The organism is Marinomonas rhizomae (assembly GCF_003315485.1).
Taxonomy (GTDB): domain Bacteria; phylum Pseudomonadota; class Gammaproteobacteria; order Pseudomonadales; family Marinomonadaceae; genus Marinomonas; species Marinomonas rhizomae.
On record NZ_QNSE01000011.1, the window covers coordinates 57,672 to 115,342 of the forward strand.

Consider the following 57,671-nt stretch of genomic DNA (forward strand, 5'->3'; position numbering starts at 1 on the left):
AAGTATTGGCTGCAAACACCGCTGGCCGTAGTTTATTATTACAATGTCATATGGTTGATTTGCCAAGGATATCTTTACCTACATTGTTAGAATGCCAGTGGCGGGATATTGTCTCTATCAATTACGAGAGTAAAGATGGTATCCGGGCCTTTCGTTTATCGGGAACACAGCAAACCTTGTTTGGTATGTTGATAGAGCCCGCCACAAATGTGCCTTATCAGCCTCAACTTTCACAAATACTGGCTTCCCAAGAGGAGTCAGTTCCTCAGCTTGATGGATTGAGTGCGGATGATCCCGCCATGCGCAAAACGATTAGTCTGGCAAAACGGCTACGTCATCGAGATATGAACCTACTGATTCTAGGTGATACAGGTACGGGGAAAGAGGTATTGGCCCAAGCAATTCACGACTCAAGCCATCGTGCCCAGAAACCTTATATAGCAGTTAATTGTGCTGCTATTCCGGAGTCTTTAATTGAAAGCGAACTTTTTGGTTATGCACCTGGAACCTTTACTGGTGGTCGGGCAAAAGGGGCGAAAGGGTTAATTCAGCAGGCGAGTGGTGGCACTCTTTTTCTTGATGAGATTGGGGATATGCCTCTGCATTTGCAAACCCGTTTACTGCGTGTATTGGCCGAAGGGCAAGTTATGCCATTAGGTGCGCTACAAGCAGTCGGTGTAGATGTTCGTGTATTGGCGGCTACGCATTGTAACCTCACTCAGCTTATTAAAGAGGGGCGTTTCAGAGAGGATTTATTTTATCGACTTAATGGTGCTACATTAAGTTTACCTACCCTCCAAGCTCGCGCAGATAAAGCGTATCTGATTCAAATGCTTTTAAAGAAAATTAATCCAGTAGTGAGGTTAAGGGCCGATGCGATGAGTGCGCTTTTAGCTCATGAATGGCCGGGTAATATCCGCCAACTGGTTAATACATTAACCTTTGCTGATGCCATTTGTGAAAGCGATGAAATCTCTATACAGCACCTTCCCGAAGAGTTTTTTGACCATCAAAATGGATTGGTTGAACCATATATTCCACTTCACCCAATCGCACCAACGTATGCGAATTGCTGCTCTGAATCGTCAGTAGAGGATTCAGAGCAGCAATTTTTATTGAATTTATTACGACAGCGGCGTTGGAATGTCTCTGCCGTTGCAAAAAAATTGGGTGTGTCGCGACCCACGGTATATCGTCGAATGGCGAAATATCAAATAGTTCAGCCCAAGAATAGGTTATGAAAAATGTAAAAAATTATCATGGAACTCGATGGAGAGAAGCATTCTTTTTTGGGTTCTAGGGGGATTTGTATTGTAGGGAAGGGAAGGGAAGGGGGGACTGGAGCTTCCAGACCTATTTGATAAGAAGGCATTGGAGTGAGGTCTAAAAATGGTAAAACCTTTGGCTGATTTGCTTAATGTTCTTTTTGGCGCCGAGAACTAAGTAATACCTATATTCTGTAATAGCGGAGGAAATATTATATGAAAAAACGGCTTCTGTTTTAGAAGCCGTTTTTTAAGCATTAGGAGGATCAGTTGTGCGTGATAAACGTTAAGCAAAGCGTTTTTCTAGGTAACTGATGATTTCCGAAGATTCGTACATCCATTCCACTTTGCCATCTTGTTCGATTCGTAGGCATGGGACTTTTACTTTACCACCACCTTCAAGCAATTCTGCACGGTGCTTTGACCCTTCTGGTGCGTTACGCTTTTCAATAGGTAGGTTCAGCTTGTACATGGCTCTGCGCGTTTTAGTGCAAAATGGACAGGCAGCAAACTGATAAAGTGAGAACTTTTTAAGTTCTTTATTTATCTCTTCTTGTTCTTTTGGAGCACGTTTTTTCTTAGAGCCACGGGTAACAAGATCAACCACTATAATGATATAGCCTAGTAAATTTCGGATGAGGTTTATTAACATTTTCATGCAGGGTGCTCGCTTGTTCTCAGAACTTAAATCAATGAGGAAGTTTTTAATGGGGTCATTCTAACGGTAAAGTGCTTATCATTTAAGGGCTAGAGAGGAATGTTTTCAATTAGTGTTCTGGAATGTGTCATTATCAAGCTTAAATTGTCGTTACAGCTTTGCTTGTGATGCATCCGGTGAAGTTTAGATTGGTATGGTTGGTGGTATTGTTTGTGTATTCGTTGGTTTAACAGACTGAAATAGGTGCTGACTTTGTAGGAGGGGAGATGAAAATAGAGGTTGAAAATTCCATTGATGAAAGAAGTAAAGAGTATCTTGATGGCTTTCTCCATTCTTTACCTCTAGAGGTTGCTGAAAAATACACTTCGTTTAGTGCAGATTACTACTGTGCCGATGAGTACAATGCCAACATTTGCGCCGATTTGATTGTGCGTGGTGAAAAACGAGCATCCTGTAGTATGAAACATTGGTACAGCCATGAAGGCGAAGCCATGCCAGAGGTTGGTCATTTACAAGTTGTGACCAATTGGGACGGTAAGCCCTTGTGCATCATAGAAATTACCTCAGTTACAGAGTGTCAGTATTGTGATATTAGTGCTGAATTTGCTTCAGCTGAAGGCGAAGGAGATAAAACCTTGGCTTGGTGGCGTGAAGCACATTGGGCGTTTTTTTCCGCGGAGTGCAAGGCATTAGATATCGAGCCAACTGAAGAGATGTTGCTGGTGTTAGAGCACTTTAAGGTGGTTTATAAATAGGGAAATACTAATAAGTTGACCTTCTCACACTTCACTTTGAGTTAATCCCAATTGATCTCGGCAAGCGATTCAAAGCTCGGGCGAGCAAAGTAGTAACCTTGAAATAAATGAATCCCCATGTCTTGCAGTGCATGATATTCGGCTCTTGTTTCGACGCCTTCGGCAACGATTATCATATTCAGTTCGTTAAATAGGTTTACCAAATTTCGTACGATAATTTGGCGTTTTTTATCTTGGTCTATGTTCTTGATTAGCGCCATATCGATTTTGGTGATATCTGTTTTAAGATCGGCGAGTTGGTTCAAGCCATTGAACCCTGAGCCAAAATCATCAGCAGCGGTTAAAAAGCCTTGTTGCTGATAATGCTGAATGATGGATTCTAAATGTTTACTGTCCGTAATTTGTTCGTTTTCCGTGAATTCAAAAATGATCTTTTCTTTTGGAAAGTGATATTCTTCTGCTGCGTTTAACGTAGTTCGAATACAAAGTTCTGGTTTGTAAACCGCATTGGGTAAGAAATTAATGCTAAGAAAGCCGTGTTTGTGAACTTCTAGTTCTGCCGCAAGCTTGATGGCTTTCACTCGACAGCTTTGGTCAAAACGATAGCGATTGGTATCATTGACGTTTTGGAAAACCTGAAACGCACTTTCTCGATTTAAGCCGCGAACCAGTGCTTCTTGTGCAAACACGGTTTTTGTTTGGCTGTTAATAATAGGCTGGAACGCCATAGTAAAGTCGAAGCCTAAGTCACATCCAGCTGAGCATTCTGCGCAGCCTAGCTTTCGGAAGTCCTTTTGTTTCATCTCGCAACTCTCTTGTGTGGTGCTTTTATAAACGGATAGTGGAACGCGCGATGCATTTTAAGTTTACGGTTCCCTATCACGATGATTTCTATAGAATATTAAACAATAGAGCTTTCATTGGTAATTTACCAGAGTAGGACGGTTTCTTTTACAGATTCGCTCCATCATGATGTTTTATTTCATATTTTATTAAAGGGTGTCATTAAAGCATCTGATAACGATAGGGTTTCATAGGTGATTTTATGAAGATTTTGATGTTCCTCGGTACTGTTAGAGACAGCACTCCGCCGCGGCCAGCACGTTTAGGAAAAAGAGTGGCGAAAGCTTGCTTAGCGTCTTTTTCATCTCAGTATGGCGATCATGACATAGAGTTGGTTGACGCTTTAGACTATCCGTTAGAAGCTATTTTCAAGCCTCATTTTTCCTATTCGAAAAGTCAGGCTCCATCTGAGCTGGATGAGCTTGCTAAGAAAATAGCCTCTGCTGATGGTTATATTATGGTAAGTCCAGAATACAACCATTCAATGAGTCCGGCATTGGCGAACTTGCTGAATCATTTTGGTAGCTCTTTGTTTTCATATAAACCAAGTGCGATTGTGACGTATTCTGCGGGGCAGTGGGGTGGTATGCGAGCGGCAATCGGCATGCGAACATTTTTGTCAGAGCTAGGCTGCTTACCAGTGTCGTCTATGATTCATGTACCGAAAGCACAAGATGTCTTTTCTGAAGAAGGGGATGTGCTTGAAGGTGAGAATCAAGCTGAATGGTTTGGTTACTTTGGTCGTACCTTTAAGCAGCTGATTTGGTGGGCTCAGGCAGCAACTAAGCACAAAGCGCAATGTGACCCTCAAGATATGATTAAGGCCTTTACTCAAGATCCTTCACAAAGGAATGCTCCTTAAGGGTATAGAGTTTCCTATGTAATAACGTAGGCTTTTTGGCGACGAATAACATGCTCATTGGCGAAATATCACAAAGTCTAAAGTTGATATGCCAGTAAACATTATTTTGGCTGCATTAAGGTGGGAGAAAGGTTCTAATGTCGTTAGTAGCCCAAGAGCTTTTTGAATTGCTGAAAGTTTCTGGGTCGTGAGGCCGCTTTGATAACGATACTTGAGTATCTCTTTATCCATTGGTGATCTTAAAATGGAATTAGAAGAATAAAACACATTAAAAGGTACAGAGTGAGATGGCTCTCGCCGCGCGTGAATGACAAAAAAGGCCAGTCATACGACTGGCCTTTTTTCTGCCATGGTGATCTAAGATGGCAGAGATCGATGACGTTACTTATTCGCTTCTTTTTCAGCTTGTTGCTTATCGAAACGTTTTTCCCAGAAATCAGCCCCTTCAATACCAAGGGATTTAGGGTCAAAAGTATAGTCTTTAACGCCATTGGCTTTTTGCTGTTCGTAGTCTCTTAATGCTTTCATAGTTGGTTTTGCCATGAAGAAAATCAGCAAAATACCCACAATGTTTAACCAAGCCATTAAGCCTACGCCAACGTCACCAAGGTTCCAGATATAACCGGCTGTGTTGACCGTACCATAGGCCACCATGAACATGATCAATAACTTCACTACAGTCAGTGGAATATTGATTTTCAAGGCACGGCGTAGGTAAGCCACATTGGTTTCAGCAATGTAGTAGTAAGCTAAAATCGTGGTAAAGGCAAAGAAGAACAAGGCCACCCCAACAAATGCAGACCCTGTATGACCAAACACACTTGCTAATGCCATTTGAGTAAAGGCTGGAGAAGCAATGATAGTAGATGGATCAACGTTCTGTACGATGAATTGACCTTCTGCTAGTGCGCCTTGCACATTGTATTGCTGAGTGATTAGGATCATCAAAGCCGTTGCAGTACAAATGAACAGCGTATCAATATAAACCGAAAACGCTTGAACCAGACCTTGTTGTGCAGGGTGTTGTACCTCTGCCGCTGCTGCAGCGTGAGGACCTGTACCTTGACCTGCTTCGTTTGAGTAAACACCACGTTTTACACCCCAACCAATAGCAGCACCAAAACCAGCTTGCGCGGTAAAGGCATCTGAAATGATCAGGCCAAAAATCCCAGGTACTTTATCAAGGTTTAAGAAAACAATGATCAAAGCCATGATGATGTAACCAAATGCCATAAAAGGCACGATTACTTGAGTGAAGTTCGCAATACGTTTAATGCCACCAAAAATGATGAAAGCCAATACGACAAGAATGACAGCAAGTGCCACTAATTTGGTTGAGCTGACTTCACCGAAAGAGCTGGTTACCATAGAGCCTTCACCGAAGACTTGAACAACCGCATTACCAACGGAGTTAGCTTGGATACCTGGTAAGAAAACGCCACAAGCGAGGATAGACGATAAGGCAAACAAAACGCCCAACCATTTCCAGCCTAGACAGCGCTCAAAATAGTAAGCAGGGCCGCCACGATATTGACCGTTTTCGCTAACTTTGTAGATTTGGCCTAAGGTTGATTCAGCGTAAGCTGTGCTGGCACCCAGAAATGCCACAACCCACATCCAGAACACCGCACCAGGACCACCAAAACCAATAGCCGCCGCCACACCTGCAATGTTACCTGTACCAACACGACCTGATAAAGAAACAGCAAGAGCTTGAAATGACGAAATACCCTTATCAGATGGAGTGCTGTTGAACAATAGAGACCACATTTCTTTAAAATGTCGCACTTGCGCGAAACGGGTCAATATTGAATAGAACAAGCCAGCGCCTAAACACAAATAAATTAGGGCAGGGCTCCAAATGACTCCGTTTAAGAAATCAATGAATGCTTGCATAGTTAATCCTCAAATATAAGCTCATAGAGCTTTTGTAATTGTTATATTCCTGACTAAAACGCCAGCTTTCTTTATTAAGTAATGAGCTTAAAAATAAGAAAAAACTGTGCACCTTAGTGGGGCGAATTTATCATGATTCCTTAAAGGACGCTATTTATAAGATTCTAAAAATTTACTTAAGTATAAAAAAATCCCGATATCAAAGTAATATCGGGATAAAAGGCCGGAGTCCCTTTGGAGTAAATTAATGTATCAACTTAGACGATCAAACGAATAGCATCTAATAGGTATTCATCAAACAAACCTTCAGGGTAGTCAACGTGCATGATGCGACCTAAGGTTACTAAGAAGATAACCAAACAAACCGCAATGGTAGAAGACTTTAGGTAGGAGGCTTTTGCGATCAGTCTCAAAAACACCAAAGAAAATACAAAGGTGGTGCAAATAAAGCCGAACAGATAATAGCCATAGGCAATACCAAAGAAGCCCGCAATATAGACAAGGTTTGGCGTTAAACCAGCCGCCACCATTTGGTGTTTTTCTCGGACGGATTTAAAAATCACCATGACGACAGAGAACAGCACAATGGCAATAGCAATCATCGGGAAAGATCGGGTCAATTTCGCCATATCCCAAACATCAAACAAAGCATAACCACCGCAAATGGCAAAGAGGGCGATAATTGCTAGGTCAGCATATGACATGCTGGGTTTATGGTCGGTAGGTGCCACGGCTTTTTCAGCATCGCTGGCCTCTGCTAACTTGGCTTGTTTGCGCTTTTTCAAAATCGGTGGCAAGACAAAACCGATTACAATCAGTGCTGCAATAATAATGACGCCTGGACGAGCAAACCAAGAGGTGCCGTAGAATTGAATACTTTGGAAAAAGTAGTTCTCCGCTCCTGAAGACAGTACAAAACCAATTAGAAACGCTGGCCGCGGCCAGTTTGCCCCCTTCATCATGATACCTAAGCTTGCGACCACGCCCAATAGAATGAAATCGCCTAAGCTGCGTGTCGCCTGGTAAGCAGCAAATAGAATCAGAGTTAAGATGATTGGCGTTAAAACCGAGAATTTGATGTACGTTAATAAAGAGATAGGACGAGTAAAACAAATACAGAAAATCGCCCCTAGAATATTGGCCATCGCTAACGACCATATAATGGTATAAGTCAGATCAAGGTGTGTCGAAATCATCGACACGCCTGGCTGAATGCCAAGTAGCAACATACCACCAAGGAAGACCGCCGCAGAACCAGAGCCTGGAACACCAAACAAGATGGTTGGGATCATACTGCCGGATGCACAAGCATTATTGGCAGATTCAGGGGCAATAACACCACGAATTTCCCCTTTTCCGAATTGTGACGTGTCCTTGCTGGAATTTAACGCAAAGCTATACGTCATCCAATCGACAACCGAACCACCAAGACCTGGAATAGCACCAATTAAGCTACCAAAAACAGAGGATTTACCCACCAAAGGTAGATTCGCAAAGACGTCTTTAAAGCCTTGGCCTAAACCATGCCCCAGCTTGTTTTTAGACGATGCAATGGCGGTATCTTTTACCAAGAGACTGACAATTTCAGGCAGGGCAAAAATACCCAAACCCACTATGACTAAAGGAATGCCATCGTAGAGGTAGTCAATGTCGAGAGTGAAACGGAATTCACCGGTTGCTGGTGCGCCACCAATGGTGCCCACCAACAAGCCGAATCCACACGCTGCAAGTCCTTTGTATAGGTTTCCTCCTGAGAGCGCGGCCACCACACTTAAACCGAGTAGGGTCAGCATGAAGAGCTCGGCGGAAGAAAAAGCCAGTACGACAGGGCGGGCGACAAGGATAAAAACGCTGAGCACGATGGCACCAACAACGCCACCTATCATAGACGATAGGAAGGCGGCTGAAAGCGCGCGTGCTGCTTGTCCTTTTTTCGCTAATGGAAAACCATCCATAACGGTGGCTTGCGATGAGCTTGACCCCGGAATCCCCATTAAAACAGAGGTAAAGGTGTCTCCTGTTGGAATGACAGCGACAAGCCCCATCAGCATTCCAAGACCAACGGAAGGTTCCATCCCATATAAAAAAGGTAATAGTAAAGACATTCCGGCAATACCGCCGAGTCCAGGGATAATCCCTACGACTAAACCAACCAAGACACCTGTTATCAAGTAGGTGAGGTGGCCGATTGACAGTATTTGATCCAGGGCGCTGAGGAACTCAATCATTAATAATCACTCCTAAATCAGATTACAGCGTGTAGTCAAATTTTGTTTTTAACCATTGCGCAACCCATTTGTATAGGTCGGGGGAAATAGTAAGCGCATTGCTCAAGTGCTGTGCAGCATCGATGCCTTCAATATTGGTATAAGGACCAACTTGCACTGCTGATTCCTTAATGAAGGTTGGATCTTTCAGCATAGCGTGAATACCTTTACGGTAAGCCGCAATCACATCACTTGGCGTGTCTGCTGGAATGAAAATAACCTTTTGGAAAGCAAAACCAGCGGCTAAAAACTTAGAGTAAGCATCGTATGCTTCACCAGAAGGTTCTTTACCAAACTTCTGGAAGTATACTTCTTGGAAAGTCGGTAGTTCTGGGAAAGCGGGGTCACGGACAACCTTACCTTCTTTGTTCAAAACACCTAGTGAGAATAAAGGCACGGCTTTATCGTTGTTAACCAGATCCACCACAGAGTTCAAGTAAGCAGAAGACGTTTGGAAGTCGATTTTTGCTTCACCACGTTCAAAGGCTAGACGACCAGCGCCACGGCTTTTCATACCGAAAACAGGTTTAACATCTAAGCCTAACATTTGAAAAGCGATCAATACGGGCAGTTCCAAGCGCGTTGGACCCTGTGAACCAAATGGAAGAGTAACACCGTTCAGTTTATTGATGTCAGCGGCCGATGATACGCCCAAGTTTGGCTGTACGTAAACGACACCGCCTGTTGGGCTGGCCATTAATGGTACCCATTTATCAAAGTTATAGCGAACACGTTTGTCGCCTAACATGAACGGGAACAACGTCGAAGCGGACGTACCAAGAATGTCTTGGCCGTTGTCTTTGGCGCGTTTGTAGAACAGGTTTGTGCCGGTAATGGAACCGCCACCAGGTTGGTTTTTGATGACAACGGTTGGGTTGCCCTCTAGATTTTTGGTTAGATGCGGCGCAATAAATCGAGCCCAAACATCGGTACCACCACCGACACCAAATGGGACTGTCCAATTAATGGTCGAAGGGACTTGTGTTTCTTCAGCTTGGATCGGTGCAGCTACTAAGCAACTGAAAGACAGTATAGAAGCACCTAAGAGCGTAGAAAGTTTTTTCATCGTATTTTTCCTTTCTTGTTTTTATGACTAATCAATACCATTACTAATCTGTATTGAAACGGTTAATTGAGATATACCGTACCGGACAGTATTTTCTTCGCTGTGCGTATCAGTGATACGCTGTTTAACTCTGATGGATTCTCTTCCTTACGTTGAGCGCTAAGCTCGATCTTCCCTGATGGGTGTTCCAAGGTGAAAAAGGACGTATTTTCCTTATCACCAATCAGTTTTGACGCCACTGTGCCTGGTAAACAACATGCGGTGACAATGGCAATGCTGCCCGTCACAGCAAGTGCTTTATGGCACTTGTGAGGAACAAAATAACGTGCACAAACCGTCCCGCCCTGAGAGGCTGGTGAGAGCAAAATTGGTTTTGGGATAACGGAATCAGATACGTCTCCCATGCCCATTAATTCGCCTGCTTGTAGACGAATATTCTCGAGGCGCGACATGAATTCATGGTCTTCATCCAATTCAGACGGGGATTCGTGTCCTGTTTTGCCCATGTCAGCGGCATTGATAATCACCACAGGTGTGGCCGCATCGATGCAAGTGACCTCGACGGAATCAATTTGATTTGTCTTATGGCCTGTCGGAAGTAACTTACCTGTTTTCGCTCCTTCAACATCTAAAAAAGTGAGCTCAATGGGCGCTCCAGGGGAGTTAGTGCCACTGATGGTAATATCGCCCTGGTACTCCACTTGGCGATTTGGCGTCAGTACGGTTGAATGAATAATTTTACCCGTATTCAAGTTGTGAATGCGCACTGTGGTTTTGTCTTGTTGAGCAGGGAATAAACCTGTTTCAATGGCATAGGGTGCAACACCTGCGAGCATATTGCCGCAATTGGGCGCGAAGTCGACCTTTTTTTCGATAATGCTGACTTGCGCAAACAAATAATCCACATCCGCCTCTGGGTGAGTCGATGGGCCTACTATAGCCACTTTGCTGGTTAAGCTGTTGCCACCACCAATGCCATCAAGCTGAAGTTCGTGACCAGACCCCATTACCTTCATCAAAATATTTGCACAGGCTTCTCGGTCTACAGGCAAATCAGACATGTTGAAATAAGGGCCTCGAGAGGTGCCGCCACGCATAATCATGCAGGAGATGGTTTGTGACATTGAGATAGACCTTTCTTGTTGTTTGAACTTAGCGCTAAAGTCTCACATTCGTTATTGCTGCATCAAATGCAAAGATAGTGCATAATTGATGCGTAAAACAAATCAATAGGAGCAGCCATGCATCAAATCGAATTCAAAGACTTGGTTATTTTTATCCGCATTGCTGAGACTGGAAACTTCCATGATGCCGCAGAATTAACGCATTTGTCTCAACCAGCGCTGAGCCGTCGGATGCAAAAATTGGAAGCTATTTTGGGTGTGCCCTTGTTTGAAAGAACGACGCGAAAAACGTGGTTGACATCGGTTGGTCGAGAGTTTTTACCTAAAGCAAGGCGCATGGTGGAGGAATTTGAGCTGTCCGTTTTGGGCATAAAAGACATGGCTTCGCAGCAAAAAGGTAAGGTCACCATTGCTTGTATTCCCACTGCCGCCTTTTATTTTCTACCAAGTGTTATCAATGTGTTTAACGAACGTTATCCTGGTATTCGTATTCAAATTTTGGATGAAAGTGCCAATCACGGATTGGAATCTGTTATTCGTGGTGATGCGGATTTTGGGATCAATATGGCGATTGCTCAACATCCCGAAGTGACGTTTACTCCCTTGTTAGATGACCCGTTTGTGGTGTGTTTACGTAGGGATCATCCACTGTGTGATCTGCAAGAAGTGTCTTGGGAAGACATTGCGCCTTATAAGTTAATCAGTGTGGGGCGGGCCAGTGGTAATCGTATTTTATTAGACAAATCCTTGGCCCGTGATCAAGTAAATTTAAACAGTTTTTATGAAGTACAGCATTTGTCCACTTCCCTTGGGTTGGTGGAGATGGGCTTAGGAATTTCCATTGTACCGAAATTGGCAATGCCTCTGAGTACCGCATCGGTTCTGACATCACGGCCTCTAAAAGGTCAGCAAATTGATCGTTCGATTGGCTTGGTGAAGCGAAGTTCGACATCGCTTTCTCCTGCGGCAGATTTGTTTATCAATATCCTGCTCGAACGTTGGTCTGTGAGTTGATTTGCTATGAAGTCATATGTGTCTGATGAAAGAGATGCTTCTATATTCTGTGTTTTGCTGGCTTTCAATTTGTTGTTGTGACATTCGTCGCGCTATTGTCCCTAGAGTGATGCCATCATAATGGCCTCGGTTGGGTTTGCTTGAGTATTAGAGTTATTAGTTGAGGTAGTAATAATGGCTTATTACTACCTTGAGGCATATTGAATCAGTCTTTCTTCTCTATCGTTATTTCAAGTGTTTTGCTGTTCCCAGCGTACCATTTTTGCACATATAGTGTTCCCATGATGGGGGCTTTTCCCTCTTCTGGTATTTCTTGGTAGCGTACGCTGTTTTTGGTTTCTTTCTCGTATTCGAATGTGACTGTTGTCTTAGACATTGTTAATTCCTTAATTAGTTAACTTTTTCATCAAGTGTTTTTTGAAATATAAGCGCTTTTAGTCCGCTTTCGATATCTATATCTAAAAATTCTGGTGGATTATCCAGTCTATATTGATATACGAGGCTTGGTGCTTCTTCACGCATACCATCTATTAAAAACTGCGCAGGAATGCTCGGGTCATTAACACAGGCTAGAACTTGGCCGTTTGGTGTTAATAGCTCTGGTAAACGGCGCAATATTTTTTGATAATCTTTAGTCAGAGCAAAGCTGCCACGTTGGAATGTGGGTGGGTCTATGATGATAAGGTCATATTCACCATATTTTTTGATTTTTCCCCAAGACTTGAAAATATCATGGGCGAAAAATTTCACGTTATGCAAATCATGTTGATTTAGGCGATGGTTTTCTCTGCCACGGCTCAAAACAGCTTTGGCCATATCTAGATTGACGACAAAGTCAGCTCCGCCAGTGATAGCGGCTACCGAAAAACCACAGGTGTAAGCGAATAGGTTCAAGACGCGCTTGTCTTGGCTATTTTCTTTCACCCAACGTCTTCCATTTCGCATATCTAAGAATAGACCTGAATTTTGGTTTTTCCCTAGATCTAGTTGAAAACGCAGACCTGCTTCATTAACGATTTGTTGCTCTTGATAATTTCCCCAGAGGCATTCCGTTGGGCTTCGCTCACGGCTACGATGCTGAAGTAATAGAGACTGTGCTTTGCAATAGTTCCATTCGGCTTTACTTGTCCAATTGCTGATTTCGTCATTGAGCTTAGCTAAGTCGTGCGAAGAGGGCTCTTTAAACAGGGAAACGAGAATTTGGCCTTCTAGCCAATCTACAGTGATTTGTTCTAAACCTGGAAAACAGCGTCCTCGACCATGGAATAGACGCTGGGCACCTTCTGGTCGTTGAGCTAGCTTAAGCAAAACGTGTTCTGTTAGTGTGGCAAATGACTGCGTATCCATAAAATATGTATTCTGATGCTGATGAAATAAGAGCTCGTATTTTACTGATAACAAGCCAAGAGGCCAGAAAAAGCCAAAATTAGGTTTGTGTAGAAGAAGGCATTAGGTATTGTGGCAGAAAATATTCACCGAGCCATGATTAGCTCGATGAATATAGGGTAGCGGCTAATAGCGTTATTGACGCTTCCAGCGATAAAAGTCAATGAACAAAAAGGCAAGTAAGCTAACACCCATAACAGGTAAACTGAACCCTAGTGCAATGGCGATTAATGAAGTCACCCATTTTTTTGAAGTGGACATTCTAGCCCACGCTTGCAGTAATGGCTTGGATGTTGACCCTGCTTGTGGTCGACGAATCCACCACATTCTGTAACCCCAAATAATCATGAAGCATAAAGATAAGCCAAATGCAGTGAGTATGATTTGGTTTACAACTCCAAATAATATTCCCATATGGGCATCGATGCCCCAGCGAATCAATTTAGCAACAATGGGGAAAGTGGCAAAATCGGCACGGCTGGTGACTGTCATTGTGTTGGCATCAATGGCGACACTGTCGACTTGTGTAGGCCAAGAACGATCAATTTCTCTGACAAACCAAGCCTTGTCGGTTGCACTAGAAGGTTTTATTTCGAGCTTGTTCGCGTCAATACCAGCATCTCTTGCGGCTTTTAGAACACCATCGAATAGCAAATCAACATTCTCAAATTTTTCCGCAACGTGTTTTGTTGCTGTCATACCTTGATGGCTTGCATGATTTAGATGGTCAGCATGTTCATCAGATGTCATTGTTTTCAAGCTATTCGTGCTGAGATCTCTATCGACAGAAGGCGTTACCCAACCGATGGTAGAACGCAGTGTTCCAATGTTGGCACCGGCCCATTTTGACCAAGTTAAGCCAGTAACTGAAACAAAGATCAGACCAACGAAAAGGCAAAGCCCTACTTGATAGTGGCGACGGCGCTTACGCAGATGTTCTGTTTTGTTCGCGAATTCTGCTTTGTTTTTCTTACCGCCTTTATACCAGAGGAAGAGCCCCCCAAGAGCTGCAATCCAAAGCCAAGAAGCGGCAAGTTCACTGTAATAGCGCCCAAACTCTCCTAAAAGTAACTGACGATGCATAAAATCGATAGTTGTTCTAAGTGGAAGAACACCGCTTGTTCCATAAACGGGCAAGTTTCCTGTGATATCAAGTGTGATTGGATCAACGAATATTGCTCTAGCGCCAGAGTGTTCTGCACTTGAATCTAAGAACATAACACGGGTTGTGTCGCCTTGTTTTGGTGCTGGTCGGACAGCAAATAGAGTTAGATCAGTGGCTAATTGTGATTTCGCTGCAGCAATCTGCAAAGCAAGAGGTTGGGGCTCACCGACACTTTGGGTGGTCAGCGCATCCTTATAAATGGCATCTTCAATTTGAGGCGTAATTACATAGATAGTACCTGTAAGGGCGGCAACAAAAATGAAAGGGCCGATGAATAGGCCAATATAAAAATGCAGTCTTGTAATTAAAAGGAGCATCGCATTCGAAGAAGATTCAGATGCTGTGTTATTTGTTTTTATCGACATAGTAGTTTCTCGTCTTATAGAAAAGGGCAAAACAACGCCTCTGAGTAAAGATCTCACTTTTCTATCATCATAAATGACGCGCACACAAACTCGTGATCAGTGAAGAGTCAGAGTGGGGCAGCGTTGTGCACATGGTTCGAATTAAACAAAAATAACAGGTGGCGCTCTAGGCTGAATGGAAGAGAAGGGCACATGATACTTGTGCGAAATAGTTGTCGTTACTATGTCTGGGTAACGGCTTTGGTTTAGAGGGATTAACTCGAAAGTTTTGGCGTCAATCCAATTTAGATGGAACAGTAGAGAGCAGTAGCCACAAGCTTCTAAGAGGTTAGCATTTTCGCCGTGGTCGTGATGTTCATGATGGCTAACCTTAGCTGAATTTAATGGGGGCTGTTTACTGCTTTCTTGCTCAGAAAGCATGTTTGCATGCTTGTGTTCTCCAGAGTGCATGTTCATAGACATGCTCTGCATTGGCATCATGCTTTGATGTGGGGAAAGCGCGTTGCTTATTTGCGAGAACAACGGACCAAAATAAATAAGAAAAACGGCAAATAAGCTAACACACACAGCGAGCTGTGTGTGTGCCTTTCTATTGCTCGTTAATTCAAATTTCATGGCGCTTGTATCAGTAATGACAACTAGTTTTTGAGGTCTGCAGCATGTTCTTCTGCAGAAGAAACAATGCACTCACCCGCAAGGTTTGGTGCTACACCAACAGAGAAACCATCACCTTGCATGCCCGGAAGCCATTTTTCTACCCAATCAGTGGCGTTGATTTCTAAGCTATTAAAACCTGGGTAATCTTTCTCGCCCCAAGCCGATGCTAAGGTTTCCACAGGCCAAATCGGTAACACTTTGTCGCTACCAAGATCTATGATCAAACAGCCTTCTACGTCAGCTAGCGTCCATACAGATGCGCCTTTTTTTACAAGGTTTAACACATGGTCATAACGTTCACTGCTAGGTATACGGTAGAAAGTTTCATCAAGAGGGGTTGTGTTTGACATGGGGCTGGCTCGACTTGGTAAAATAAAAAACGGCATCTTACCACATTGACTAAAAAGAGCGATGAATTCAAATATCTATTATCATCAATGTGGTTGATATAGTGGTTTATGCGAATAGGTCATTCAATTGCTTTAAATGCTGTTCCTTGTGATGTTCATCCATCCAGCTGCCGGTAATGCCATTTTTAGCAAGCTGAAATAATTCCTTCTTACTAATGCCAGTGCTATTAATGAGTGACGCGTAGTTGTCGTTCATATAGCCGCCAAAATAGGCCGGATCATCTGAGTTAACCGTTGCATTGAGACCAAGCGCTAACATTTTTCTGATCGGGTGATCTTGCATATCATTCACAACACAAAGTTTTAAATTGGAAAGAGGGCAAACGGTTAGCGTTAAATTACGTTGCTTGATTATTTCGACCAGTCTAGTGTCTTCTAATGCTCTGTTGCCGTGATCAATTCTATCAACACCGATTTGCTCGATAGCTTGCCAAACGTAATCTGGTGGGCCTTCTTCACCCGCATGTGCCGTGATTTTTAAGCCAAGGTTTTTGCAAGCTTCGAAAACACGTAAGAACTTTTCAGGTGGGTGACCAACTTCTGAACTGTCTAACCCAATACCGTCAATCCATTTAAGGTGAGGTTTTGCTAACTCTAGGGTTTCAAAAGCGCTTTCTTCGCTCAGATGTCTTAAGAAGGACATAATCAGTTTGGATGTCATCCCCCACTTATTTTCTGCATCTTGAAGTGCGTTATAGATGCCTCTTATTTGCACATCAAAGTTTACGCCACGTGATAAATGACCTTGCGGGTCAAAAAAGATCTCTACATGGACGACATTTTCACTGTGGACTTTTTCTAAATATGCCATGGTAAGGTCATAAAAGTCAGCTTCATGAAGAAGGACGGACATGCCTTGGTAATAAAGATCTAAAAAATCTTGTAGATTGGTGAATTGATACGCCGCTTTTAGGTCATCGACTGTGTTGTATTTTAAAGCGACTTGATTGCGCTGTGCTATGGCAAACATCTGTTCTGGTTCAAAGGTGCCTTCTATATGTAAGTGAAGCTCAGTTTTTGGCATTTTCTTTGATAGTTCGATCAGTGAGTTCATAGTGTTACCTTTTGTTGCTTGCCTTGGATTCTTAAATATAACGATAAAAGCGTAGATGAAAAAGAATGGTCGGCAGTGTTTGTAGAGTGGTCGTTTTAAAAAGCAGGAGAATATACAGCCAGCAGAGCCGGCCGTATATAAAAAATATAGGGAATGCAGAGATTAGTGAGGAATTTCGTCTGTAATGCCTTCAACATACCAATTAACTTGGGCAAGTTCTTGGTCTGTTAGTGAATGGTTAGCAGGAACCGCAACATTGCCTTTGTTATCCTTTATAGGTCCTGTAAATGGTTTGAACTCGCCTGATTTGATGGCTGTGTAAGTTGCATCGATTTTAGCGCGAACATCTTTAGGAAGATTTGGGTTAATAGAAGCGAGTGTTAACATTTCATCGTGGAATCCTCCCCAGAAATCCTGAGATTTCCATGTTCCATCCATAACCGCTTGAACTTCTTTGATGTAATAAGGTGTCCAGTTGTCTCGCACAGAGAAAATGTGTGCATTGGGGGCAAATTTGCTTTGATCAGACGCTTGTCCGATAGCACGTAGGCCGCGCTTTTCTGCCGCAATAAGAGGAGCTGGGCTATCTGTATGCTGAAGCATTACGTCTACGCCTTGGTCCATAAGCGCATTCGCAGCGTCGGTTTCTTTACCTGGATCGTACCAAGTGTTGGCCCAAACAATCTTCATTTTCACATCAGGGTTAACACTTTTTGCTCCCATGTAGGCGGCGTTGATGTCACGGATAACTTCAGGAATTGGGAAAGAGCCGATATAACCAATGGTGTTAGTTTTGGTCATCATGCCTGCTGTTACGCCTGAGATGTAACGACCTTCATAGGTACGAAGAACATAAGTCCCTAAATTTTTAGACAGCTTGTAACCTGTTGCATGCTCAAACTTCACTTTAGGAAAGCGCTTTGCCACTTTTACAGTAGGGTTCATAAAACCAAAAGATGTTGTAAAAATCAGGTCATTGCCCGCTTTGGCAAGTTGAGTAATCACACGCTCAGCATCAGCACCTTCAGGCACGTTCTCAACGTAAGTAGTTTTTACTTTGTCGCCAAAATATTCTTCTAAGCCTTTTCTACCCATGTCATGCTCGTAGCTCCAGCCTAAATCACCTACCGGCCCAACATAGACAAAACCTACTTTCAATGGTTCTTCTGCTTGAGCAAAACTCGCTCCAGCTAAAAGCCCTAGACTTACTAATAAACTTTTCAGTTTCATTGCTTGCTCCTTTTGTACCCATAAGAGGGCGTTTTATTTAATGTTTAAATGACTATTTATGATCAGGCCATTTGTCTTGGATCAAAGGTTTTTCCTAATGATCTAGGGGCCAGTAATTTTTCTTTAAACTTGTCTGCACTGATAATCACCATGACCACAACGGTGGCAACATACGGCAACATGGCCAGCAGGTTGGGGGAAATAGACCAGCCCAAACCTTGAAGCACTAAATGCATAATACTAGCTAGGCCAAATAGGTAGGCTCCAAGCATGATTCGACCCACTCTCCATGAAGCAAAAACGACTAACGCCAGTGCAATCCAGCCGCGCCCTGCTGTCATATTTTCTACCCACATTGGTGTATAAACTAAGGACATGTAAGCGCCAGAAATCCCAGCCATCATGCCGCCGAACATAACCGCTAAATAGCGAACTCTTAGCACTTTAATACCAATGGCATTGGCGGCATGTGGGTTTTCACCAACCGCTTTGAGGGTGAGGCCAATGCGAGTTTTATTAACCACAAACATGAGTACAAAGGTCATTGCAAAAGAGGCATACACTAAAATGTCATGGCTAAACAAAATCTTGCCAATAAAAGGAATATCAGACAGCAATGGGATGGCGATAGGTTGGAAGCCTTGTATGGTCTGACCTACGACACCGGAACCGATAAAAGCGCTTAAGCCTGTGCCAAAGATGGTTAAGGCAAGTCCTGTTGCTACTTGGTTGGCGCCAAGGTGAAGTACAAGAACGGCAAAAATAAGGCTCATGACGCAACCCATTAGCATCGCTGAAAGTACGCCTAAACCCGCACTGCCTGTGCCGTAAGCGGCTAGAAATCCAACCACTGCACCCATCAGCATCATGCCTTCTTGGCCGAGATTTAATACACCGGACTTTTCACAAATTACTTCGCCTAAAGCGATGAAAAGTAGTGGCGTGCCGGTTTTAACGGCGGCAAACAATATTTGTACAATTAGTTCTGAGTCCAAAATAGGCTCCTAGTTTGTCGCTTGATTTGAAAAGGCGAGGCGATTATTAATAAAAAAGTCACAAGCCAAAAGAAAGAACAATAAAACACCTTGAAACATACTGACTACGGCAACGGGAATGCCCATTTCAATTTGAGCTAAATCTCCGCCCATATAAAGTACTGCCATAAACATGGCTGCAATGATCGCCCCAAGTGGATGTAAGCGACCTAAATACGCCACTATAATGGCTGAATAGCCATAGCCTGGTGACACATTAGGAACTAACTGTCCTATTGGACCTGTTGTTTCACTGATTCCTGCTAGCCCCGCTAAGGCGCCAGCAAATAGCATGACAAACCAGCTGAGTTTTTTACTGCTAAAACCGGCATATCTTGCTGCTGGCTCGTCGGCACCGAAAACCCGAATTTGAAACCCAAGGTGGGATTTGCTCAAAATAAACCAAGCGATAAAAGCAGAGATAATCGCAAACACAATGCCCAAATGGATTCGACTGCTTTCAAATAATGTTGGCAGCAATGTAGAGTCGGCAAACATGGCTGACTCTGGAAAGCCAAAGCCTTGAGGGTCACGTAAAGGCCCGTGCACAGCCCAAATAAGCAGATACAGGGCGATGTAGTTAAACATGATAGTGGTTAAAATTAAGTTTGAGTTAAAGCGGAGTTTTAAAAAAGTCGGAATAGCCGACCAGAGCATGCCTGATACCATGCCTGCCAATAATGTGATGGGTAAGGCAAGTGCTGACTCAGAGTCGATAAAGTAAAGCGCCATCGCAGAGCCACCTAATGCTCCTGCTAATAATTGCCCTTCTGCGCCAATGTTCCACATATTGGCTCTATAACATAGGGATAACCCGACAGCACAAAGTAATAAAGGTCCCATTTTGACGAACATTTCGCCAATATTATAACTATCTGCTAGTGGTGCTATCAGTAGTACATGTAAAGCTTGAGCGGGTGATTTGCCAATAGCTGAGAAGAGAATACAGCCAAAGATTAACGTTAACGCGATAGCAAGTATTGGCGAGACCAGTTTCATGATTGAACTTGGCTCAGTACGAGCTTGAATACGGATCATGCTTTGGCCTCTTGAGGGTGATTCGATAGTTTGTTAATAAATGTTCCGGCCATCCATTGTCCTATTTGATCAATGTTCGTTGTTTCGGTTTTGACAAGGGGAGATAGATGACCATCGCAAACTGCCGCCATGCGATCTGCTAGTAAAAATAATTCGTCTATATCTTCTGAAATAAGCAAAATGGCGGCACCTTGATCACGAAGTGCTAATAAGGCTTGATGAATAGCAAGGGCGGCACCAACATCGACTCCCCAAGTGGGGTGAGCGCAGATAAGCACTTTAGGATTTTGGCCTATTTCTCGCCCCATAATGAATTTTTGTAGATTTCCACCACTTAAACTTTTCGCTTCTGAGAACTCTCCATGGCATTTGACCTTATATTTAGCGATCAGAGCAGAGGTATACTCTTTAATATTTTTCCATTCCACTAGGCCGTTTTTCACGAAGCCATTACTGTGTGTGAGTAAAGTGTTTTCCATTAAGCTCATTTCTGGAACAGCTCCTCGCCCTAAACGTTCTTCAGGGACATAAGCCATACCAAGTTTACGGCGTTCTCCAGCGTGCAGATGACCAATGTCTAAATTGTCGAGTGATAAGCTTTTTTTCACATTACGATCATCTTCGCCACTTATAATGGCCATCAACTCGTCTTGACCGTTCCCGGCAACGCCTGCAATGCCAAGGATTTCGCCAGCTTTTAATTCCAAGTTAATATTTTGTAATGTGGTGCCAAAAGGCTGTTTAGCAGGGAGTGACAAATTTTTAACATGGAATATTTGTTTCGAGCCTTCTCTTTTAATGTAACCAGCATCTTGTTCGGCAAGGTCGCCAACCATCATTTTAGCAATAGAAGCTGGGGTTTCTGAATTTGGTATACAAGTGTCGACGACTTTGCCACCGCGCAAGATAGTAGCTTTGTGGCAAATTTCGGTGACTTCGTGAAGTTTGTGACTGATAAATAAAATACTACAGCCTTCTTTGGACAGTGTTCGTAAAACGCCGAATAAACCTGCTACTTCTTGAGGAGTGAGAACGGAAGTGGGTTCATCTAAGATAAGCAGTTTTACCGATTGAACGAGACAGCGCATAATTTCAACACGCTGTCTTTCGCCAATAGAAAGTGAGTGGACGTATCGAGTTGGATTAACGTTTAAACCATATTCGTTAGATAGGTGAGTAATTCTTTTCGCTAAATCACCAATTTTATCTAATTGAGCTTTACTTAAACAAAGTTCAATATTTTGGCTAACCGTCAGCGTTTCAAATAAAGAAAAATGTTGAAATACCATCCCAATGCCTAAATCACGGGCAATAGATGGTGATGTAATACTGACTTCTTTACCGTCCCAAATGATATCGCCTTTGTCTGGAGCCACGACGCCATAAATGGTCTTTACGAGTGTGCTTTTTCCCGCGCCGTTTTCCCCTAATAAAGCGTGTATCTCTCCTGGCATCAATGTCATGCAGATGTTGTCGTTAGCCAGGCATCCAGGGTATTGCTTAGTAATGTTTGTAAGTTCAAGGCGTGATACTAAATTATGTTTCTTCATAGTTTTAGCACCTTATTTCTAGAATTTGGATTGATAAGTAGTGCTTTATCCATTTTTGACTTGTCCGCTTTTGTTTTTTATTCACAATGGAGCTAGCAATGCACCATTTTTGATTCGCTTTGCTCTATTTGTGTGCGTTGGCTCGTTGTGTCTTTAATATATTTGACCGATTAGTTAGATATTAATTGTGTTCTGGTTATTTCAGATTCATTCAATCAATATTCATGCCAAAAAAATGATTTTTTAAGGTGGTTTAGGGTACGGAAGTTTAGTGCGCTTGTCTTTACCTGATAATCGATTTTGAATACGGGGATTGAGGGAAATTAAAAAGCTGAATGTGTGGTGGGAGAGTTCATTGTTTGAATTTCTAGGAAATGAGGTCCATATTCTGTAGAATAAATCGTTTAGTCTCAGCATTCCTGAAGCCATACTTTATGGAAGATATAGCGAATTAAACTTGATGTTTTTTAATGCGGATAAATAAGTGTGAGATACAGTGTTTTTATCGATAAAAAAAACCATAGATAAGCTGTTAAATATTGGCTTTGAAGATGAATTTGGCAATGATCTTAATCAGAAACATGTGGTGAATTTTTCTTACATGATGTTCTGCGCAAGCTGTCTGCTAATGCTTGTTGTGTTTTCTATACGCCATATGCCTTTGGCGGCTATTTTTTCATTGATTGGTATGTTTATCGGTTTGGTCGGTTTGCGTTACAACTATATCGGGCATTTTTCACGTGCTCAATTGTTGATGCCCGTTTTAAAAATCTCGCAAGTATCCATTCTTAGCTTATTTTACTTTGGTACTGATAGTGGTTTTCATTGGTTTTTTGTTAGTGTTATCGCTTATTCGTTTGTTGTTTTTAGGGCGGATCAGCGCTTCTCTAAGTACTGGATTGTCTGTATTTCGATTGTTTTGTTCTTTGTGTGTGAGCTTTTGGGTACGCGAGGAGTTTATCTAACTTCGTTTGAGCAGCGCGCAGTCATCATTTTTGTATTTCTTGGACTTTCATTTAATTTTGCCATAGTTATTAATTTAGTAATGAGCCGGTTGAAGTCGGTAAATAGCCACCTACGCACGTTAGCTGAAAGAGATGAGTTAACAGGCCTTTCAAATCGTAGGAAAGTATTGGCTGATGCGGTTAATATTTTTGCTGATGCTGTGATCAACAGAGAATCTTGCGTGTTTTCAATTGTAGATTTGGATCACTTCAAAAAGATTAACGACACATTTGGTCATGAAGCTGGAGATTTAGTTTTGGCGAAAGTGTCAGCCATTATGGCCTCTGTTATACGTCCTCAAGATGAAATAGGTCGTTATGGTGGCGAAGAGTTTATTGTCATTATGCCAAGTACCTCTCTACAAGAAGCAGAAGTGGTTATGGAGCATATGAGGCAGTCTGTTGAAGATTTACTGATAGAAACAGAGCACGGTATTGTTATTCCTGTCACTATTAGTGTTGGTTTGGCTTCTATCGCTCCAAGTGTATCGCGTTATGAAGAGATTTTGGCGCAAGCTGATAAGGGGTTATATACAGCAAAACGTAATGGTCGAAACCGACTTTCTGTACAAACTGACTACCAAGATTAAATATATTTACTTCTCTGTATTGACATATGAGTTGTCCACTTTCTCTGTGGATAAACTTGTTGGCTATTCCATTTTTTCTTTATTTTTCGTGATGAGGCTTGTTTGCTCCAGATAATATTTCGTTCATTTGACTATTGGGTTGTTGAAAAGCCTGCCGGTATGAGTTTTCATGCCGAGTCTAAAGAGTTGGGGGTAATGGAATCTCTTGCGGCTTCTTATCCAACTCACACTTTTTATCCTGTTCATCGCTTGGACAAAATGACATCGGGTTTGTTGGTCGTTGCTTGTAATGCCAGCGCTGCAGCAACATTTGGAGCGATGTTTGAAAACCATGAAATGGAAAAGCGTTATGTGGCCTTGTCTTCAAAAAAACCTAAAAAGAAGCAGGGAACAATCAGCGGTGGTATGGTGCCGAGTAGGAGAGGGCAGTGGAAACTTACTCAAGATAAAGAGAATCTAGCGATTACGCAGTTTTTTTCTAAATATTTTCAAGGGGTTAGGGTGTTTTTTATCAGACCTTTAACGGGGAAAACACATCAAATCCGTGTCGCTTTAAAGAGTTTAGGGTCACCTATTTTAGGGGATCTTAGGTACAGTGGAGAAAAGGCTGATAGGGGGTATTTACATGCTTACTCTTTACAGTTTAATTGGCAAGGTGAGGTGAAGCGCTATTGTAGCTTTCCCTCGTATGGAGAGTATTTTTCATCTGAGTTGTCTGAGTTTTTGGCGGCTCAATTTGATGAATCTTTATTAAAATGGCCCGCTAAAAAGTAATTAGTATAACTCAGCAGAGTGTTACTCGGGCTGGGAAGGAATTTGAATGAAAAATGTTTTGGTTTACTGTCGTCAGGGTTTTGAAAAAGATTGCGCGGCGGAATTGTCGGAAGTGGCGAGTAGCAAAGGTTTTTATGGCTACGCTAAGGTTGTACCTGATGCGGGTTACATTGTGTATAACTTTGATCAGGCGGATGCTGGTGAAACATTGATTCAGCAGTTAAATTTCAATCGCCTGATTTTTGCTCGTCAGATTATTGCTGTTAATGATGTGATTGAATTGGAGCAAGGTGGCCGAGTTGAATCTTTGCTGGAGGCTGCTCGTGAATTGCCGCTAGCGGAAGAAATTTGGATTGAAACGGCGGATACCAATGAGGCCAAGGCGTTGTCTGGTTTAATAAAGAAACTGGAAAAGCCTTTGCGAGAAGGCTGGAAAAGATCTGGTGTACTGCGTAATAAAGCGGTAGGTGTGCGCCATCATGTATTCATGTTAGATGGTGGAGCTGCTTATTTGGGGGTGTCTTATTCTAGCTGCCGTAGTGAATTTCCTATGGGGATTCGTCGTTTGCGTTTTCCTGCTGCCGGCCCAAGTCGTTCAACACTGAAGTTGGAAGAGGCTTTTTTGCAATTTGTGCCAGAGAGCACGCTTGAGGCGGATTTGACAGAAGGAATGACCGCGGTTGATCTTGGTGCAGCGCCTGGTGGTTGGACGTATCAATTTGTTAAAAAGGGTATTAATGTTATTGCGATTGATAATGGCCCAATGCAAAAAGAATTGATGTCTACGGGGTTGGTTGATCATGAAAAAGCAGATGGCTTTAAATATGAGCCGCCTTACACAGTAGATTGGTTGGTGTGTGATATGGTTGAGCGTCCAATCAAGGTGGCAGAACTGATGGCTAGGTGGTTAGCAAGTGGTTGGACAAGGAGGGCTATTTTTAACTTGAAGCTTCCCATGAAAAAACGCTATCAAGAAGTGACATTGTGTTTACAGACAATAGAAGATTTATTGAGAAAAGCCGGCGTAAGCTATCAGTATCAGGTGAAGCATCTTTATCATGATCGAGAAGAAGTGACTGTTTGTATAATGGTTAAATAATATCTAGTGCTCATTACTCATGATGTACAAAAAAACCGATAAACTCTGTTTATCGGTTTTTTTGTACTAAGCATCAATTGTACTGAAGGTTAATTGTACTAAAAGTTAATTGTGCTTTGATTAGATTGAGTCTCTCGCGCTAAAAGCGGCGTATCCCATGGCTTCCTCCATAAGAGGGTCTCGTTGATATATGTCGTTACGGAATTCCAGCATGCCATTGGCGTTTGGTACAACCGTGAAATAAACCAAGTACACAGGTACGTAAGTCGGCAAGCTGATGACGGTATTGCTGCCGCTTTTCAGGGAGTTATTCATATCATTGAATTGTTTGCTGCCTTTGGTTAGTTCTCTCGCAAATTCCGTAGGGTTTTCTAGGCGTACGCAGCCAGAACTAAAAGCCCGATCTTCTTCACGAAATAGGTGTTTTGCTGGTGTGTCATGTAAATAAATTTCGTTTTTATTGGGAAACATAAATTTGTACTGGCCAAGCGCGTTACCTTCATCTGGCTCTTGTTCGAAGCGAAAAGCCAATTTATCTTCGCGGATAGCTTTCCAGTTGATTTTTGTTGAATCCAGTTCTTTTGCGCCAATGCTCCAGCTTGAGTAAACCTTGTAGCCATGCTTAACAAGGTAATTGGGGTCGGCTTGCAATTTAGGTAGTAGGTTTTCTCTAGCGATACGATGTGGTACGCGCCATGTCGGATTCGTGACCATATATGTCATCAACCCTTTGAATACAGGTGTTTTTCTATTGGCTTTGCCAATAACGGCCTTCATTGATGTAAGTTCGCCATTCAGGTGCATATCCACTGTGTAATTGGTGAGATCAACCCAAATACGGTTTGCTTCCAGTTCGCTTGGTAACCAGCGCCATCTTTCCAAATTATAGGCAATTTGTTTTGCGCGGGTTTTTAAAGGCACGTTTAGCATTTCGATAGTTTTAGAGCCTGCAGCACCATCAGCTGAGATGTGGTGGCGCTGTTGGAAGCGTATTAGTGCTTTTTTTAGGCGTATATCGAATTGCTCTTCGTTCACTTTTCGGGTTGAAAAGCGAATATCCCCAAGTTGAACCAATCTTGCTCTTAGTTGTGCCACTCGTGGGCCTTCATCGCCTGCAGATAGAGGGACACCGGCATTAACAAAAATATCTTTTTCTTTTTGGGCTAAGTCTTGGTAATACACTAACCACTTTTGTAGTACTTGATATTGTGGGCTACGAGGTGCCAGTAATGGTAATGAATTAACCATGTCCGTTGCGGAATCAATATAAAGCAAATCTTTCCAATTGTTATTTGGTGCATCAAGCTGCCAGTTCGGATCAATTAGCTGTGGTTCGTAACGGCCGTTACTGAGGTCATGGGCGTAACTGGTTAATGCGATTGTTGCAATGACATCCATTTCAGCGAGCTGCTGAGGTGTTGGCTGTTTTAAGGTTAGGTATTCTTTAATGATGCCTGTGTGATAATGGATCGGATTAAGTCCATGAGTATAAGACTGCTCGAGTATGTCGATCAGTTTATATATAGACATGTTTATTTTTTTGTCTTTTATCCAAATTGGGTCGTAGCCACGATTTTTGTATGCTTCAAGAACGCTCTGGTTAGGCAGTGCTTGCCCTGCAACTGGAGTGAAGGCGTTTAGTGTTAGTGACACCTGATCTTTTACGCTACTTTCTATTTGTGACTCGCTTGGTGGTACAACAACAAATTGTTTGTTTGAACCAGATGAAGAACAAGCACTAAGTATCAAACTGACACAGAGTAGCGGTAGTAGTTTTTTCGCAGATGTCATCGGTATTTCCTTTTTAATGAACTGGTATTTATTGGACGTGTCGCGTCTTCTAGGAAGGATAATATGTTAATAGCTTCATCTCTATTATCGCCACAAATGTAATCTTCAGCCGTAAAGTTTGCACAGACGTCAGGTCTTTCTGGGGTGCCAAATATGGCGCAGCGATAATCATCAAGCAGTTGTATGCAAGGTTCTCCGGCTGCTTTTCCATTAGGCATTCCTGGAATGGGAGAGGTGATTGAGGGTGCTGTGCAGCATGCGCCACAACCAGACCGACATTGCATAATTAACAACCTTGCATAAAATGATTGAGTGTAATCTTACTGTTATTAATTTGCTGTTTATTTACAAATCAGCATTTTGATTGTCATTTTAGAGTATCGTAATCGTGGGTCATAGGGGATAATTGAAAAATATCGTTAAAAAGTACGGATGTCGCTGTTTAGGATGGGAATTTACAAATGATGGTAGAAAAAAGAATATTGGTGGTTGAGGATAGTCCTGTCGTTTTGAAGGTGCTTAATCATTTACTCTCTCAAAATTCTATTTTTACGCCAGTGTTGTGTGCTTCATATGAGGAGGCGCAAGATAAACTGAAAGCATCTGAAGGTGGTTTTTTTGCTGCTATTGTGGATCTGAATTTGCCCGATGCAGAAAATGGTGAAATTGTTGACCTTGTATTGTCGAGAAAGATTCCATGTGTCGTTCTGACGGCAAATTTCGATGATAAATTACGACTTAGTCTCTTAAATAAGGGGGTTTTGGATTACATCACAAAAGACAGTCGCTATTCTTTTAATCACGTAATTAAAGTCATTGAGCGTCTACATAAAAATCAAGGAATCAAGGTGTTGGTGGCTGAGGATTCGGCAACAAGTCGCTTATTTACTAGGATTTTGCTTGAACAGTATTGCTTTAACGTTATAGATGCGGTGAATGGTCAAGAGGCTTTGGCTAAACTTGAAGCGGACTCTGAGATTAGAATGCTGATTACCGATCATAATATGCCTTTGGTGAGTGGTTACGATTTGGTGCGGATGCTGAGGTTTAATTCTCGCTTTCAAGACTTGGTGATTATAGGGTTGTCTGCAGAGGGTGATAATGCTTTGTCTGCCAAGTTTATCAAGGCCGGCGCTAATGATTTTCTAAAAAAACCTTTTTACCATGAAGAGTTTCATTGTCGTGTAGTGCATAGTCTTGAGGCACAAGAAATGCTTGAGACTATACGTGATTTGGCGAGTGTTGATCCTCTAACTAAGCTTAAAAATAGGCGTTACTTGTTTGATCAAGGAGAGCGGCTTTTTCGTGATGGTTCAGAAGGTATTGCATTGGCTATATTAGGTCTTGATAATTTTAAGGGTATTAATGAGACCTATGGTCACCTCATTGGCGATACTCTTCTTGAGGTCCTAGGGCGAGAAATTCAGTCGGTTTTTTCAGATATGTTGGTGTGTCGTCTTGGGGGGGATGAGTTTTGTGTTGTCTCTAAGGTGAGAGGGGAATGCTTAATTGACAGGTTGAGCGCATTTTTGATTCGTCTTCGAAAAAAGGAGTTTACAGAGGCAAAAATTTCTCTAACTTGCAGCGTTGGTGTAGGCATTCAATCAATAAGCTCTTTTGAGGGCTTGGTTCGAGAAGCTGATTTGAACTTGCAAGAAGCTAAGCGTTTAGGTCGCGATAGGATTGTAGGTCAGTAATTGTTGATATGAAAAAAATCCCGCGTTTAAAGGGCGGGATTTTTGTTTTCTGGGTGTTGGCCAATAAATTAGCCTTTCAGCATTTTAGCCAGTATTGGATTAACAAGGCCAGGATTGGCTTTGCCTTGCGATGCTTTCATGACTTGTCCAACAAAGAAGCCGATCATTTTCTTTTGCTTGTCTTCGTCTGCGGCACGATATTGTTCAACTTGTGCTGCGTTAGCATCTAAAATAGTCTGAATCATGGCTTCAATAGCGCCAGTATCTGTGACCTGTTTTAGGCCTTTGGCTTCGATAATCGCGTCTGCCGAGCCTTCACCGTTCCACATGGCTTGGAAAACGTCTTTCGCTGTTTTGCCGTTAATGGTGTTGTCTTTGATACGAATTAATAATTCACCAAAGGCTTGAGCATTAACGGGAGAGTTTGCGATGTCTAGCTGTTCTTGGTTAAGGAGTTTGCTTAACTCGCCCATAACCCAGTTCGCAGCCAATTTCGGATCTTTAACCACGCCATTGGCTACTTCAAAATAGTCCGCCATAGCGCGGGAGGACGACAATACGTTTGCGTCATACTCGCTAAGTGCGTGTTCGCTTTGGAAACGCGCGGCTTTTTGGCTTGGTAGCTCTGGCAGTGTTGCCTTGATGTTGTCTACGTATTCTTGCGTCAATACTACCGGAAGTAGATCTGGGCATGGGAAGTAGCGGTAATCGTTGGCGTCTTCTTTAGAGCGCATGCTGCGAGTTTCGTTCTTTTCTGGGTCGTATAAGCGGGTTTCTTGAATGATGCGGCCGCCGTCTTCTAAAATGTCTGCTTGGCGCTCGATCTCGGTGTAGATTGCTTTTTCGATAAAGCGGAACGAGTTGACGTTTTTGATTTCAGTACGAGTGCCGTATTCTTGTTGGCCTTTAGGGCGCAGTGATAAGTTGATGTCGCAACGCATAGAGCCTTCTGCCATATTGCCATCGCAAATGCCAAGGTAAGTCACGATGGAGTGGATCATCTTAACGTAAGCGACAGCTTCTTTTGCGGAGCGAATATCTGGCTCTGATACAATTTCCAGCAGTGGCGTACTAGAACGGTTTAAATCTATGCCTGTCATACCTTGGAAATCTTCATGCAGAGATTTGCCTGCATCTTCTTCAAGGTGGGCACGAGTAATGCCAACCCGTGAAGTTGTTCCGTCTTCTAGCATGACATCTAGGAAGCCCTTACCGACAATAGGGTGGTCCATTTGGCTAGTTTGATAGCCTTTCGGAAGGTCTGGGTAGAAGTAGTTTTTACGTGCAAAAACGGATGACATGCCAATTTCAGCATTGATGGCATGGCCAAACATAACGGCCATGCGCAATGCTTCTTTGTTAAACACAGGTAATGCGCCGGGCATGCCCAAATCAACCAGTGTAGTTTGTGTGTTTGGTTCTGCGCCAAAGCCAACAGCGGCGCCAGAAAACAACTTTGATTTTGTAGAGAGCTGAGTATGAATCTCAAGGCCAATAACAACTTCCCAATTCATGCTTATGCTCCTTTTACCATAGTGGGTGTTTGTAGGTGCCAATCAGTGTGTTGTTGATACTGATGTGCTACGTTCAAGAGCTTGGCTTCGGCAAAATAGTTACCCATTATTTGAAGTCCTACTGGCATGTTATCAGCGAAGCCTGCCGGAATTGACATGGCTGGAATACCGGCCAAATTGACTGATAGTGTATAAATGTCTTCTAAGTACATGGCAACTGGATCGCTGGTTTTGCTGCCTAAGCCAAATGCCGTAGTTGGCGCTACAGGTCCCATGATGACGTCTACTTCTTCAAGTGCTTTAACGAAGTCTTGTTTGATGAGGCGACGAATTTTTTGTGCTTTTAAGTAGTAAGCGTCGTAGTAGCCTTCAGACAGCGCATAAGTACCCACCATGATGCGTTTTTGTACTTCTGCGCCAAAGCCTTCAGCGCGTGAGCGCATATACATATCAAGCAAATCTCTTGGGTCGTCACAGCGGTGTCCAAATCGAACGCCATCAAAGCGAGATAGATTTGAGGAAGCTTCAGACGGCGCTATGACGTAGTAAGATGGAATGCTCAGTTGTAGGTTTGGTAGTGAGATTTCTTTTACCGTGGCACCTAGTTTTTCAAATTCTTTCACGGCAGCCATGATGATGTCAGCTACTTTTGAATCTAGGCCTTCACCAAAATACTCTTTTGGTAGGCCAATTTTTAACCCTGTTAGCGGGGCATTTAGGCTTGCTAAATAATCGTCTGCTGGATTCTCTGCAGATGTTGAATCTTTTTCATCAAACCCAGCCATGGCTTGCATTAAATGCGCACAATCTTCGGCACTTTTTGCCATTGGGCCACCTTGATCAAGGCTGGAGGCGTAAGCAATCATACCAAAGCGTGAAACACGACCATAAGTCGGTTTAAGGCCTGTTATGCCACAAAAGGACGCAGGTTGGCGAATTGAGCCACCAGTATCTGTTCCTGTCGCGGCAACAACCAAACCAGCGGAAACAGCAGCTGCGGAGCCACCAGATGATCCGCCAGGAACCATGTCTAGGTTCCATGGGTTTTTTACTGCACCGTAAAAGCTGTTTTCATTAGAAGAGCCCATGGCGAACTCGTCCATGTTGGTTTTGCCTAACATGACGGCGCCTGCTTGTTGAATGCGGCTAGTGACGGTGGATTCGTAAGGCGGAATAAAGTTATGCAGCATCTTTGAGCCGCAAGTTGTTAACGTTCCTTCCGTGCAGAATAGGTCTTTGTGGGCAACAGGAATACCTGTCAAGCTGGTGCCCTTTCCGTTTTGAAGAAGCACGTCGGCTGCAGCGGCTTGTTCTAAGGCGTGTTTTTCGCTCACAGTGATGAAGCTATTTAGTTGCGGGTCGAATTTGGCTATGCGCGCTAAGAAAAGGCGGGTTAGCTCAACACTGGAGATGTCTTTGTCGCGTAATTTTTGTGCTAATGTCGAGATGCTTTGTTCAAACATGCTTGTCTCTCTTAATCGATCACTTTCGGTACAAGGAAAAGGCCGGCTTCGGTCTGAGGTGCGTTCGCAAGGAAGGCGTCACGGCGATTTTCTTCGGTGACAATGTCTTCTCTCAATCGTTGTGTCATTTCAAGCGGGTTAGAAAGTGGCTCAATACCATCGGTATCAACAGATTGCATTTGCTCAACAAGAGATAAAACGCTAGATAGGGAGTGCTGGTATTGATCGGCATCGGCCTCAGTAAGAGCGAGGCGCGCCAAGTGTGCAATCTTTTGCACGTCTTGTTTGTCTATAGACATATTCCACCTGATATTTTGATTATCGTAAATGCCCGCTATTGTATCTCTTAGTTGTATTGCTATAAAGCGAAGAGGGGGAAAAACAGGGCTTATTTTTTGTTTATTAAAAAAATTTTAATAAACAATGAAATACATGGGAACTTTTTTAAGTTTTACACTGAATCAACTTGCCCATTGGCCCCGTGGTTGTTACATTTTGACGCTGTTCGTATCGTATTATCAGGGTGTAAGAATTCATGTTTAAGAAAATCAGGGGAATGTTTTCAAGTGATTTGTCCATTGACTTAGGAACGGCAAATACCCTTATTTACGTTCGTGGCCGTGGCATTGTGCTTGATGAGCCATCGGTTGTTGCCATTCGTCACAATGGAAATCAGAAAACAGTAGCATCAGTCGGTACCGATGCGAAGCGTATGTTAGGCCGTACTCCAGGTAATATTACGGCTATTCGCCCCATGAAAGATGGCGTTATCGCTGATTTTCATGTCACAGAAAAAATGCTTCAGTATTTCATCTCTAAAGTTCACGAAAATAGTTTTTTAAAACCAAGTCCACGCGTTTTAGTGTGTGTACCTTGTAAATCAACACAAGTTGAACGACGTGCTATTAAAGAGTCGGCGTTAGGGGCGGGTGCTCGCGAGGTATATATTATAGAAGAGCCCATGGCGGCGGCGATTGGTGCCGGTCTTCCTGTTGCCGAAGCGTCAGGTTCTATGGTTATTGATATTGGTGGTGGTACTACTGAAATCGCTATTATTTCCCTAAATGGTATTGTGACATCTGAATCGATTCGGGTAGGTGGTGATCGTTTTGATGAAGCCATTACAACGTACGTGCGTCGTCAATATGGCAGTTTGATTGGTGATGCAACAGCTGAGCGAATCAAAACAGAAATAGGTATGGCTTACCATACTGGTGAAGAGCTACAGATTGACGTTCGTGGTCGTAATTTAGCAGAAGGCATTCCACGCTCGTTTGTTCTGAGCAGCACTGAAATTTTGGAAGCATTACAAGAGCCGCTAGCGCAAATAGTTCAAGCTATCAAAGGCGTTCTTGAACAGTCTCCACCAGAATTAGCGGCCGACATCGGCGAAACTGGTTTGGTGTTAACCGGTGGTGGCGCCTTGTTGCGTGAAATTGACCGTTTGATCAGTGAAGAAACTGGTTTGCCTGTTATTATTGCTGATGACCCGCTAACTTGTGTTGCTCGTGGCGGCGGTATGGCCCTAGAGCTAATGGATAAGCACGCATCTGAGCTATTTACTGCAGATAATGAGTAAAAGTTAGGAGCGCACTATTAAAAATTCGCTTCATTATGCTGGTAAAGTGTCTAGCACTCGTTTTGTTGTGTTGGTCATTTTATCTATGGCGATGATTATTGCAGATGTCCGTTATTCTGTTTTTTCACAAGTAAGGCCTTATTTGACTTTACTTGTGACCCCTATTCAGGTGGTGGTGAATACACCGCAGAAAATGTTTAATTGGGCAGGGGTACATCTGGCTAGTAGGGAAGGGTTGGTGAGAGAAAATCAATCCCTGCAATCAGAAATATTATTACTGCGTAGTCGCCAGCAGCGCCTTGATTCCCTCCAAGCTGAAAATGTTCGTTTGCGCGAATTGTTAGATGCTTCTCAACGTGTCGACGAGAAAGTTGTCATGGCAGAAGTGATAGGCTTTGATCAAAATGCCTACAGTCACAAACTAATGATTGATAAGGGCTTTTCTTCTGGTGCATATGTGGGGCAACCCGTCCTAGATGCCACAGGTGTGCTGGGGCAAGTAGTAGAAACGGCTGCTTACAGTAGTCGAGTATTGCTGATTGCAGATGCCAGTCATTTTGTTCCTGTGCAGCTTACACGAACCGGGTTTAGAGGGATTCTGAAAGGAACGGGAGACTTGAAACGTTTAGAGTTAATGAGTGTTCCGCGATCCGTTGATATAAAAAAAGGTGACATTTTAACAACGTCTGGCTTAGATAAACGCTTTCCTAGTGGTTATCCTGTCGGTGTTGTGAGAGGTGTAAAGTATACTCCTGGTAAGGCTTATGCAGATGTAGATGTTGTTCCTTTAGCTCAGTTGGGGCGTAGCCGTCATGTCATGCTTATTGAAAAGCCGGGGGCTGGGCGATAATGAAACCAATATTTGTTTTTTGTATTACGTTGTTAACGGCTTTAATGCTTGAGGCTGTACCTTTCCCTGAGGAGTTCGTCTGGTTTCGTCCAGAATGGACTTTGTTGGTTATTCTGTACTGGGTTATTGCTTTGCCCTTCCGTGTAGGTGTTGGTTTAGCGTGGTTCTTGGGGTTAATGGTAGACCTATTGCAAGGAGGCATTATAGGCCAGCATTCTTTAACGTATGTCATTATTGCCTATACGTGCGCTGTCTTCTATAAGCGATTACGAATGTACCATCGTTGGCAGCAAGGCTTTTTTATATGTATGTTGGTAAGTATTAATCAGTTGGTTGATTTCTGGATCGATCATTATCTAGGTCATGCTGAACCAACCTTGATGATTTTTATGCCAGCCGTTATTACAGGCCTTTTATGGCCTTGGTCGTTTATTATTCTACGTAGTGTTCGGCGCTTCTATGCTATTCATTAGGCCTTTTTTAGGAATCAATTATGCTTGTTTTGGCTTCAGCTTCGCCGAGAAGAAAAGAGCTACTTAGCCTCTTAGTTAAAGAATTTGAGGTATTGCCTGCCGATATTGATGAGACTCCAGCTCTTCATGAAAAGGCAGAAGATTATGTGGTTCGTATGGCCGTTGAAAAAGCCAAAGCGGCGTCAATAAAATATCGACAAAAAGCTGATTGTAGCTCAACTACATTTTTTTTGGCTTCGGATACTAGTGTTGTGGTTGATGCTTGCATCCTAGGCAAGCCGACCTCTCTTGAAGAGTCAAGATCTATGTTAAGGCGACTTTCTGGTCGTTCGCATCAAGTTATTACCTCCCTTTGTCTTTGTAATTTAGAACAAGAGCATGTCGCAACACGGTGCGTGGTCAGTGATGTGTGTTTTCGTGAAATTTCAGATGTTGAAATAGACCAATATTGGAGAACCAATGAGCCTCAAGACAAAGCAGGTTCGTATGGTATTCAGGGCTTAGGGGCTATATTTGTTCGTTCTATTTCAGGGTCTTACTCGGCTGTTGTTGGGCTACCACTTTATGAAACGGCCCAATTACTGGCTCAATTTGGAATTCATTCGCTAGAGGAAATGTCTCATGAGTGAAGATGTACTCATTAATGTTACTCCTATGGAGATTCGTGTTGCTCTAGTTGAAAACGGTGTATTACAGGAAGTCTACATTGAGCGCTCAAGTCGAAAGGGGATTGTTGGCAATATTTATCAAGGTAAGGTTGTTAGGGTGCTTCCGGGGATGCAGGCTGCCTTTGTTGATATCGGTCTTGAAAGAGCGGCGTTTATACATGTCTCGGAAGTCGTGGATAGAGATGCGATCAACCCTAGTGATCAGATAGGGGACTATTTACGTGAAGGGCAATCACTGGTTGTTCAGGTTACTAAAGACCCTATTAGTTCTAAAGGGGCGCGCTTAACCACTCATTTGTCTATTCCTTCTCGTTATTTGGTGTATATGCCAGACCAAGCTCATGTGGGTGTAAGTCAACGGATTGAAGATGAGGCGGAGCGCGAACGGCTTAAATCCTTGGTGTCGGAAGCATTAACAGATGCTGATGAAAATAGCGGCTATATATTGCGAACTGCGGCAGAAAGAGCGGGTGAAGAAGAAATTTTAGCCGACATTAAGTTTTTAACTCGCCTGTGGCAGTCAGTTAAACGTCGTATGCAAAATGCCAAAGCGCCTTCTGTTATCTATGAAGACCTTCCTCTGCATTTACGTACTATGCGTGATTTAGTGGGGCTTACAACGGAAAAAATTCGCATAGACTCTAAAGAAAATTACGCTAAGCTGAGAGCCTTTGCAGAAGATTTTATCCCTGAGCTGAGAGATCGTATCGAGTACTACCCTGGTGAACGTCCTATTTTTGATCTATACAGTGTTGAGGATGAAATCCATAAAGCATTAGATCGTAAGGTTCAGTTGAAATCGGGTGGCTATTTATTGGTTGAGCAAACTGAGTCAATGACTACAATTGATGTTAACACTGGGGCTTTTGTAGGTAGTCGTAATCTTGAGGAAACTATCTATAAAACCAACCTGGAAGCTGCTACAGCTATAGGGCGACAGCTTAGGTTGAGAAACCTTGGTGGAATCATTATCATCGATTTCATTGATATGGAAGACGAAGAGCATAAGCGTCAAGTATTGCGGATGCTTGAAAAAATATTAGATACGGACCATGCAAAAACGAAAATTACTGGGGTTTCTGAACTTGGCTTAGTGGAAATGACTCGAAAAAGAACCCGAGAGAGCCTAGGGCAGACTTTATGTGAGCCCTGTAAATCCTGTCGTGGCAGTGGTTTGGTAAAAACGCCTGAGACAGTGTGTTATGAAGTATTTCGTGAAATTTTAAGAGCAGATCGTGCTTATGATTCACAGACTTATACCGTATTAGCGGCCAGCGCAGTGGTAGAACGTTTTCTTGATGAAGAAAGTGCAGCCGTGGCAGAATTAGAGGCTTTTATTGGAAAAACGATTCGTTTTCAAGTGGACTCCGTATACACACAAGATCAATATGATGTTGTTTTGCGTTAGCAAAAAAAGGAACTAAGATGCGTTGGTTGATACGTAAGCTGGTCCTGTTCACGTTTTGGGGTGCAATTGTTTTTTCGGCATTACTTGCCATTTTTGCTCTAAGTGTCGGCCAGTTACTTCCTTACCTGGATCATTATCGTCCTCAAATAGAGCATAACCTCCAACAAATTACGGGGTATCCTGTTTCATTAGAGGGTATTGATGGGCGCCTTGAGGGGATAGACCCTACTGTTTCTATTAGTGGTTTTCATTTGATGGCTAACGATCAGTCAGCGATCAGCGTTAGTGAAATGCGACTACGATTGGATACGGTTAAATCACTTCTAACTCTTAGTCCTCAGTTTACTTATATTCGTTTTGTTCGTCCCACAGTTGTGTTGCAAGAAAGCGAGGGTTTATGGCGATTGAATGGCGCAAAGCCCTCACGAAATGTTGGTAATGATGTAGGTGTTGAGCGTGTTTTAGACTACTTATCTGCACAGCAAAATTTCTCTATATACGATGCCAAGGTCGATGTTCATAGTGAACAATTTGGGAAGCATGCTATACGTATTCCCCACATTTATATCTTTCAAAAGTCGTTTGAATCCTTATTTACTTCAGAGCTCTATTTAGATGGCTATCAATCACCTTTTCAAATTGATGCTCGACTGGATAAAGCTCGAAGTTTGCTTGGGGGGTATCGAGTAAAAGCGTCTGTTAAAGCGCCAGTTTTCTCTGTTCCTTTAAATGACATGTTGCCAAATAACACTTACATGTTGTCTTCAGTGGAGCTTGGTGGTGATGTTTGGTTAGACGCTACTATTGGCAAGGAATTAGAGGTTAGGACAGAGGCGACACAGTTCAAGGTGGCATTTGAAGATGGTCAACAGTATGAATTAACGTCTTCTATTAAGCTGAAATATTCTGAAAAAAATCCAAGCGTACGAATGGATGTTAGTAAGCTATCAATTAAAGATCAAAGTGGCTTAAGTTACCCAGAAACAGATTTAACCTTTGATTGGTCATCAGTGAAAAATCGTTCGAATGTTAGCTTTGCGCGAGCTGATTTAGGTTTGGCGCACAGCATTGCCGCACATTTCCTCCCTGAGGACACTAATGCTTCAAAAATTTTGAATGGACTTAATCCAAGAGGAATGGCTAAAAATGGGTCTATTAGTATAGGGCGTGAAAACGATGACTTGTCCTTTCAATTTTTAAGCAATCTACAATCAGCTTCAGTTGAAGGTTATAAAGGAATCCCTCAGGCTAGTAATATTAATGCTGTTTTTAGTTTATCCGATGACGGTGGGTATATCGATTTTCGTGGGCATGATGGTGAGATAGCTTTTGATACCTTGTATGACGAATCTTGGCCTACGGATTTTCTCTCTGGTTATGTGAATTGGCAGCAGCAACAAGATGCTTTCTTAGTCGAGGGGCGTGATCTTGTTGTCCAGCGCAATGGTGCGAGGGTCAATGGCGGGTTCCGGTTAGAGGTAAGAGATGAGCGTTCTGATTGGATCGCATTAGATTTACATGGTAGCAATGTCTCTGTTGTAGATCGATTAACTTATCTTCCTCCCAATGCACTTAGCGATGAACTAATGTCATGGATAAAAGACGCTTTTTCAGATGCGGGCAAACTAGATAGTGTCGATGTATTGGTTCAAAGCGAGCTGGTGGATGGCGCTGAACCTCATGTTCGTGTGCAGCTGGCAGTAAGTGGTGCTGATGTAACATTTGATAAAGCATGGCCAACAGCAACCGAGGTAAATGGTAGGTTTGAGTTTGATGAAAGCGGTGTTGTCGTTCAGGTCGATTCCGCTAATTTACTTGATTTACCAGTGAAAGATTTATTATTAACGGTTCCTATTTCTAATAACTCTGCTGACTGGCTAAATCTAAAAGGTGAAATTAACGACAAAGCTCCTCTTATTTTAACGACTTTACGAACCACGCCATTAGCTGACTCTGTATTACAGCCTTTTGAGAATTGGAAGTTGGGCGGTAAGGTTAAAGGGAGTTTTGATATTGCCATTCCTTTTCAAGAGGAGGTAGATCCTAAGGTTCAGCTGGGTTTAGATTTTAACAATAATGCACTCGTTATAGATGATATTGACCTTTCAGCTCACGTTGATAGCGGACATTTAAATTACAGTTCGGATCAAGGTATAACCAATTCGGAGTTTGATATTCAGGCCCTTGGTGGGGCATCACATCTTATTTTGTCTTCTGTAAAGGCTCAAAATGGAACCCTTGCTGTGTTGGGGGATTTTTCAGGTGACATTGGAATTAAACAAGTCGCTCGCTGGAATAAGCTGCCTGAAGCGGCACTTCAAAAAATGTCGGGCAATGCAAATTATAACGGGCATTTGTCTGTTAATCAGTCACAAGATGGTCAAGTGGATTTAGTGATTGATAGTGATTTACTTGGTGTGAATATTGACTTGCCTGAGCCAGTTGGTAAACAGGCTGAAGGAAAAGCGGCGTTACGCATAAAAGTAATGCAACACGAAAAAGATATTGTTATTGATGCAGATTATGCAGATTTATCTAAGGCAAGGTTTTTGCTGAAAGGTAACGAGTTTATTGGTGGTGAGGTGATTTTAAACGGTGGAAAAGATCAGGCTGTAAGTGCCAATATCCCTAAAGGGTTGGTGTTAACGGGTGATTTCGATCGTTTTTACCTTCAGGATTGGCAATCTGCTTTCGCAGATTTCTCCGGGGATGTATCCACGTCTTCGGATGGTGCTGAGGTTCCGGAGATTCCTGAATGGTTGAGTAAAGTAGACTTAATTGTTGATGAAGTCGTTATCAATCCTAGTAACACCTGGCACAACTTTAAAGTTGATTATAATGCAGCGAAAAATAAATCTCTTTTTGTAAGTTCGGATGAGATGAACTTTTCCTTAATCTACAAGGATGGAGATCCGGATCTTCATTTTGGTTTTTTGAGCTGGAATACTTCTGAGTCAGATTCGTCTGAGTCCAAGTCATCGCCTATCTCCGCCAGACAAATTCCCAATATGACCTTGTCTGTCGATCAACTGTATTTCAATGAAAAGCCCTACGGGGATTGGCAACTGACTATTTCTAGAGCGGGTGATATGGTTCGAATAGACCCGATTTCATCAAAGCTAAAAACAGGTGATTTTAAAGGTCATTTATTCTGGCAGGATCATAATGATGATTCGAATGTCGAGCTAGTCATAGCTGCTAGTGGACAAGACTTAGCAGAATTAACTAAGAAATTTTCTAGTGAAGCCTTTGTCTCTTCAAAAAAATATAAATTTGATGTAGGTCTTAGCTGGAAAGGGCATCCATTCCATTTTGATCGAGAGTCTGTATCGGGTCGTATTAGTTTCTCTGCTGAAAACGGGAATTTCAGCAAAGTGGATGAATTGCCCGCATTTTTAAAAGCGTTAGGTATTTTCAATATAGGTGCTCTTAGTCGACGTTTGTTATTGGATTTCTCTGATGTATATGAGCCTGGATTAACGTATGACGAGTTCAGTGGGACATTGTCTCTAGGTAATGGGATATTAAAAACAATATCTCCCATTTCAATTATTGCTCCTTCTGCCGAGTTGGTTGTTGCTGGAGAGGCTGATATTGTCAACGAAACTTTAAATGAGAAATTGACCGCTACATTTCCTTTAACTGGTACATTACCATTGGCCGGGTTGTTATGGGGGACACCGCAATTAGCTGGACTCTTGTTTATAACGGACAAACTCATTGGTGATCAACTTTCCAAAGTGACAAGTGTGCAATATAAGGTTGAAGGCTCTTTTAATAGTCCTGTTATGACACCAATTCGCTATAGACCATTAGAGAAAAAAGATTGATGAACTCACTTTGTATCGCAGCAATTCAATTGACGAGTACTAAAAATTGGCGTGAAAATTTAAATCACGTAAAACAACTTGTGGGATCAGCTGTAGCGGACGGTGCTAGATTAGTTGTGTTGCCTGAAAATGTTTTTTTGTTTAATGGTAAAGCAATGAGGGAGTTGGCGGAATCAAATGATCAAAATATCCTGTTACAAGAGATGTCAGATTTAGCTCAGAAGCACTCTATTTATCTTGTTGTTGGTTCGCACCCTTCATTATTGAAAGCTGATGACAGCAAGATTTCTGATGGCCGAGTCAGGCAGACATGTTGGCTTGTTGGACCTAATGGTGCCTTCATTGAGCGTTACGACAAGATTCATTTGTTTGATGTTACTGTTGATGATAAAGCGACATCCTACAGAGAGTCTGATTTTATTGAACCTGGAGAGCTGGATTTAAAAGTCATTGAAGTGGATGGTTTTAATATTGGCCTCAGCATCTGCTACGACTTACGCTTTCCTGAACTGTATCGAGAGCTAACGAAAATGGGAGCCGAAGTTTTATTGGTGCCCGCTGCTTTTACTTATGTTACTGGAAAAGCTCACTGGGATATTCTACTGGCCGCTCGTGCGATTGAAAATCAATGCTACGTTTTGGGTGTCGATCAGTGTGGCTGGCATAATGAAACCAGACAAACCTACGGACATAGTGCTTTGTACTCCCCATTTGGCGAATGTTTAGTCAATTTACAGGAAGAACCAGGGTATTTCGTATTTAATATAACAAGGGCATCGTTAAATGATTGTCGACAAAAAATGCCTTGTTTTTCACATCGTAGACTCTCATAACAACCGTTTTCTCAAGCCTTTTCGAGATACCTCAAAGAGCGCCATTTTTTAATAATCACCATAAATCGTAGAAAAATTAACTTAGATTGTTTGCTTTTACCAAATCAGATATTCCCTTTTAACCTTAGTGTTACTGTTTGATTTTACTTTTTATAGTTGCTGTATTGCCGCTGCAGTATTCGCATCTTTAATTTGTACTAGTCACGAACTCACCCATCTTTGTCGTCAGTACATCGATGGTTGAGCCCGTTAAGCAATGGAGGAAATCACCCCTCAACGTCCGGAAAATTTAAAGTTTATCGATGGCTTCAAATAAGCTTTGGTTAAACGTCTCATTAGTAACTACGCCAGTTTTGGCATCAACATTATCGTAGAAGTTAGGCAATGAAATTGCGGCAATGACGTTGGCTGCAAAAAAGGGAGCTGAGGCCTTCGCAGCGGCTAAAACACTTTGCGCTCCTTTTGAACCTGGTGAGGTGGACAGCATAAGAACAGGTTTATTTTGAAAAATTTTCCTGTCTATTCGTGAAGTCCAATCAAATAAATTTTTATAGGCCGAAGTGTAAGAGCCATTGTATTCAGCGAATGACATAACGATGCTATTTGCTTCACCAATGGCATTATAAAAATCGTGTGCTAGCTGTGGAATACCAGATTTTTTTTCTCTGTCTTCACTGTATATCGGCATTTCAAAGTCGTTAATGTCGATTAGTGAGATATCCGCGTTATGGATTTGTTGTGCAGCATAAAAAGCTAGCTTTTTATTGATAGAGTTTTTGCTGTTGCTTGTGCCAAAAGTAAGTATTTTCATTTTATTTTCCTTTATTGAAGTTTGTAACAAGGGTTGGTTACTTTTTCAGGGTAGTTGCGCCTGCAAGGGCTAGAACGAAAGTGAAAGCCCCTGCTAAGAAGTAGAAGTCGCTGTATCCCAGTTTGGTGATAAGAGCGGAAGTGATAAAAGGTGAAACAAATTGCCCAATGAAGATGCTGTTGGTCAGCACACCAGATGCGAGTCCGCGTTTGTTGCTTGGTACGAGCTCCATGCCTTTAGCCATGAAATTTGGCATTACCAATCCCATACAGATTCCCATAAGACCGCAACCAAGAATAACCAAGCTGAATGATGCGGCTTGTGATAGCACGAGCATGCCAAGACCCATGGCTATGAAGCCAATGAGTGCTACACCATAACTTTGGATTTTGGCAACAAGCTTGCCAAAGAATATGCTTGAGAGAGCCGACAGGAATGTACCCACTCCGATTGCTAAACCTGATTTACTAGGGTCAGTTATGCCAATTTCCAACATGAAAAATGGTATTTGTGTTGGTAGGATATAAAAGACCATAAAGTGACAAAAAATAAGAATTGAGCAGCCAATGAGCGGCCGCTTCCAGCGCGTATTTTTATTGTCTTGCTGATGATCGCTTAGATGAACTATGTGTTTGTTTTCAGTAATAGATAGAAATATCAGCGGTACAAATAGGATGGCGACCGCATAAATATAAAAGGAAAGCCGTGCGCTAGTGTTGGCCAAATAGCCAGCTGTGACAATGAAGAGGATGCCACCAACACTAGAGAAAGCTTGTTGCAAACCCATAAACTGGCTTCTTTTCTGGCCAGAATAATAATCAGATATTAGCGATGTCACAGCGGTCATTAGTCCTGCGACACAAATACCTAAGATCGCTCTACTGATAGCGATGGCTTCTAGCCCCTGCAGCTGAGCACCAGCGGCACCAGTAATGGAGAAGACGATAGTAGCAATGATAATTTGATTTCTTCGGCCAAACCTATCGGCTGTCCAACCGAACACCGGCGCGAAAATAACAACAAACAGAGCTGGAATTGGTAATAGCATCTTTACCAAAAAATCGGTTTCCGGTGTTCCCGAGAATTCATTGGCTAAACCTGGTAAGGCGGGGGCGATGGTAATATTAGACATAACTGTTAACGTCGAGATTAGCAGCAAGCAAAGTGCTCTGGGTTCTAATAGACTGGTTTTCATTAAGGTTTGCTTCCTAAGTATAGATAGTCTTCTTTTAAGTACTTTCTAGCTGTTTTATTAAGTAATGAGCTTGAGTCAGATTGAATTTGCCGCTATTCTGCGACCTCAACTTAAGTTGAGGTCAAGCATCAAATGCAAAAAAAACTCATTTCTGAGTGGATTTCTGTGGGCGTTTTAAGTGAAAGGACTGGCGTATCTGTGTCAGCTTTGCATTTCTATGAAAGAAAAGGCTTGATAAAAAGCCAAAGAAATACATCCAACCACAGACAGTACCCAAAGCATGTTATTCGGATTGTTTCCCTTATTCAGGTTGCTCAGCGGACAGGATTTTCTTTGGAAGACATTTTGTTGGAACTGGAAGGGTTGCCAAATCGAGCTCGCGTTACCCTAGAAGATTGGGAGGCATTGGGGTTAAGGTGGCAAGATGAACTTGATAAGAAGATCACACAGTTAACAGAACTGAAAGACATGATGGCCGATTGTATTGGCTGTGGCTGCCTTTCTCTTGAAAAGTGCCGACTTCTTAATCCATCTGATACTTTAGGAGAAAAAGGCGCAGGGCCACAGCGAATGACAGAGTAAAATACTATCTGAGTTATGGTTAAGCTATCTTGAAACCTGAATGTTTTTTAGTAAAAGAGAGTTTGTATTCACTCCCTTTTACTAAATCTCGAACGAATAAACTATACCGCTGGCCGTTCTTCGTATTGCGGAATATCGTCGCAGATGTCGAACCATTCGGCTTTTGAGCCGACAAAGATATGCGAAGATGGTTTATTGTTTATTTTCGTATCTAGAGTGCCAATGCGTAGGCGAAGTAGTTCTGGCATATGTGGACGACGGCTGTAAAGTGGCGATGCGCACTGCTTGCAAAAGACACGGAAAACACCAGGCGTTGACTCGTATTCCGCCAGTAGTTCAGTTCCTTGTACGAGAGTAAACGCCGTTGTTGGGATCCCTGCATTGGTAGCAAAAGCAGAGCCGTTAGCCTTGCGGCACTTTTGGCAATGACATTGCATAATGTCACCGAGTTCACCTTGTATCTCGTATTGAACACCATTACATAAGCAGCTTCCAGATAACATGTTGCTCTCCTAAATAATTGTTTTATTTGCCTTCGAGTGATTAATTCTGTCAGGTTAACCCTTTTGTTTTGAGCAGACAACTTTTGTTGCTTTTGGCTGATGCATAAAGGTTTCTTAGTGACAGAGAGAGCATATTTAACGCAAAGGTGTGGAGTACTGGTTGATTTTTGTCTGAATCTCTCTTGCTTCTGTTTCCAGTGCTGCAATAAAGTCGTCTAAAAAAGGGTTAAAAGGGCGATGTAAGGGCAAAAGAATATTAATGGTGAAAGGATAAGATACATTTAAAGGGCGGATGTGTAGACCATGATCAATGAAGTCCAACGCTGTCAGTGGATTGATGATGGCAATCCCTGCGCCTTTGCTGACTAGTTGGCAGACTGACGCGGCAGTGGGTGTTTCCACGATAGTTTTACGATCGATGCCAAGCCGATAAAGCTCTTCATCCAATTTTATGCGATAGGGATCGGTGGGGGATAAGTTAATAAAAGACTGACCCTCGAAATCGCGGATATCAATGACGTCTTTTGACAATAATGGATGGCCATTTGGCAAAATGCAGACTTCATTGATGCTTAATAAGGGCTTTAGTGTGGTACCTGAAGGAGAATAATTATTTTCAGTCAAACCAAGGTCGTATTGCTGGTGTGTTAGGCTTTGTTCTAAAAATGGTGGTTCTTGCACAGAGATAGAAATACCGACATTTTGGTTTGTATCTAAAAACTTCAGACATGCGCCCGGTAACAGAGACTGGGAAAAAGCAGGTAATGTAAGTACGGACAGTCTTCCGATCTGATCTGTGCGTAAATCTTCAACGGTTGACCAAATTCGTTCTAAACCAATGTAAGAGCGTTTTACCTCTTCAAAAAGCGTGTAAGCCGCGTTGCTTGGTTTAAGACGCCCTCGTACTCGCTCAAATAAGCTGAACCCGATTATTTGCTCCAGTCTTGCTAATTCTCGGCTAATGGTCGGTTGTGAGGTATGCAACATATCGGCGGCGCTGGTCACGCTTTCCGCCGTCATCAAAGCATTGAATATTTCAATTTGTCGGAATGTTAGTTTCATAAGTCATATCAAAAGTGAATGGAATTCGAATGAATAGATATTATTTGTATTTTTAGTCGGGCGCTATGATTGATTCATCTTAAATAACTCAAAAAATCGATTCGAGTAATCTATAGGGGCACGGTTAAGTGACTATTTTTAATTCTAATACACTAATAGAAATAACCCAGCAATTTGGTACGCCAGCCTGGATATACGATGCGGCCACTATTCGGCAACAAATAAAACAGCTCCGAAACTTTGATGTCATTCGTTTCGCGCAAAAAGCTTGCTCGAATACACATATTCTACGATTGATGAGAGAAGAAGGCGTAATGGTAGATGCTGTGTCTGCTGGAGAAATTGAAAGAAGTTTGGCAGCGGGTTACAGCAATAGCGACAATCCTGAAAGTATTGTATTTACTGCTGATGTGATAGATCGTGAAACGTTAGCATTGGTTATTCAACACGACATTCCTGTCAATATTGGCTCTATGGATATGTTGCATCGAATCGCAGAATCGTCTCCACGTCATCCTATTTGGATTCGAGTGAATCCAGGATTTGGCCATGGTCATAGTGAAAAGACCAATACCGGTGGACCTAATAGCAAACATGGAATTTCACTAGAAGATTTGCCGCAGGCCATTTCTCTAGTTAACCAATATGGCTTGGATTTAATTGGCATTCATATGCACATTGGTTCGGGCTCTGATTTAGAACATTTGTCTCAGGCTTGTCAGGCTATGATCGACACAGTGAAATTTGCCAATGTTGATATTCGAGCTATTTCTACTGGAGGCGGGCTTCCTACACCGTATTCTAAAAATGATAGCGAGTTAGATACTAAGGCGTTTTTTGGTTTGTGGGATGAGGCACGTAAAGAGATAGAAAATCATTTAGGTCATGATATTAAACTAGAAGTAGAGCCTGGACGATTTTTAGTTGCTAGCGCGGGCGTTTTAGTCGCAGAAATCCATTGTTTGAAGTCAACCGCTCAGCATCATTTTGTTTTAGTCGATGCCGGTTTTAATGACCTTCTAAGGCCAAGCATGTATGGCAGCTATCATGAAATAGAGGTACTCCATCAAAGCGAATTTACCGATCAAATAGACACATCATCTAGTGCAGTTGAGTATGCTGTGGCAGGACCTTTGTGTGAATCTGGTGATGTGTTTACCCAAGATGCCAGTGGCGTGATTTGCCATCAAGCATTGGATAAGCCAAGAGTGGGTGATTTGTTGGTGTTTAATGATGTTGGTGCGTACGGTGCTTCTATGTCGTCAAATTACAATAGTCGCCCCTTAGCGCCTGAAATTTTGGTGGATAAAGGACTGAATCGTCTCGTTAGAAAAAGACAAAACATAAGAAACTTGTTAGCGTTAGAAGATGTGTAGTTTGATTATAATTTGTCAATACAAGAATGATATTAAACGAGGAGTGTATAAGAACGTCGATTGATTTCATTCTATTTTGCTGGTTACACTGGAAAACATTATTCATGAAATCTTTAAGGGGTTGCCAGTGAACCAGACATTTGAAGCGATATTTAAAGACAATGTGAAGCGTATGCATTATCAAGTAGATGGTCTGAGCTCGGAAAAAAGCCATATTCAGGTGGTTATATGGCCAACGTTTTCTGGATTAACGGATTTTGAAAAAGGCATTGCTGACCGAATCGCCTCATTAGGCTTTTCAGCCACAGCAATTGATTTGTATGGGATGGATGAGAATCCTGTTGAAATGGATCAGAAGCGTGCAAAAATGGGAGCCTTAGTGGCAGAAGCGGAACCTTTGCACGAGTTGATGGATGGGCTGACGCAATCAGCTTGTGATGCTATTCATGGCAAAACCATTGTGCATGTCGGTTTTTGCCTAGGAGGGCGTTTGGCTTTGGAAGCCGGTCTGCATCTTGAAAGCAGTGCTGGTGCAGTGAGTTTTCATGGCTTAATGAGCTTTTTCCGTGCTCAGTCGGAAGTAAAAGCCAATACCAAGGCTAAAGTCTTAGTGTTAAATGGTTACCAAGACCCTTTGGTGTCAGAAGATGATGCCCAAGAAGCAAAACGTTATTGGGACAGTCTAGGAATGGATTTTCAGTTTATTGATTTTAGCAACACAATGCATTCGTTTATGTTACCTAGTGCGAACAATCCGGAGCATGGTAGCCAATACAATCCACAAATAGCGCAACGCGCTTTTGGTTATTTGGATAATTTTTTGCATGAGTTTATTTAGGTAGGCTGTTTATTCATGACGTATCCGCTTCTTATGTCATTGGTGTCGACGTAGGAACAGACATAGCTCGTGCAGGCCTGTTTGATTTACAAGGAAATATGCACCATGTTGCGAAACATGAGATGGCGACATTCCAATATATCAACTGCTCGCTATGAGCAGTTGTCGAAAATCTTTGACAGGCGATATGCCAAGCAGCCGTAAACCCCCTCGACTTTACCTACAGAGGCAATGGTTGATTTATCGTTTGACGCAACCTGTACGCTGGTTGTAATGGAGGTAAATAGTCAGTTTCTGCCCTTAGTTAACATAGTCTTGTTACATCTTTCGCCTCATATTTGGTCACCCCCAGAACTTTGTTATTGGATAAGTATCGGTATTAATGAGATTCGTTCTCAAATGATTGTCATGATCATTTAAAGTGTTATACCATAACTTTTTATTTTTTTGTTATGGATAATATAGACATGAGTGTAATGCCTCTTTTAAAACGAATACTATTTTGCGTCTCTATATTGGGTGGGCTGCTGGCCGTTACCGCTTGCTCTGGGCCGACATCATCGAACACTGTGTCGATTAGTGCTGCTTTTGAGTTTACTAGTCTAGACCCCTCAAAAAATGGTTATGTATATAGCCGTATGCAAGTGTTAGAGACTCTGCTGAATGTGGATGAAAATGGTTTGCTTATTCCTGCGTTAGCAAAGGATTGGCATATTAGTGAAGACGCAAAGGTGTGGACTTTTGATCTGCGTGATGACGTGTATTTTCACGATGGTTCTTTAATGGACGCTAGAGCGGTTGTGAACAGTCTATTAGTGGCTCAATCTAAGCATGGTGCGTTAGGAAAAGCGCCTATCGAAAGCATTCGAGCCAAGGACGATCACTCTGTCGTTATCTCGTTGTCACGACCATATACCTTATTGGGTGCGGTGTTAGCGAATTATGCCAATGGTATTTTATCGTTAGCAGCTTATGGTGAAGATGGTGAAATATCAGTGTTGTCAGGTACTGGGCCGTATAAGGTTTTTCAATTTGCGCCGCCACACAAGCTTGTTGTTGAAAAATTTGACGACTATTGGGGCAAGAAAGCCAGCATTCCTTATGCGAGTTATTTAACTGGGCATCGTGCTGAAAGCCGTGTGTTGCAGGCGAGAAGTGGTCAAGTAGATATTGTGTTTGGCTTAGATCCGGCTAGTTTACCTTAGCTACAAAAAGTAGAGGATTTAAATTTGTTCTCAAGCCCTATTCCTAGAACCATTGTCTTAAAGTTAAACAGTGGTCATCGCTTCTTAGAAGACGTCCGAGCACGCAAAGCCTTAAGTTTAGCGATTAATCGAAAGGGGATTGCTAGAGGCGTTTTGCACATTCCCGGTTCAGAAACTGAGCAATTATTACCAGCGTCTATGTCTAACTGGTATTTGCAGAATGTCACTTCTGAAACCGAAGTGGTAGCTGGTACGCCTAAATCTTTGTTGACATCTTTGGGTTGGAAGAAAAACTCGCAAGGAATGCTAGAGAGAGACGGCGAGCTGTTTGAGTTAACACTGATTACTTATGCGGATCGACCAGAATTGACGACCGTTGCGACGGCGATTCAGGCTCAGTGGCAAGCTATTGGTGTGACAACAAAAGTAGAAGTGACGAATTCCAGCGCTATTCCAATGGGGCATCAAGATGGTTCGCTAGAAGTGGCCTTGATCGCGCGTAACTATGGTTTTATCGCGGACCCGTTAGGCGTCATGCTGTCTGATTTTGGTTCCAATGGCGGAGGCGATTGGGGGGCAATGAATTGGAATAATAAAAAGCTAAGTGCTGATTTGATGACCTTAGAAGAAACGTCTGATCCAGTGAAATACAACAAAATTGCCCAGCGTAGTGCGCAGATTCTTTATGACGAACGCCCGATGATCCCTGTTTCCGCTTATGTTCAGCAAACGTCGGTGAATAAGCGTATTAAAGGTTTTCGGTTTGACCCCTTTGAACGCAGCTTTTATTTGAATGAAATGGAGTTCGTAAAACCATGAAGGCAATGTTTTTAAAAAGAGCGCTTCAATTGATTACTGTGGTTTGGGGGGTGGGTACCTTGACCTTTATTTTGATGCGTTCTTTGCCTGGTGATATGGCCTATCGAATTGCGGCAAGTCGTTATGGGCAAGACAATGTTGATTCTAACGCGGCGGCTTTGGTGCGCGCAGAGTTGAATTTGGATCAAGGTGCGTTGACGGCTTATTGGCATTGGCTGACGGATCTTCTGCAATTTAAGTTAGGTGATTCGTTAGTAAGCGGTTTGCCAGTGATGGATACCGTTCAACATATGCTTGGGCATTCTCTGTTGTTGGCTTTCGCAGGGCTAGTGTTGTCTGTTTTGATTGCTGTGCCGTTGGGGTTGCTGAGTGCATGGCGCGGTAATCCACTGGATTCTGTTTTGATGGGCTTTTCCAGTGTGATTCGGGCGATGCCAGTGTTTGTTTTAGGTGTGTTGTTTATTCTGCTTTTCGCATTGCATTGGAATTGGTTTCCCGTTGCTGGTTTTGGCTCGCCTGCTTATTTGGTGTTGCCTGCTATGACGTTGGCATTAAGTTTGGCTGCGGTGTCTAACCGAGTAGTAAGGGACTCAGCTAAGCAAACGTTTCAGTCGGCTTTTTATCAGTTTTCGCGCGTGAAAGGTTTATCGGCGTGGCAGACATTTCGTCAGCACGGTGTGCGTAATATTGCGGTGCCTGTGGTGGCGTTTTTCGGTATTCAGCTGGTTAGTATGATTGAAGGGATTGTGATGATTGAGTCATTATTTTCGTGGCCAGGAATTGGTCATGGCTTGGCTCATGCGATTTTTGCTCGTGATATTCCGGTGATTCAAGGGGCTGCTTTGGTGATGGGGATATTGTTTGTTTTGCTCAATACTTTAGTGGACTTGATCTGCTTATGGATTGATCCAAGAGGAGCAAAAAAACTATGAAAATGACACTTTCTCAATGGCTAGGGTTGTCTATCTTACTGGCTTTATTGGCGTTCTCGTTACTAGGTGTTTCATTGTCTCCTTACAGCTTATCAGAGCAGAATCTGGATGCCATTATGAATGCGCCTTCTATGGAGCATTGGCTTGGAACGGATCATTTAGGGCGTAGTATGTTAACCCGCTTATCATACGCTGTTGGCTTATCATTTGTATTGAGCCTTTTGTGTATGTTGACATCATCTCTGGTCGGAACCGCATTTGGTGTGTGGGCTGTTTGGGGTGGTAAGAAGGTCGATACCATCTTGGGTGTTGTGGTAAATATCTTGCTCGCCTTGCCTGGCTTAGTGGTTGTGTTGTTGTTTGCCGCTATTGCACCTGGCTCTTTTTTGGTTTTGTATTTGGCGATTTCCTTGGTGCAATGGGTGGAATACTTCCGTGTTGTAAGAGCAATAACACAAGGTGTGATTCAAAGCCCTGCAAGACAGTCATCTCAGATGATGGGCTTTGGTCGCTGGTATCAATTTAAACGTCATATTTGGCCTGCTATTTCGCCTTCTGTTTTCACGCTGGCTGCCTTCGGCGGTGCGAATGCAATTTTAACCATGGCATCATTGGGTTTTGTTTATGTGGGAATTCAGCCTCCTCTGGCGGAGCTAGGTTTGATGACGGTTGAGTTGTTTCCATATTATAGTGATGCGCCTTGGTTATTGGCTCAGCCTTTGGTGGTGATTGCTTTGATGGTGTTTGCATTTCATTTATTGGCGGGGAAACGAGCATGAATGTGTTGCTGAAATTAACCAATGTGGCGGTTTATGTGGGCGACACTTGTTTGTTAGAGCCTATTTCCTTGTCTCTAAATCAAGGTCAGCCGTTGACCATACTGGGCCAGACTGGTTCGGGTAAAAGCTTATTAGCACAAGCTATTATGGGGTTGTTGCCAGCGGACTTGAGGGTGTCAGGAGAAATAGAGGTGTTTGGAGAGGTGATGGCGTTAGAAGAGCGTCAGGCTCTTTGGGGGCGAGAGATGGTAATGCTGCCACAAGAACCTTGGCATTCTCTAGACCCTTTAATGAAGGGGGTTGATCAAGTCAAAGAGGTCTATCAATTCGTGCGCGAGAAAGATGTACAAGAAGCGCTTGCTCTCGCTAATGATGATTTACGATACGTCGGCTTGGAGGGGAATGGGCATAAGCGCCCCGATGAGTTGTCAGGTGGTATGGCGCAACGTCTTGCCATTACTGCGGCTACAGCGGGTGGTGCGCATGTGATTTTGGCCGATGAACCAACGAAAGGGCTGGATGTATCTCGTCGCGATGGCATTGTGCAATTATTGCAAGCGCGTTCGAATTTGGGCAGTCTACTGACAATTACTCACGATGTGACGGTGGCTCGTCAGTTAGGTGGTGTGTTATTGGTAATAAAGAAGGGTCGTTTAGTTGAGCAAGGAGAAGCGACGCAAATACTGGATTTTCCTCAAGACAACTACACTCGTGAATTGATTGCTGCCGAACCCTGTGCCTGGTCTGATATGGCGCCAACGATTCGAAATAATAGCGCTGAGGATATTTTGACAGCTGATAATTTGCGGTTAGAGCGAGGCGGTAGAACTTTGTTCGACGGTTTGTCTTTTTCTATCAAGCGAGGTGAAGTGGTGGGCATTGTTGGAGACAGTGGTTGTGGCAAATCATCACTTGGAGATGCATTGTTGGATCTACTGCCGATTTCGGCGGGTAAGCTTACTCGAATTAATAAAGCAGCTAAGCCACATCAATGGTTGAAATTGTATCAAGATCCGCCGTCTGCATTTTCAGCCAGCGTGTCCCTTGGTCAGTTATTGGATGATTTGGTGACTTTGCATGGTATCGATAAAGCTCGTATTGCGCCTTTGATGTCTCGGTTGAGTTTGCCGCAAGGGATCCTTACACGTAATTGCTTAGCGGTTTCTGGTGGTGAATTACAACGTTTTGCTATATTGCGTGCCTTGTTGTTGGATCCTGTGTTTTTATTTGCCGATGAACCAACATCGCGCCTTGACCCTATTACTGCCAAAGAAGTGACGACTTTATTGGTGGAGTTAGCGAGTGACGCAGGTTGTGCTGTATTGCTGGTTAGTCATGACGCTGCTTTGCTGCAAAAGACCTGTCATCAGGTCATCGCTATATAGGGGCGGTATTTTATTGCTGTACCGAGATAAGTGCCGCTAAGTGCTTTTCTCGGTATCCGCGGTAAGTTGTTGTCGTATCAACTTGATGAGGTAAGCATGTAAATGACTAGATAGAGTGCAGCTTAAGGTTTCACTTTGCCTTCGTCTATGGTCTAATTTTTCCTAATTAAATAGCCTATTTAGGAAACTGTTATGTTGCTCAGAGTCTCACTTTCTACCGCCTTGGTTAGTATTTCTTTATCCCTTGCTTCAACTAGTGTCTTGGCATTTGACGACTATTGCACGCCAAAGTTAGAGGCTTATCTAGATAATGTTCAAAAAACAGTTGATTCCAAATACGTTTCATCGCGTCAGAAAGAAGTGGCACAAAAAATATTAGACAAAGTCAAAGCAAGCCGTAATGACACCAAAGATTGTGTTCTGATTGATAAATTACTGCCATAATATTTCTATCAATTACCTAGCAGACGGCTTATTTTCTGATATTTTTTATAAATAGAAGGGTGCCTTATAGGTGTTGATAATTATTTTCTTGATTGCGTTTGATATGCAATAAGCCAAGGGGAAGTGAATGGGTCAGTTCGAAGCTGCTTTAAAAGTAGCTAGATCTCTTTTGAGTATGCCTTGTGCTGCATTGCTTTTTAAAGATGGAAGGATGCTGTATTCAGGTGAGATTGAGCAATTTAACTGGAAGACTTTTTCCGATCAATGTCTTGATCCTCAATTGTTAACGCCTCATCGCCATTTTGATATTCAAAATACCTCCTCGGCTCCCCAGTTTTTTTCAAAATTTGATTGCCTATCTTGCGCGTTCGTTGAGCCTATCGCTAATTGTGGCGCGAGTTTATTTTTTCTCAGTAATGAACCTTGTTCATTGGATGCAGCTAGTCTGGAAGAACACATCGCAACATTGGTTGAGTTGTTTTCTACTTTGTTTGTCCCTAAGCCTGAACAACGACCACTGGAAAAGCAACAAGCATTTATTACTTACAAAGACCTTCTCAATTTAAATAATAATGTGCCTGTTTTAATTGCTCTGGTGAATAAAGATCTTTGTTATGAGTTTATTAATGATACTTATGAGCAGCGTTTTTCAATTTTGAAAGATGATGTTGTTGGTATGCATATTAGAGAGCATATTCCGCTTGCAACCCACCCTATTATTAAAAGTAGGATAGAAGAAGCCTTGAAGGGAAAGTCTGCTCGCTTTTATTATGATGTTCGACAAGGCATTGATGGAGAGCAGCGCTTCATTGGGGCTTATTGCATGCCTCGAATTGTTGATGATGAAGTCACGGGCTTGTATTTATGTATGCAAGACGTTACCGCCCAAAGAAAAACGTTAAGCACTTTGCAGCGTTTGCATGAAGTGACTGCGAATTCACGCTTATCTTTAGCGGAAAAACTGCAGCGCATTTTACAAGTTGGAGCAGAACAATTTGCTTTACCAATTGGGTTGATAAGCTCCATTAATGGTGACTCGTATCGAGTGGAATACAGCCACACACCTAATGGGGAAGTGGTACCTGGCACTATATTCGATTTAGGTAATACTTATTGTGTACATACATTAAAAAGTGATAAACCAACATCTTATTTTCATACGGCTATTAGCGATATAAAAGAGCATCCTTGTTATCAAAATTTCGGCCTTGAGGCTTATATAGGTATTGTTCTTTATGTTGGCGGTAAGCGTTGGGGGACTCTAAATTTTTCTAGTCCGAACCCTAAAAAGAAAGCTTTTGGTGATGATGATTATGAAGTAATGAAATTGCTTGCTCAGTGGGTTGGTAATGAGATGACCCATGCTTATGATAGATCTGTACAGGCTCAATATGAGAATGAGCTGCGTGAGCAAAAAGTAATCTTTGAGTCGCTTTTTGAGCACGCCCCAGAAGCCATTGTTTTAGTTGGGCGAGACCGTGAAATAAAAATGCTTAACCCCGCATTTACAGAGCTTTTTGGATATAGCCTTGCAGACCTAAAGGGTAAAACGACTCAGGTTTTGTATGCCGAAGAAAGTGATTTTATTTTACAGGGCAAAGCATACGGTGACGATGTCGAAGACGTCTTAAATCGCTATCGCGTTCGCTATAAAAGCAAACAAGGAAAGATTTTTCATACCGAAACGATTGGTAGCATGATTCGAAACCCTGACGGTAGTCTGGGCGGATATATCGCTCATATTCGTGATGTGACAGAGCGTTTAGAAGTTGAGCAAAAAATGATAGATACTAACTTGCGTTTGTCTATCGCAGCAGATGCCGCCGGGATTGGTGTGTGGGAGTTCGATTTACAAGAGGGCGCGTTACATTGGGATGACTGGATGTACCGGCTTTATGGGTTTGTTGCAGACGAACGAACAAAGCCGCAACAGGTTTGGGATGATTGCGTTTACTCAGAAGACCAAGTTAGATTAAAAAAAGTGTTTACTGGATTAGCAGAAAGCGGAGCGTATTTCACCAGTAAAGAAGATGCTTCGCATATTTCTAAAGATTTGGATTTTGATTTCAGGGTTATACGAAAAGATGGTCAGGTTCGTTACTTGAAATCCAATGCTGCCATAGTATTTGATAAAAAAGGCCATGCATCTCACCTTATTGGCGTGAACATGGATATTACTTCTAGGAAAGAAACAGAAGTGCTTCTTCGGGAAGCGAGCGATCAAGCCGTAGCAGCGAGTAGAGCAAAAAGTGATTTCCTTGCGACAATGAGCCATGAGATTAGAACGCCATTAAATGGCGTGTTAGGTATGGCCGAATTACTTTCTGGTAGTAAGTTAAATGCGGAGCAGAAGGGGCAATTACGGATACTGAAAGAGTCCGGAGAAGGGCTTTTGGGGCTAATTAATGATTTGTTGGATTTTTCTAAAATAGAGGCCGGTCATCTTTCTATTGAGCGAGTTGATTTTAATTTAGAACAAGCTATTTATGATGTTGTACGCTTGTTAATGATAAAAGCGGAAGAAAAAAGCATCGACCTGCTAGTGGAGTGCGATGAATCTTGCCCTCGTTTTTTAGTGGGAGATGCTTTCCGTATTAAGCAAGTTTTAACCAATCTTATTAGCAACGCGATTAAGTTTACTAGTTCTGGCCATGTTTTGGTCTTTGCAAAAGGTGAGGTTGATCGGAAAGGCATGGTTAACCTCACTATAAGTATTACCGATACAGGGGTGGGGATTGCTGAACATGTGCAACCGCAATTGTTTAATGCTTTCGTGCAAGCGGATAGTTCAACGACACGTAAATTTGGTGGAACTGGCTTGGGTCTTGCTATTACGAAGCAATTGGTTGATTTAATGGGTGGCCATATTGATTTGTCTAGTAAGTTGGATGTTGGGTCTGTTTTTACGGTGACATTTACACTTCCTGAAAGTCATGCCATGTCTCACGCTGAAAATGCAGTTGATGAGAGTTTATTGCTTGGTAAGAAGACGTTAGTTGTTGATGATAATGAAGTTAATTTAGCCATACTTAAAAATCAGCTGAAGTCGTGTGAAATTGATGCAGATACAGAGTTAAGTCCTGTGCATGCTGTAAGCCTCATTGGCCAAGCGATAGATAAAGAAAGCCCATATCAATTGGTGGTCATAGATTACATGATGCCCGAGTTAGATGGTTTGATGCTCTCTGAAGCGATTCGAGAAATGAGTGGCTCCTTGTATCAACCTATCATTTTGATGACGTCTTCTGCCGGTGAGCTAACTCAAAGTCAATTAGCCGCCGCTGGTGTGAACATGTGTATCGCTAAACCCATGAGTGCTTTGGCCTTGAAACGAGGGCTGATTGCGGCATTGTCTGCTAATATTCTTGGTCATCAGCTTTCATATACTGATCATCATGATAATGAAGTGTCAGATCTTCATGTCAATGGTCATAAAGGAGGCCTTATTCTGGTTGTTGAGGATATGAAAGCCAATATGGCTGTGGCGCAAGGCATACTAACTAGAATGGGATATGAAGTTATTGGTGCTGAAAATGGTGAAGTTGGTCTAAAAATGTGGAAGTCGTATCAGCCTGACCTCATTTTCATGGACTTACATATGCCTGTGATGGATGGTTTTTCGGCGATGCGTAGTATTAGGCAAGCTGAAAAATACAGTGATAATAAGCGTGTTCCTATTATAGCTTTAACAGCTGATGTTATGGCTGAAACTTTATCGGAAGTGCTGCGCTCAGGCGGTGATGGCTTAGTACCTAAGCCCTTTAAGCAAAAGGAAATTATCGATATGTTGAATGAGTGGTTGCCAAATGATAAACAATCGCAGGGTGATTTAGATAAAGGTACATTGGCTAAATCAGCTTTTAGTGTTCAGTCAGAATCTATTATTGATGAGCCTGTACTTAATGAGTTAAAAATGTTGCTTGGAGAGGATTTTACTTTGCTGATTGATGCTTTTTTTGATGATGCGAATAGCATTATGGCGTCACTTGAAAGCATGCTGAACGAAACCGTTGAAGCTAATTACGAGTCTGTCTCGCTACTGGCTCATAGCTTGAAGTCCATCAGCCAGAGCGTAGGGGCCATGACGATGTCTTCAATGGCGGCGCAACTTGAACAGGAAGGTCGTCAGAGAAGTGTTCCTGATTTAGATGTTAAAATCCGTGAAATACTTGTGATGTACCAAAATGTGAAGAATAAACTACAGGGTATGTTGTAATGCCAATGAGAGTTTTAATTGTTGATGATACCAACACAGATCGCTTGTTATTGAAGCTCCACCTATCAAAACTAGGTTATAGAACAATAGAAGCCAGTAATGGACAAGCAGCAATAGATCAATTTTTGGCGCATTCGCAGGATTTGGATTTGATCTTAATGGATGTCCAAATGCCTTTCATGAATGGCTTTGATGCGGTCAGGTCGATTCGTAAAATTCAAGAACAACAAAAACAAGAATGGCTGCCAGTTATATTTTTAAGTGCAAGCGCTGAAGACGATGATGTAGAAGATGGTATTCTCGCTGGCGGTG

The 57,671-nt window shown here is 42.5% G+C and carries 49 protein-coding genes and 1 pseudogene (2 of these 50 cut by a window edge); 25 read left to right on the forward strand and 25 right to left on the reverse strand.

The features are described from left to right. Positions 1–1,241 carry the 3' portion of a sigma-54-dependent Fis family transcriptional regulator gene (locus tag DFP80_RS14870; protein WP_113917602.1) on the forward strand. It extends 739 nt beyond the left edge of the window, so the window shows 1,241 of its 1,980 coding nt (coding positions 740–1,980); its start codon lies off the left edge, out of view; it ends in the stop codon at positions 1,239–1,241. Positions 1,242–1,551: 310 nt separating this feature from the next. On the opposite strand, the gene DFP80_RS14875 is transcribed toward DFP80_RS14870, so the two are convergent. Further along, positions 1,552–1,923, reverse strand: coding sequence for a glutathione S-transferase N-terminal domain-containing protein (locus tag DFP80_RS14875; RefSeq protein WP_113917603.1), 372 nt, complete (start codon positions 1,921–1,923; stop codon positions 1,552–1,554). A gap of 266 nt (positions 1,924–2,189) precedes the next feature. Between DFP80_RS14875 and DFP80_RS14880 the strand changes: the two genes are divergently transcribed. Beyond that, positions 2,190–2,678, forward strand: a complete 489-nt coding sequence (locus tag DFP80_RS14880; protein WP_206610608.1) for an ASCH domain-containing protein — start codon at positions 2,190–2,192, stop codon at positions 2,676–2,678. Between the two features lie 41 nt (positions 2,679–2,719). On the opposite strand, the gene DFP80_RS14885 is transcribed toward DFP80_RS14880, so the two are convergent. After that, positions 2,720–3,481, reverse strand: a complete 762-nt coding sequence (locus DFP80_RS14885; RefSeq protein WP_113917604.1) for an EAL domain-containing protein — start codon at positions 3,479–3,481, stop codon at positions 2,720–2,722. 242 nt (positions 3,482–3,723) lie between these two features. Here DFP80_RS14885 and DFP80_RS14890 point away from each other — a divergent pair, with 242 nt between their 5' ends. Then, positions 3,724–4,383: an NADPH-dependent FMN reductase gene (locus DFP80_RS14890; RefSeq protein ID WP_113917605.1), complete on the forward strand. Its 660-nt coding sequence runs from the start codon at positions 3,724–3,726 to the stop codon at positions 4,381–4,383. A 381-nt stretch (positions 4,384–4,764) separates the two neighbouring features. Here the strand turns inward: DFP80_RS14890 and DFP80_RS14895 are convergent, their stop codons facing one another. The 4 genes from DFP80_RS14895 to DFP80_RS14910 all read right to left on the reverse strand — a co-directional run bounded on the left by DFP80_RS14895 (position 4,765) and on the right by DFP80_RS14910 (position 10,736). Further along, on the reverse strand, positions 4,765–6,279 hold the full coding sequence (locus DFP80_RS14895; RefSeq protein WP_113917606.1) for an alanine/glycine:cation symporter family protein: 1,515 nt from the start codon (positions 6,277–6,279) through the stop codon (positions 4,765–4,767). Positions 6,280–6,536: 257 nt separating this feature from the next. Next, a complete protein-coding gene (locus DFP80_RS14900; RefSeq protein WP_113917607.1) occupies positions 6,537–8,507 on the reverse strand; it encodes a tripartite tricarboxylate transporter permease in 1,971 nt (656 codons plus the stop codon). Between the two features lie 22 nt (positions 8,508–8,529). Continuing rightward, the gene (locus DFP80_RS14905; RefSeq protein ID WP_113917608.1) at positions 8,530–9,612 is read right to left on the reverse strand and encodes a Bug family tripartite tricarboxylate transporter substrate binding protein; all 1,083 of its coding nucleotides are present in this window, start codon (positions 9,610–9,612) and stop codon (positions 8,530–8,532) included. A gap of 62 nt (positions 9,613–9,674) precedes the next feature. Beyond that, entirely contained in the window at positions 9,675–10,736 is a 1,062-nt protein-coding gene (locus tag DFP80_RS14910) for a 4-oxalomesaconate tautomerase (RefSeq protein WP_113917609.1), read from the reverse strand. Positions 10,737–10,853: 117 nt separating this feature from the next. Between DFP80_RS14910 and DFP80_RS14915 the strand changes: the two genes are divergently transcribed. Then, positions 10,854–11,750: a LysR family transcriptional regulator gene (locus DFP80_RS14915; protein WP_113917610.1), complete on the forward strand. Its 897-nt coding sequence runs from the start codon at positions 10,854–10,856 to the stop codon at positions 11,748–11,750. A 205-nt stretch (positions 11,751–11,955) separates the two neighbouring features. Here DFP80_RS14915 and DFP80_RS20705 read toward each other — a convergent pair whose 3' ends face one another. The 10 genes from DFP80_RS20705 to DFP80_RS14960 form a co-directional block, all read right to left on the reverse strand. Then, positions 11,956–12,126 carry a hypothetical protein gene (locus tag DFP80_RS20705; RefSeq protein ID WP_175020623.1) on the reverse strand — a complete coding sequence of 57 codons (171 nt, stop codon included), beginning with the start codon at positions 12,124–12,126 and terminating at the stop codon, positions 11,956–11,958. Between the two features lie 14 nt (positions 12,127–12,140). Then, entirely contained in the window at positions 12,141–13,097 is a 957-nt protein-coding gene (locus DFP80_RS14920) for a class I SAM-dependent methyltransferase (RefSeq protein ID WP_113917611.1), read from the reverse strand. A gap of 174 nt (positions 13,098–13,271) precedes the next feature. Continuing rightward, positions 13,272–14,666, reverse strand: coding sequence for a PepSY-associated TM helix domain-containing protein (locus DFP80_RS14925; RefSeq protein ID WP_113917612.1), 1,395 nt, complete (start codon positions 14,664–14,666; stop codon positions 13,272–13,274). A gap of 141 nt (positions 14,667–14,807) precedes the next feature. Beyond that, on the reverse strand, positions 14,808–15,281 hold the full coding sequence (locus DFP80_RS14930) for a DUF2946 domain-containing protein (RefSeq protein WP_113917613.1): 474 nt from the start codon (positions 15,279–15,281) through the stop codon (positions 14,808–14,810). Positions 15,282–15,304: 23 nt separating this feature from the next. Continuing rightward, on the reverse strand, positions 15,305–15,673 hold the full coding sequence (locus tag DFP80_RS14935) for a DUF2750 domain-containing protein (RefSeq protein WP_113917730.1): 369 nt from the start codon (positions 15,671–15,673) through the stop codon (positions 15,305–15,307). Between the two features lie 106 nt (positions 15,674–15,779). Next, positions 15,780–16,787, reverse strand: coding sequence for an adenosine deaminase (locus tag DFP80_RS14940; RefSeq protein WP_113917614.1), 1,008 nt, complete (start codon positions 16,785–16,787; stop codon positions 15,780–15,782). Between the two features lie 162 nt (positions 16,788–16,949). Next, positions 16,950–18,017 (reverse strand): BMP family ABC transporter substrate-binding protein, encoded by a 1,068-nt coding sequence (locus DFP80_RS14945; protein ID WP_113917615.1) that lies wholly within the window; start codon positions 18,015–18,017, stop codon positions 16,950–16,952. Positions 18,018–18,079: 62 nt separating this feature from the next. Continuing rightward, a complete protein-coding gene (locus DFP80_RS14950; protein ID WP_113917616.1) occupies positions 18,080–19,012 on the reverse strand; it encodes an ABC transporter permease in 933 nt (310 codons plus the stop codon). 9 nt (positions 19,013–19,021) lie between these two features. Continuing rightward, positions 19,022–20,089, reverse strand: coding sequence for an ABC transporter permease (locus tag DFP80_RS14955; RefSeq protein ID WP_113917617.1), 1,068 nt, complete (start codon positions 20,087–20,089; stop codon positions 19,022–19,024). Then, entirely contained in the window at positions 20,086–21,639 is a 1,554-nt protein-coding gene (locus DFP80_RS14960; RefSeq protein WP_113917618.1) for an ABC transporter ATP-binding protein, read from the reverse strand. Before DFP80_RS14960 ends, DFP80_RS14955 begins: the two co-directional genes overlap by 4 nt. Positions 21,640–22,135: 496 nt before the next feature. Between DFP80_RS14960 and DFP80_RS14965 the strand changes: the two genes are divergently transcribed. From DFP80_RS14965 to rlmM, 3 genes are all read left to right on the forward strand, one after another. Next, complete coding sequence (locus DFP80_RS14965; protein ID WP_113917619.1) at positions 22,136–23,233, forward strand: GGDEF domain-containing protein; 1,098 nt, start codon at positions 22,136–22,138, stop codon at positions 23,231–23,233. A gap of 102 nt (positions 23,234–23,335) precedes the next feature. After that, positions 23,336–24,007: a TIGR01621 family pseudouridine synthase gene (locus tag DFP80_RS14970; RefSeq protein WP_113917620.1), complete on the forward strand. Its 672-nt coding sequence runs from the start codon at positions 23,336–23,338 to the stop codon at positions 24,005–24,007. A 46-nt stretch (positions 24,008–24,053) separates the two neighbouring features. Continuing rightward, positions 24,054–25,106, forward strand: coding sequence for a 23S rRNA (cytidine(2498)-2'-O)-methyltransferase RlmM (gene rlmM, locus DFP80_RS14975; protein ID WP_113917621.1), 1,053 nt, complete (start codon positions 24,054–24,056; stop codon positions 25,104–25,106). A 120-nt stretch (positions 25,107–25,226) separates the two neighbouring features. Here rlmM and DFP80_RS14980 read toward each other — a convergent pair whose 3' ends face one another. After that, positions 25,227–26,897: a L,D-transpeptidase family protein gene (locus DFP80_RS14980; protein WP_113917622.1), complete on the reverse strand. Its 1,671-nt coding sequence runs from the start codon at positions 26,895–26,897 to the stop codon at positions 25,227–25,229. Continuing rightward, positions 26,894–27,136 carry a YkgJ family cysteine cluster protein gene (locus DFP80_RS14985; RefSeq protein WP_241560294.1) on the reverse strand — a complete coding sequence of 81 codons (243 nt, stop codon included), beginning with the start codon at positions 27,134–27,136 and terminating at the stop codon, positions 26,894–26,896. Before DFP80_RS14985 ends, DFP80_RS14980 begins: the two co-directional genes overlap by 4 nt. 222 nt (positions 27,137–27,358) lie before the next feature. Between DFP80_RS14985 and DFP80_RS14990 the strand changes: the two genes are divergently transcribed. Next, positions 27,359–28,594: a response regulator gene (locus tag DFP80_RS14990; RefSeq protein WP_241560292.1), complete on the forward strand. Its 1,236-nt coding sequence runs from the start codon at positions 27,359–27,361 to the stop codon at positions 28,592–28,594. 68 nt (positions 28,595–28,662) lie between these two features. Here the strand turns inward: DFP80_RS14990 and gatB are convergent, their stop codons facing one another. From gatB to gatC, 3 genes are read right to left on the reverse strand one after another with little or no spacing between them, the layout of a single operon-like run. Next, positions 28,663–30,108: an Asp-tRNA(Asn)/Glu-tRNA(Gln) amidotransferase subunit GatB gene (gatB, locus tag DFP80_RS14995; protein ID WP_113917624.1), complete on the reverse strand. Its 1,446-nt coding sequence runs from the start codon at positions 30,106–30,108 to the stop codon at positions 28,663–28,665. Positions 30,109–30,110: 2 nt separating this feature from the next. After that, positions 30,111–31,571, reverse strand: coding sequence for an Asp-tRNA(Asn)/Glu-tRNA(Gln) amidotransferase subunit GatA (gene gatA, locus DFP80_RS15000; RefSeq protein ID WP_113917625.1), 1,461 nt, complete (start codon positions 31,569–31,571; stop codon positions 30,111–30,113). A gap of 11 nt (positions 31,572–31,582) precedes the next feature. After that, positions 31,583–31,870 (reverse strand): Asp-tRNA(Asn)/Glu-tRNA(Gln) amidotransferase subunit GatC, encoded by a 288-nt coding sequence (gene gatC, locus DFP80_RS15005; protein WP_113917626.1) that lies wholly within the window; start codon positions 31,868–31,870, stop codon positions 31,583–31,585. Between the two features lie 236 nt (positions 31,871–32,106). Between gatC and DFP80_RS15010 the strand changes: the two genes are divergently transcribed. The 7 genes from DFP80_RS15010 to DFP80_RS15040 are packed head-to-tail and all read left to right on the forward strand — an operon-like array spanning position 32,107 to position 41,212. Beyond that, entirely contained in the window at positions 32,107–33,150 is a 1,044-nt protein-coding gene (locus DFP80_RS15010; RefSeq protein ID WP_012069640.1) for a rod shape-determining protein, read from the forward strand. Between the two features lie 46 nt (positions 33,151–33,196). Then, positions 33,197–34,000, forward strand: a complete 804-nt coding sequence (gene mreC / locus DFP80_RS15015) for a rod shape-determining protein MreC (protein WP_113917627.1) — start codon at positions 33,197–33,199, stop codon at positions 33,998–34,000. Continuing rightward, the gene (gene mreD / locus DFP80_RS15020) at positions 34,000–34,473 is read left to right on the forward strand and encodes a rod shape-determining protein MreD (RefSeq protein ID WP_113917628.1); all 474 of its coding nucleotides are present in this window, start codon (positions 34,000–34,002) and stop codon (positions 34,471–34,473) included. The genes mreC and mreD overlap by 1 nt, the downstream gene beginning before the upstream one ends. Positions 34,474–34,493: 20 nt before the next feature. Next, the gene (locus tag DFP80_RS15025) at positions 34,494–35,102 is read left to right on the forward strand and encodes a Maf family protein (RefSeq protein WP_113917629.1); all 609 of its coding nucleotides are present in this window, start codon (positions 34,494–34,496) and stop codon (positions 35,100–35,102) included. Beyond that, on the forward strand, positions 35,095–36,549 hold the full coding sequence (gene rng / locus DFP80_RS15030) for a ribonuclease G (protein ID WP_113917630.1): 1,455 nt from the start codon (positions 35,095–35,097) through the stop codon (positions 36,547–36,549). The genes DFP80_RS15025 and rng overlap by 8 nt, the downstream gene beginning before the upstream one ends. A gap of 17 nt (positions 36,550–36,566) precedes the next feature. Then, on the forward strand, positions 36,567–40,379 hold the full coding sequence (locus tag DFP80_RS15035; protein WP_113917631.1) for a YhdP family protein: 3,813 nt from the start codon (positions 36,567–36,569) through the stop codon (positions 40,377–40,379). Beyond that, on the forward strand, positions 40,379–41,212 hold the full coding sequence (locus DFP80_RS15040; protein WP_113917632.1) for a carbon-nitrogen hydrolase family protein: 834 nt from the start codon (positions 40,379–40,381) through the stop codon (positions 41,210–41,212). The genes DFP80_RS15035 and DFP80_RS15040 overlap by 1 nt, the downstream gene beginning before the upstream one ends. A 289-nt stretch (positions 41,213–41,501) precedes the next feature. Here the strand turns inward: DFP80_RS15040 and DFP80_RS15045 are convergent, their stop codons facing one another. Together DFP80_RS15045 and DFP80_RS15050 are read right to left on the reverse strand one after the other, a co-directional pair. Continuing rightward, positions 41,502–42,023, reverse strand: a complete 522-nt coding sequence (locus tag DFP80_RS15045) for an NADPH-dependent FMN reductase (RefSeq protein WP_113917633.1) — start codon at positions 42,021–42,023, stop codon at positions 41,502–41,504. A gap of 37 nt (positions 42,024–42,060) precedes the next feature. Continuing rightward, on the reverse strand, positions 42,061–43,218 hold the full coding sequence (locus DFP80_RS15050) for an MFS transporter (RefSeq protein ID WP_113917634.1): 1,158 nt from the start codon (positions 43,216–43,218) through the stop codon (positions 42,061–42,063). Positions 43,219–43,350: 132 nt separating this feature from the next. Here DFP80_RS15050 and soxR point away from each other — a divergent pair, with 132 nt between their 5' ends. Beyond that, positions 43,351–43,800, forward strand: coding sequence for a redox-sensitive transcriptional activator SoxR (soxR, locus tag DFP80_RS15055; RefSeq protein WP_113917635.1), 450 nt, complete (start codon positions 43,351–43,353; stop codon positions 43,798–43,800). Between the two features lie 101 nt (positions 43,801–43,901). Here the strand turns inward: soxR and DFP80_RS15060 are convergent, their stop codons facing one another. Together DFP80_RS15060 and DFP80_RS15065 are read right to left on the reverse strand one after the other, a co-directional pair. Continuing rightward, a complete protein-coding gene (locus tag DFP80_RS15060) occupies positions 43,902–44,303 on the reverse strand; it encodes a GFA family protein (RefSeq protein ID WP_113917636.1) in 402 nt (133 codons plus the stop codon). A 135-nt stretch (positions 44,304–44,438) separates the two neighbouring features. After that, positions 44,439–45,365, reverse strand: a complete 927-nt coding sequence (locus DFP80_RS15065) for a LysR family transcriptional regulator (RefSeq protein WP_113917637.1) — start codon at positions 45,363–45,365, stop codon at positions 44,439–44,441. Between the two features lie 128 nt (positions 45,366–45,493). On the opposite strand from DFP80_RS15065, the gene lysA reads away from it, so the two are divergent. The 9 genes and pseudogenes from lysA to DFP80_RS15110 form a co-directional block, all read left to right on the forward strand. Then, positions 45,494–46,741: a diaminopimelate decarboxylase gene (lysA, locus tag DFP80_RS15070; RefSeq protein ID WP_113917638.1), complete on the forward strand. Its 1,248-nt coding sequence runs from the start codon at positions 45,494–45,496 to the stop codon at positions 46,739–46,741. A 127-nt stretch (positions 46,742–46,868) separates the two neighbouring features. Further along, the gene (locus tag DFP80_RS15075; protein WP_113917639.1) at positions 46,869–47,579 is read left to right on the forward strand and encodes a dienelactone hydrolase family protein; all 711 of its coding nucleotides are present in this window, start codon (positions 46,869–46,871) and stop codon (positions 47,577–47,579) included. A 638-nt stretch (positions 47,580–48,217) separates the two neighbouring features. Beyond that, positions 48,218–49,603, forward strand: a pseudogene (locus DFP80_RS15080) (ABC transporter substrate-binding protein). Then, positions 49,600–50,535 carry an ABC transporter permease gene (locus DFP80_RS15085; RefSeq protein WP_113917640.1) on the forward strand — a complete coding sequence of 312 codons (936 nt, stop codon included), beginning with the start codon at positions 49,600–49,602 and terminating at the stop codon, positions 50,533–50,535. The pseudogene DFP80_RS15080 and the gene DFP80_RS15085 overlap by 4 nt, the downstream one beginning before the upstream one ends. After that, complete coding sequence (locus tag DFP80_RS15090; RefSeq protein ID WP_113917641.1) at positions 50,532–51,314, forward strand: ABC transporter permease; 783 nt, start codon at positions 50,532–50,534, stop codon at positions 51,312–51,314. The genes DFP80_RS15085 and DFP80_RS15090 overlap by 4 nt, the downstream gene beginning before the upstream one ends. After that, positions 51,311–52,699, forward strand: coding sequence for an ABC transporter ATP-binding protein (locus DFP80_RS15095; RefSeq protein ID WP_113917642.1), 1,389 nt, complete (start codon positions 51,311–51,313; stop codon positions 52,697–52,699). Before DFP80_RS15090 ends, DFP80_RS15095 begins: the two co-directional genes overlap by 4 nt. A 192-nt stretch (positions 52,700–52,891) precedes the next feature. After that, on the forward strand, positions 52,892–53,143 hold the full coding sequence (locus DFP80_RS15100; protein ID WP_113917643.1) for a hypothetical protein: 252 nt from the start codon (positions 52,892–52,894) through the stop codon (positions 53,141–53,143). 127 nt (positions 53,144–53,270) lie between these two features. Next, the gene (locus DFP80_RS15105; RefSeq protein ID WP_113917644.1) at positions 53,271–57,359 is read left to right on the forward strand and encodes a response regulator; all 4,089 of its coding nucleotides are present in this window, start codon (positions 53,271–53,273) and stop codon (positions 57,357–57,359) included. Further along, positions 57,359–57,671, forward strand: partial view of a GGDEF domain-containing response regulator gene (locus DFP80_RS15110; protein ID WP_113917645.1) — the 5' end (the start) only. 614 nt of this gene lie beyond the right edge of the window; only the first 313 of its 927 coding nucleotides appear in the window; it begins with the start codon at positions 57,359–57,361; its stop codon lies beyond the right edge, outside the window. The genes DFP80_RS15105 and DFP80_RS15110 overlap by 1 nt, the downstream gene beginning before the upstream one ends.

Bases quoted from the DNA above. Each gene is read 5' to 3' on its own strand.
- DFP80_RS14875 (WP_113917603.1), bottom strand. From the start codon at position 1,923: ATGAAAATGTTAATAAACCTCATCCGAAATTTACTAGGCTATATCATT.
- DFP80_RS14880 (WP_206610608.1), top strand. From the start codon at position 2,190: ATGAAAATAGAGGTTGAAAATTCCATTGATGAAAGAAGTAAAGAGTAT.
- DFP80_RS14885 (WP_113917604.1), bottom strand. From the start codon at position 3,481: ATGAAACAAAAGGACTTCCGAAAGCTAGGCTGCGCAGAATGCTCAGCT.
- DFP80_RS14890 (WP_113917605.1), top strand. From the start codon at position 3,724: ATGAAGATTTTGATGTTCCTCGGTACTGTTAGAGACAGCACTCCGCCG.
- DFP80_RS14895 (WP_113917606.1), bottom strand. From the start codon at position 6,279: ATGCAAGCATTCATTGATTTCTTAAACGGAGTCATTTGGAGCCCTGCC.
- DFP80_RS14900 (WP_113917607.1), bottom strand. From the start codon at position 8,507: ATGATTGAGTTCCTCAGCGCCCTGGATCAAATACTGTCAATCGGCCAC.
- DFP80_RS14905 (WP_113917608.1), bottom strand. From the start codon at position 9,612: ATGAAAAAACTTTCTACGCTCTTAGGTGCTTCTATACTGTCTTTCAGT.
- DFP80_RS14910 (WP_113917609.1), bottom strand. From the start codon at position 10,736: ATGTCACAAACCATCTCCTGCATGATTATGCGTGGCGGCACCTCTCGA.
- DFP80_RS14915 (WP_113917610.1), top strand. From the start codon at position 10,854: ATGCATCAAATCGAATTCAAAGACTTGGTTATTTTTATCCGCATTGCT.
- DFP80_RS20705 (WP_175020623.1), bottom strand. From the start codon at position 12,126: ATGTCTAAGACAACAGTCACATTCGAATACGAGAAAGAAACCAAAAAC.
- DFP80_RS14920 (WP_113917611.1), bottom strand. From the start codon at position 13,097: ATGGATACGCAGTCATTTGCCACACTAACAGAACACGTTTTGCTTAAG.
- DFP80_RS14925 (WP_113917612.1), bottom strand. From the start codon at position 14,666: ATGTCGATAAAAACAAATAACACAGCATCTGAATCTTCTTCGAATGCG.
- DFP80_RS14930 (WP_113917613.1), bottom strand. From the start codon at position 15,281: ATGAAATTTGAATTAACGAGCAATAGAAAGGCACACACACAGCTCGCT.
- DFP80_RS14935 (WP_113917730.1), bottom strand. From the start codon at position 15,673: ATGTCAAACACAACCCCTCTTGATGAAACTTTCTACCGTATACCTAGC.
- DFP80_RS14940 (WP_113917614.1), bottom strand. From the start codon at position 16,787: ATGAACTCACTGATCGAACTATCAAAGAAAATGCCAAAAACTGAGCTT.
- DFP80_RS14945 (WP_113917615.1), bottom strand. From the start codon at position 18,017: ATGAAACTGAAAAGTTTATTAGTAAGTCTAGGGCTTTTAGCTGGAGCG.
- DFP80_RS14955 (WP_113917617.1), bottom strand. From the start codon at position 20,089: ATGATCCGTATTCAAGCTCGTACTGAGCCAAGTTCAATCATGAAACTG.
- DFP80_RS14960 (WP_113917618.1), bottom strand. From the start codon at position 21,639: ATGAAGAAACATAATTTAGTATCACGCCTTGAACTTACAAACATTACT.
- rlmM (WP_113917621.1), top strand. From the start codon at position 24,054: ATGAAAAATGTTTTGGTTTACTGTCGTCAGGGTTTTGAAAAAGATTGC.
- DFP80_RS14980 (WP_113917622.1), bottom strand. From the start codon at position 26,897: ATGACATCTGCGAAAAAACTACTACCGCTACTCTGTGTCAGTTTGATA.
- DFP80_RS14990 (WP_241560292.1), top strand. From the start codon at position 27,359: ATGATGGTAGAAAAAAGAATATTGGTGGTTGAGGATAGTCCTGTCGTT.
- gatB (WP_113917624.1), bottom strand. From the start codon at position 30,108: ATGAATTGGGAAGTTGTTATTGGCCTTGAGATTCATACTCAGCTCTCT.
- gatA (WP_113917625.1), bottom strand. From the start codon at position 31,571: ATGTTTGAACAAAGCATCTCGACATTAGCACAAAAATTACGCGACAAA.
- gatC (WP_113917626.1), bottom strand. From the start codon at position 31,870: ATGTCTATAGACAAACAAGACGTGCAAAAGATTGCACACTTGGCGCGC.
- DFP80_RS15010 (WP_012069640.1), top strand. From the start codon at position 32,107: ATGTTTAAGAAAATCAGGGGAATGTTTTCAAGTGATTTGTCCATTGAC.
- mreD (WP_113917628.1), top strand. From the start codon at position 34,000: ATGAAACCAATATTTGTTTTTTGTATTACGTTGTTAACGGCTTTAATG.
- DFP80_RS15025 (WP_113917629.1), top strand. From the start codon at position 34,494: ATGCTTGTTTTGGCTTCAGCTTCGCCGAGAAGAAAAGAGCTACTTAGC.
- rng (WP_113917630.1), top strand. From the start codon at position 35,095: ATGAGTGAAGATGTACTCATTAATGTTACTCCTATGGAGATTCGTGTT.
- DFP80_RS15035 (WP_113917631.1), top strand. From the start codon at position 36,567: ATGCGTTGGTTGATACGTAAGCTGGTCCTGTTCACGTTTTGGGGTGCA.
- DFP80_RS15040 (WP_113917632.1), top strand. From the start codon at position 40,379: ATGAACTCACTTTGTATCGCAGCAATTCAATTGACGAGTACTAAAAAT.
- DFP80_RS15045 (WP_113917633.1), bottom strand. From the start codon at position 42,023: ATGAAAATACTTACTTTTGGCACAAGCAACAGCAAAAACTCTATCAAT.
- DFP80_RS15050 (WP_113917634.1), bottom strand. From the start codon at position 43,218: ATGAAAACCAGTCTATTAGAACCCAGAGCACTTTGCTTGCTGCTAATC.
- soxR (WP_113917635.1), top strand. From the start codon at position 43,351: ATGCAAAAAAAACTCATTTCTGAGTGGATTTCTGTGGGCGTTTTAAGT.
- DFP80_RS15060 (WP_113917636.1), bottom strand. From the start codon at position 44,303: ATGTTATCTGGAAGCTGCTTATGTAATGGTGTTCAATACGAGATACAA.
- DFP80_RS15065 (WP_113917637.1), bottom strand. From the start codon at position 45,365: ATGAAACTAACATTCCGACAAATTGAAATATTCAATGCTTTGATGACG.
- DFP80_RS15085 (WP_113917640.1), top strand. From the start codon at position 49,600: ATGAAGGCAATGTTTTTAAAAAGAGCGCTTCAATTGATTACTGTGGTT.
- DFP80_RS15090 (WP_113917641.1), top strand. From the start codon at position 50,532: ATGAAAATGACACTTTCTCAATGGCTAGGGTTGTCTATCTTACTGGCT.
- DFP80_RS15095 (WP_113917642.1), top strand. From the start codon at position 51,311: ATGAATGTGTTGCTGAAATTAACCAATGTGGCGGTTTATGTGGGCGAC.
- DFP80_RS15100 (WP_113917643.1), top strand. From the start codon at position 52,892: ATGTTGCTCAGAGTCTCACTTTCTACCGCCTTGGTTAGTATTTCTTTA.
- DFP80_RS15105 (WP_113917644.1), top strand. From the start codon at position 53,271: ATGGGTCAGTTCGAAGCTGCTTTAAAAGTAGCTAGATCTCTTTTGAGT.